Raw genomic sequence first — 57671 nt, forward strand, 5'->3', positions numbered from 1 at the left:
TGTCACGAGGCGCAAAACTGGCCGGGTGTTGGATGAACACCGGCGAGGGCGGGCTGAGCCCTTATCATTTGGAAGGACAGGCCGATATCGTATTTCAGATCGGTACAGCCAAATATGGCGTACGCGATGAGCACGGTAAGCTCAGTAAGGAAAAGCTCATTGAAATTGCCAATCACCCCGAAGTAAAAATGTTTGAAATCAAGATCAGCCAAGGCGCTAAACCCGGTAAAGGCGGTATGCTACCCGGCCGTAAGGTAACCAAGGAAATTGCCGAAATACGCGGTATCAAAGAAGGCGAAGACTCCATTAGCCCCAATGGCCACATCGATATCCGCAGTGTGGGTGACTTGCTCGACATGATTGACTTCATCAGGGAAACCACGGGTAAACCTGTCGGTTTCAAAACAGTCATCGGCTCGCTTAAATGGTTTGACGACTTGCTTGATGAGATAAACAGCCGTGGCCATCAAAGCGCCCCCGATTTTATCACCATTGATAGCGCCGATGGTGGTACAGGTGCAGCACCCCAGCCGTTAATGGACTACGTGGGCTTACCGTTAAAAGAAAGCCTGCCGTTGGTTGTGAGCCGATTAGAAAAGCATGGCCTCAAACCACGAATCAAAGTCATAGCCTCAGGAAAATTGATCACGCCTTCAAAGGTCGCGTGGGCTATCGCATTAGGGGCTGACTTTGTCGTCTCGGCGCGTGGCCATATGTTTGCATTGGGCTGTATCCAGGCCTTACAGTGCAACAAAGACACCTGCCCCACGGGCATTACCACCCATAACAAACGACTTCAGCAAGGGCTTGATGTCGAAGACAAAACACTGCGTGTCGCTAACTACAATAAATATATCCACTATGGGATTGGCTTGATCGCCCACTCCTGCGGCGTGTCCAACGCGAGGCATTTGGACAAAAAACACATCCGTATCGTGACCGAGAACGGTTTGTCTGTCGCACTAGAGAAACTCTACGAGCATCACCAATAGGCTACACTCAAAGAACACTAATGAGTGTCAACAAAGGTTGTGGTATGAAAAAATATCTCTTTATTGTCGGATTATTAGTATTTAGCGGCTCGTTATCTGCACAGGGTGGCGGCTTAGGTGGTTTACCTATCCCAACCATGCCGTTTATGACTGTCGCCGTCTGCCTTGATGTCAACGGAAAGCCAATACCAAAAACCCAGCACCTCAAACAAACACACAAATGTGAAGTCACTGGTAAAGCGAAAATAGACAAAATCAACATGAAATAAACGGCACCGACTTGAGGACAACCTCACATTATTAAAGCCCTCTTTTTATGAGGGCTTTAAAGTAGAATGCTTTTGACTTTGCGCTGACATTCATTCCTAGCGCCGTGGCAAAGTAACCGCGTTTTTTGTTCCTTTAGAATTATCACTCCATGTTCAAGCAGTCCTTTTTCGCCTTATCTCTTTTCGCTGTTTCAGCGTTTGCCAATGCTACACCTGAACTTCTACTTTCATCCGAAATCATCAGTAACCAACTTGAGTTCATTGAGACCGTTGAGATCACCGGTGATATTGATGACAGCCTTCAGCGATTGGTTAACACATCGATTTCCAAGAAGAGCGGTGATTTCTACGTAATTAAAGATATTTCTGAAGATATAAGCAAAGAGACTTTGACCGTTGTTATCAACCTATATAAGCAACCGCAAGGTTTAGCCATGCAGGGCTAGCACCTACACTTTGCTATGCGCCAAAAGTAGCATGAGCAAAAGAAAGGAAGTCAGAGTAAGGGAAGCCAAAAAAAGGGAGCAAAAATGCTCCCTGTTGAGTCAGCTCCACCGCAGATTATCAACCTGTCGACATGGTACGGTTAAGCTTCACGTGTTTATCAAGCATGGCTGCTAATGTTTTTTGGCTGACCGGTTTAGAGGCAAAATCATCCATGCCTGCGGCAAAGCATTTGTCCTTCTCTTCCTTAACGACGTTGGCTGTAAGCGCAACAATCGGGATATGCTCATCACCGTTTTCAAGCTTGCGGATAGCTTGTGTCGCCTCGAAGCCATCAAGGACTGGCATCTGGCAATCCATAAAGATCAAATCAAACTGATGCTTTTGGTATAGCTCTATAGCAACCTGCCCATTTTCTGCAATGAGTACATTCGCCCCTAACTTCTCGAGCATCATTTTGGCGACTTTCTGATTGATCAAGGTATCTTCAACCACCAGCACATCAATTGCAGGCTCACCGTCAGGTGATGGCGCCGAAGCACTTGGCTTTGGTTTTGTCTTAGCATGAGACGGAGTAGGCTTAGCTTCAGTTTCCGTCGCTGGCTCTTGCTTACCTTCAGGCACTTTATCTTTTGAGCCAGCGGCAGGTTTTACCGACTCAAAAAAAGCTTCTGGGGTGGTTTGTGATGGTAAAATGGATGAACTTTCGGCCTCAGGGTAAGCCACAATTTCATTCGTAACAGACGAATCACGCAATGCAAGCAGCTGCTGAATAGACCATTTCAAATTACTCTCTTTATATGGGCGTGCAAGGTAGCAACTAATTCCCATCAGCTTGGCTTTCTTATCATCCCCAACATCTGGCGCAGCCGATATCATCATCATCTTAGGACAGCGGCTCGCAAATTTGGTTTTTAACTGATGTGCTAATTGGAAACCATCCACATCAGGCATGACTTTATCGGTAATCACAATATCGTAAGGATTATTTTCACGGATCGCTTGATCAACAAGATCAAGCGCTTCTAACGCATCCTCACAGCTTGTCGAGTTGATCCCGAATGCATTTAACTGGGCTGATGTGATCCGCATATTCAACATGCTATCGTCAACCAGCAACACATTTAGGTTCTCTAATGCACTGCTCTCTTCTGCTGATATCTCATGTTCATTTTCGGCCAAATCTAAAACAAAGTAGAACGTACTGCCTTTACCTTCGGCGCTCTGGATTGATAATTCACCGCCCATCAACCACACCATTTCACGGCCAATGGCTAAGCCAAGACCGGTGCCGCCGTATTTGCGGGTTGTACTACCGTCGGCTTGCTGGAATTTATCAAAAATGGCCTCCTGCTTATCGGCTGGGACACCGATACCGCTGTCGATAACTTCAAAGCGTATTCTGCTGCCTGTTGCCGACTGCTCCTCAAGCTGGATATGCATATGTACATACCCCTGCTCCGTGAACTTAATCGCGTTGCTAACCAAGTTGTTGAGGATCTGGCGCAGTTTGGTCGCATCCCCCATCAACATTGGGTTCACGCGTTTATCTACCGTGCACTTGAACGCTAGCCCTTTTTCAGCCGCCCGAACCATGAACAGTGATTCCACTTCTTTATTCAATTCAAATAGGTTCAGTGGCATTGATTCCAGCTCAAGCCTACCGGCCTCAATTTTCGAGAAGTCCAAAATGTCATTGATAAGATCCAACAACGACAATGACGAGGTATGGAGCATATTCACATACTCTTTTTGGTCTGATGAAATATCCATCTCTTTCATTAAACCGGATAAACCAATAATGCCGTTCATTGGGGTACGGATCTCGTGGCTCATATTGGCCAAGAATTCGCTTTTCTTCAGGTTGGCTTCTTCTGCGACCTTTCGTGCCTCTTCGAGTTGCTGGTAGTTATCCCTGATATGGGAAACCGTCCCATTATATTGCTGCGAAAGTGTGGTGATCTCATCGTTCATCCATCGCTTTGGCAGGTTTATTGGCAAGGGAACGTTTTTATCATCAAACTGAGTCACCGCTTTAGACATGACGGTCAACGGGCGTACCAGCAAACGATAAGCAATTAATAGGATAAATACCGCTATCAATGATATTTGAATGGTCTGGCCTAGAAGCAATAGCAGAAATTTGTCAAATAGCCCTTGATAAACCATTTCCAAATCTGATTGCAAGGTTAAGGTTGCCAGATCGAATGATTTACTGCCGACCTGTTGGGTCATCACCCATGACTTTTCAACCTTCTGATCAGTTAAAGTCGTGCCTAACTCTATTATCACTTCAGTATCATCTTGGATGACCAACGACGATATTGTTGGGAGGTGCATGATCCCCTCAGCTTGGGTTAGCAACAGCTCACGATCTTCCACCCATAGACTAGAGGTCAGTCCTGAAAAAAAGCTTTCATGAATTTGTTCAAACCGGGTATCGATATCAGCCAACTCGTCTTTATAATCCAAATAAAGGCTGAAGGCTGTTGATAGTAATGTAAATACTGAGCTGATTAGCACAATAAAAAACAAAAGTTGCTTCGATAAGCTAATTTTGCGCTTCGGTTTCAAAGTTTGATACGTTTCGTTCATCCTAAACTCGCATCTTATTATTACTCTACTAACATAATAATAGACGTTCCGTTTGGATAGTTTAGTAAGGATACGAAAATGTTTAAAAAATCACTGCTGTCAATAGCACTAATGTTATCTTGCTCTAGTTTTGCTGAAAATTCAGAAACGATTAATTACTATGTCATCGCAAAACAAGCGGCACCATTTCAAATTGAAGAGAATAACACGCATAAAGGTATTGTTACTGATATCGTTAAGGCCGTCTTTGAAGGTAGCCAATACGATATTGACACTCATACCTACCCTTTTAATCGAATGATCACGTTACTGGAGGCTGGTGGTGAGCCCAATTGGGTCACATACGGTAGCCCTCGCTGGGGTGGCGTTCAGGCAGAAAACTTATCGGAAATACCCATTTATAATGTCAAACACGTGCTCATGAGCAGTAACAAGAAGTCACTAGATTTCAACTCGATGGATGACATGGAAGACAAAGTCGTTGTATTGCTACATGGTTTTGACTACCCTCAGCTCACCCCTTACATTGAAGATGGCAAAGTCGAAGAATTGCGAGTCAAAGACTACAATGCGGCCTTTCGTGTGATTAAGAAACTCCCAGGTGATACCGCATTTGTTGAGATGGAATCACGTATCAAATATAACCTCGATAAGCAAAACCAAAAGCTAACCAATTATCAAATCCAGCCATTTAATGCGGTTATCCCCGACTACCCAATCTACTTGGCCTTTGACCCAAACATGGATCCTGAAATACAGGCCTTTATTAATAAAAGACTGGTTGAATTAAAAAGTGCAGGTAAGTTAAGTGATATCGTCAAACCGTACATTTAACTTTTTACAACCATCATCAGGATACCAACCATAATAAAAGCCACCAATTTGGTGGCTTTTTAGTATTAAAAATAAAATAGGTTAAATTATTTTATAAACGCATCATCGAACATATGACCGAGTTTCGCTGCTTTCGTTTTTAAATAACCATTATTATGAGGGTTATTTCCCTCTTGCAAAGCGACGCGTTTATTAATATCAATACCTGCTTTTTCTAGTGCTTTCACCTTACGTGGATTATTTGTCATCAAATTAACAGACTTAATGTTTAAGAAACTCAACATGCCACGGCAGAAAGAGTAATCACGCATATCAGCGGCAAAGCCTAATGCTTCATTCGCCTCTACGGTATCGGCGCCATTATCTTGTAAGTGATAGGCACGAATTTTATTGATCAATCCAATACCACGCCCTTCTTGGCGTAAATAGAATAGTACCCCGCTTCCTGCATTCACGATATTCTCCATCGCTCTTGATAGCTGGAAGCCACAATCGCAGCGCGCACTAAACAGGGCATCACCGGTTAAACATTCCGAGTGTAGGCGGATCAGCGGTGGTTGGTTAGCATCAAGCTCGCCGTATACCAATGCAAGGTGCTCTTTACCTGTGCTCTGCTCAACAAAGCCATACATTTGGAAGGTGCCCCACTGTGTAGGCAACTTGGCACTATCAACAAAATGAACCAAGTTATAAGGCTCTCTTTCAGCGAAGTAATCCCTTACTTCCATTAGAATTTTACCTAGCTCATTTTGGCCTTTACCATCACCACCATCCCCCCAGTAACTGTCTTTATGGGAGTGCTCGGTCAACAATTTATCGCCGGTACTCACCAGTAAGTGGGCCAGCTGATTGTTCTGACGGAATTTTTCAAACACGATATAGCGCATTACCGCATGTCTTACATCCATCCAGTCTTTCTTCACCTTATTGGCATAATGTCGGCTTAAACGGAAGGCTTCATCAGGTGTTGGAGCGTGCAGAATTTCATTTTGGATGTCTGGGTCATCAAATTTTTGAGCTTGATAATAGTGTTCACTGGTGGGCCATACAACATTACTTAATGTGATAGGGCTTGGGGAGAAATTGGACAAAAAACCATGTAATTCATCAGGTTCATAGAACTGAATTTCTTCAACCATCTAATGTGCTCCTTAATTACAATCAGAACATATGCGAAGACGCAATAATTACTGCCTGCATATCCATACTTCTGAGTATAGTTAAGTTAGGTGGAAGACAAGATTTTTGTTGTATTTTTTTGCCACTAGCTATGCAACAAGTATCAATAAAAAAACTTCAAGGCTAATGTATTTAAACTATAAAGATTATAATTCATACATTAACATCTTTTCGGATAATTATGGCCAAGAACACCATAATGTTTAAAGGTCATCATTGTTCAAATTTAATATGGAATTTCACCCACGGCTGCATATTTGGTTGGATAATTTTCGCCATCACTAACCCAAATAAAATAAAATTTTCGCCGATATAAATAATAGCCTTCTTGGCTCTTTATAACCTTAAAGCGGTGTTTAAGCCCCTTAACTGTTATATGCGCTTTCACAACCCCTCCTTTGGTAGTGATCTTTAACAGTGCGTCAAAATACCATCACCAAAGCGTCAAATCTTTCTGGCCAGGGTTTCAAGATAAGATTTGCGAGGCATAACAGGAAAATTATGCAAGTTTAAAAGGTGGTTTCAGACAAAAACGACACCTTTCGGTGCCGTTTCAGATAACCCCAAACTAGTTCAAGATGCAGGCTCAGCGAGAATTTATAAGAACCCTGCCCTTGAAGTAACTTGGGTATAAGACGTTAGAAATTACTCTTCGTCTGCTGCAAGAGTGCGCTTGCCAGTCATGAATTCTTCTAGAATTTCAGGTGTTAGTTCACCAGCTTCTTCAAGACGCTTCAGCTCTTCTACAATGCGCTTTTGCTCATCAATCGATGGGATTGCCAGCTCTGGCTCTTGTTCAATCCCTTCAGGGATACTTAGGTTCTCTAGCATGTTTAACACTCTTGCATTCTTAACAATAAACTGCGGGTATTATATACCCAAGCCATCCCAAGGTGGTAGCAGGAACCACATCCAGCGCTGAATCCTGGCTGAAAACCAGCCAAATCCGGCTCAGACTTGTTGGCTATCCACCATGATTTCATACTCATGGTCATGCTTGTGGATTACAAACAACTCAATTTCGCCCAACTTAGGGTGCTTAAAGTGGTAATGACCATCAGGGAAATGGGTACTACCATCGCCTTGAAAGTTAATCACAAAATGCTCAACCATACGACCGAGATCATCCATTCCATGGCGCTCGAGTTGGGTCACGCTTTGGATAGTAAACTCCCCTTCCTGACCAGATTGGTCAAAAAGACGAACAGATTCACCAATGAGCTTTTCGACATTCTTTAACGACAGCGGATTCATAAACACTCCCATCAAGCTACAGAGATTTAACTTATTGGATTGGTTTAAGCCTATACCAAAATCACAAACCATGACGAAAAGCCAAGATCAGAACAGGGGGCAAAAAGTGCCCCCTGTTCGGTATCTCAATGGTTTGACTTCAAGCCCGCAATGGATAGCTTGAAGTTATGCTACTGATTAATAGTCGTCGTTATACTCCGGAAATGTGTCACGCTGTCGTGCAATACGGCGCTTTTTCTTGCGTGAATGCTGTCCAAAATCCTGAAAGTCATCTTCAAAGTTGAACTTTTGCTTCGACTTAAGCCCTTTCGAAAACTTTTGATCTAACTTAGCCATGCTTTTTTCCTGAAAGTATTCCAGAGTAAATAACCAAAACTGATTGTTTGCACACTAGCGACGATATATGCCAATAACCGAATATCGCCGCCAATAGATATTGAATAGTAATCTTCAATTATGACAATTACGCTAAAGGCGAACGGGCCAATAAAAAAGAATAGCGCCGCCAACACCCCAAGCATGCCATTTGTGATAAGCATCTCACCTACCCTATGCCTAGCGGATATATACCCAAGTGGCTGGGTACAGCGCCGAGCATAAGTGACAGCGACACCGGCTGTACAACGAACAATTTTTGCGTGGACGACAAATGATTTTTATCAATTACACGCTTTCAGCGATTTCATGGAAAGGGACATTCAACATCGTCGTTAGAATATCAAGCTTTTCACTGTCTTCTCGCCATACCAGATAAAGCGACTGCTCCATAACCGGGGCATCTTCAACAGGGTAAAGCAACCCGTCCTGCACGCTCTGAGCAACCACGGGCGAAGGCAAATAGCCCGCCCCACCACTATTGATGAGGAAATCCAACGCCATCCGGCTTGAGTGGGTATGCATGATTGGCGTTTTCTGTAGTTCAGCAATCCGGCTATGCTCAACCGAAAAACGGGTCCCCCAATCAAGAAAAACCAAAGGCATTCCCTTCACCATCTCCAGTGTGCAGTTTTCGGTTCGGCTAACCAGCTGCAGTTGGAAGTCCTTCGCTTTACTGACTTGCAGGTGCTCGATTCGAGGCGGCTCACTGGTAATAGCAACATCAATACTTTTATCGAACAGCTTCTGCGACATGCTCTGGCGCGGTACGGACTCCAAGCGCAATGCGAGTCCTTCAACATCACGGTAGATGCGACTAATCCAATCCGACAAACCATCGAACTCCCAAAACATCGGTGAGGCGCCAATGGTCACTTGCTGGTTATGACCGTCAGTCAAGGCCACATCCTGTTTGGCTCGACCCCATGTTTGCAGTATCGCCTCGGCATAAGGTTGCAAGCGCTCACCGGCAGCCGTTAGGTGTACATTCCCACGCTGCCTCGAAAACAGATCATTGCCTAGCTGGGATTCAAGCTGACGGATGCGAAAGCTCACCGCCGACTGGGTTAGGAATAAATTGTCTGCCGCTCGACCAAAGTGGCGAGTTTTAGTGACTTCTAAGAAGGTTCTAAGTAATTCAGTATCCACTAGCGTTCTCGATAACGAAGAAGAATAAAAGGGGTAACCCCATGTGTTTCAATCTGCACTATTTGGCAGAAATAGCTAGGGCATAGTACACCGCACACTCACTAAATCTTAATCAAATTTTCTTATCGTGACGACGAGAAACATTTGATTTACTTCCAGCTGGTCATCAATGAATATCTGCGCAAAATCTCATCAGGAAGCAGATTAATGAGAAGTGTAGGCAAATTTTACGACGATAGAAATTTCCCACGAGGCTTTAACCGTTCAGGTGTTTTCACCATAAATGAATCTAACTTACTTGAAACTTTTGGCCGCACCATGCACGGCCTCTCTGATGGGTCACTGCTTCCAAGCAGTGAAGCCGAAAAACTGTTTGTAGACGAGATAACCGGCCTGCTTACAGTGCAATCCAACTACGCAAAGTGCTGGATTAAATACGTTACCAGAACCTCCACCAAGGTTAGAAGCTACACCCTTTGCGTCTCTCAACGCAGTTCAAACAGTAGCTACGGTGATGACGATTTGACGATTGATACCGATGGCGATTCGGACCTCGATATCTAACTAACCAGCGGTGCCCACTGCACCGTAATTAATGAACCAAGAACACAAGCCATCCACAACCGTGCGATGGCTTATTTCTCTTTACCTGTCAAAAATGGCAGACATTGGGCTAATGCTATGAAGATTTGTTTTGTTATGTACCCGTGGGACAAAGTTGAGCCAGAAAACGACTCAACACTGCGTCTTATTCACGAAGCTGCCTCACGCGGCCACACGGTTGCCATTACAACGCCTAATAACCTAACCATGCGTCACAGTACGGCAATCGCTTTTTGTAAGGTATTAAAGCAAGGCGAGATCTCGGCAAATATTCCGAGTTTCTACCGCAAGGCAACGTTTACCAAAGCGCAATTGCCATTGGCTGGGTTTGATGTGATCTTCATGCGCGCTAACCCGCCGCTAGATACCATGGCACTGAACTTTCTTGATTCTGTGCGCGACCATACGTTTATAGTCAATGATATCGACGGCCTACGTGTGGCGAATAACAAGCTGTACACCACATCGCTACCGGATCCGAACAATGAATTCATTCCGGTCACGCATGTTTCCAAGAACCGCGACTACCTAGAGCGTGTACTGGATGAAAGCAGCAGCGACCGCATGATCCTCAAGCCATTGAACGGCTATGGCGGTAAAGGCGTTATCTTGATTGAGAAAAGCGCAAAATCAAGTATGAAATCACTGCTCGATTTTTACATTGGTGACGATAAGAACTATGTCATCTTGCAGGACTATATCGAAGGCGCCGAAGCCGGTGATGTTCGCATTATGATGCTTAACGGCGAACCGATTGGTGCCATGCGTCGGGTTCCCGCTCAAGGTGATGTTCGTTCTAACATCCATGCTGGCGGTAAAGAAGTGAAGCATACGCTGACCAAGCAAGAGTTGCGCTTATGCAAGCATATTGGTCCGAAGCTGGTGCGTGACGGCTTGTACTTTGTCGGTTTGGACGTGATTAACGGCAAGCTCGTTGAAGTCAACGTACTCAGCCCTGGCGGCATTACGCGTATCAACCGATTGAACCGTACCAAGCTACAAAGCAAGGTGCTCGATTTCGTAGAAAGCGTGGTTGTGGCAAAAGAAGTTAGCATTGCGAGGAAGAATGAGTTCCGCCAGGTGATCGCCGATGCTACAACTTACTGAAGCGGAAATGCTGGACAAGATCCAGCACCTCATTCCATTTGAGGCACAACTCAATGACGGCAGCCTGACCATTCGGATCAGCGAATATCAGCCTTATGTGGCAACGGCAATCCACCACGGTCATCGACTAAGGGGAGAGCTTCAGCCTAAATGCCAACTGACCGAGGAAGAGCGCTATTTTGAAGAGGATCCGTTTACGGGCGACTTTATCGCTTCACTGCCAGTCGTGCTGCAGGCGGAAGATTCTCGCTATGAGTATGATCTCAACCGTGCACCGGATCAGTGTATCTACAAAGAGGCTTGGGGTAAGCAAGTATGGTCTACCCCATTGCTTCCCGATGAACGGGAAACGTCGGTTGCCAAGCACGATTGCTACTACCGCATTCTTGCTTGCTTGATTGATACGCTAGAGAGCAAGTTTGGCTTGTGCCTGTTGTATGACATCCATTCCTACAACCACCAGCGAATTGAGCGAGATACACCGGTGTTCAACCTTGGCACCAAGCAGGTTAACACCCGCCGTTGGCACAAAGAGGTAAAAAGCCTTGTCGACAGATTAGCGCAGGTAGAATTGCCGAATATTGAGGTGAGCGCCAATATCAACGACGTGTTTCAGGGCATGGGGTACCAAGCCAGCTTCATTAAAGCTCGCTTCGCCAATACCTTGATCATGCCGCTAGAGGTGAAGAAGGTCTTCATGGATGAAACACGCGGTGACAGCTTCCCACTCGTCATTGAAAAAATGAAAGAAGGGATGAAAACCGTGATTACCGAACACGCCGCAGAGACGATTTTGCGGCGCACAAAGGTAAAACGCCTGACACGTGGCCATGTGCTAGCTTCAAAATTACCAAAAGAGGTGATCAAGCTTGATCGTCAACTGTTTTCGATTGCGCGTGGGATCAATACGCTTAGCTATATTAACCCAAGCAATATCAAGCAGGAAAAGCGCCGGTTTTTACACCACCCGCATGACTATCAGCTGGCATTTACCTATCGGCAGCTAAACATTGATCCCTATAAGTTCAGGGAGCAGTTATACCGATTACCGGTGGAGGATATCCGCGATGCCGATATCCAAAAGATGTACCGCAAAGTCATTGATCAACTGGCAGTTAGAATTGATCTGCTCACCAGTATCGGTACCGATGAGTTCCTATATAACTCATTGCGCTACTATGGGCAGCCGGATCAACGTGATATTGCCAATGCCAATTTCATTCTTCATGCCCGTGAGTATGACGAGCCTGAAATGCCGACACTGACGGCCCAACAAGCCATTGAACAGTTCAAGGCAGCGGCTGAAGATTATGGCGTTAAATGCAGTGTGGTTGGCTCAAAGCAACTGATTGCGAGAGCCATGGTGAGCGGCAGAAGCATCAAGGTGAATTTGGGCTGTAAGTTTACCCAAAAAGATCTCAACGCGCTGATCCACCATGAGCTGGGTGTCCATTTGGTGACAACGGCCAATGCTGATAGGCAACCGCTTAAGGTACTGAAACTTGGGCTGCCGGGGAATACCCACACCCAAGAGGGGCTGGCTATTTTGTGCGAGCACTTGTCGGGCAGCTTCCCGCTTCATCGCCTAAAAACACTCGCCTTGCGTGTTGTTGCGGTGGATATGATGGTGAAAGGCGAAAGCTTCGCTGATACTTTCCATGCCCTAAGGCATGACTATCAGGTCAGCAATGATGATGCCTTTACTATCACTGCACGGGTTTACCGTGGCGGCGGCTTTACCAAGGACTACCTGTACCTAAAAGGGTTGCGGGATGCGTTAAATGCCTACCAACACGAAGATCTCGCTTCGCTGTTTGTGGGTAAAACAGGGTTTGAGTTCAAGCCTTTACTTGATGAGTTGATCACCCGAGAGATCTTACAAAAGCCAGCCTTTATGCCAAAAGCACTGAGCTTGAAAGATCATCGCGAACCAATCATCGATTTTATGCTTAGCTCGATCAAATAAAAACGGCAACACTAAAAAAACCGCTTGGTGGGTAAACCCAATAACCAAGCGGTTTCCTTCACTCAATCGGCACAGCATCATTCATCGCAATCTTTATTCTCGTAGGTGATGATCGATACGATCGCCCCATCCGGGTCGCTGATTGAGCACATCCGACCGACGCCCGGTACATCCATCGGTTCATACACGGCTTTACCGCCTGCCGCGAGCACTTTTTCCAAGGTGGCATCGACATTATCAACCGTGACATACGTGCCCCAATGGTTTGGAATATGCTCATAGCCTTCTGGCTTGGCCATTACCCCACCCACAGGATCGCCCCCAGCTTTAAGGACATGGTATGTCCCCTGAGGCATTGGCATTGCTTCGACTTCCCAACCTATGGTTTGGGTATAAAACGCAACCGCCTTTTCCGGGTCGTCTGTCATCAGTTCAGACCAGCTAAATGCACCGTGTTTTTGGAATAAGTTTGGGTTCGCCATCGTCATCTCCTTGTTCTAAATTGCAGGCATTTCTTTTACTTCTAAATCGCCTGTTCATTGCGTTCAAGTATGGGATATTGCATGCTAATACATTGGTAAGACTGAACACTATTTGAGTGTAGACGAAGTAAGTTGCCGCCCAACCATTTATACACACAAGCGAAATAACCATTGAAAAGCAAACTGATAAAACAAGCACTTGCTGCTTACAATAGCCCTAACCGCCACAACTACGAATTAGACGGTAAACTGGTTTCCAACTTGGATGGCGTACAGTACCACCTATCTAAAGCGCTGCCACTTGCAACCGGCTACGAACAGTCAGACATTCTAACGACAATGGCAAATATCGAGAGCTATCGCGGCAACGTTTCCTTGGCACTAAACCAATACCAGCAAGCCTTAACCACCGCTAATCGCACCCAGCAAACGAAATTACATAGCTATCTGGCGATATGGCAACATGCACAGGGCAACCAGTTGACTGTATCAAGCCACCTAAAATCACTCAATGCCATTGCGCCGGAATCCAAGCAGGCAATATCCGACGTTATCTCCGTCATAAAGAACAGCCTTGCCAGCCCGATTAGCTATCACCCCCCCAAAAAATACCAAGCACAAGCCCCCCACACCTCGACTACGGCACAGCCGAAACATGCAATTGTGACTTTGGGTTACAAGCTCAATGCCAATGGCGCTATTGCCGAGCCGCTTTTATTAAGATTGCAAGCCACACTGGCGGTTGCGGCACTACACCCACGAAGCCAAATTATCGTCACGGGAGGAGTAAAAACCGCAGGTACAACAGAAGCCGAACAGATGAAACATTGGTTAGTATCGCAGGGAGTGAACACCAATCGAATAGTGATGGAAGACCAGGCGGCCAACACCATAGAAAATGCCAAAAACAGCCTGGCGATTTTGCACCACCATCATATTCAAGCCGCCACTATCGTCAGCGCTTCAATCCATGTTCACCGCTCACAAATTTTGTTCGATGTCATTCAGCAAAAACACCACAGCCACCGAGTTACATTCAACCACATGGCGGTCAAAGATGGGTTATCAGAAACGCCCTACCCTAGTGGTCAAACACGGCTTAACTGCTATATCGATGCACTACGAGGCTATGGAATGCCAGCATTTGATTGCGGCGGGGTGGTGCAGGTTTGATCTTGCCGTTTCCAATTAGGAAAACACAGTTGTCCATATGGCAACTAGGCGATAAGCCTGATTCCAAGTAGTCTGCAAACGTTTTCTTCTCGACTCCGAGTACTGCTTATTATGTCCAAATTACTCTTTTGTAGCTTCGCGCTTGTGCTGATGTACCCATTGGGTATCGACCTTTACCTTGTCGGCTTGCCTCGTATTGCCGACGATTTGCAGGCATCAGAAGTGGTGCTCCACACTGCCTTTTCAATCTACCTCGCTGGCATGGCGACTACCATGCTGGTCGCTGGTTGGCTCGCCGATAAGATAGGGCGCAAGCCTGTTGCGCTAATTGGCGCAAGTATTTTCGCCCTATCATCTTTACTCGCTGCCTATGTCACCAATGCCGATGCTTTTCTTGCTTCCCGCTTTTTCCAAGGTATTGGGGCTGGATTCTGCAATGTGGTGACCTATGCCATTTTACGCGACGCCCTTAACGATGAACAACGCGCTAAGGTACTATCGATGATTAACGGCATTGTTTGTATCGTACCTGTACTGGCCCCCGTGTTGGGGCACTTCATTTTGCTGAGGTATGAGTGGCCTAGTTTGTTTATCACCCAAGTGATCACTGCCACTGTTATTGGGCTAGCTTGCTTATTTCTTCTCAAAGAAACAAAGGGGAAGGCTACTGCAAAACCTGACCAACAGCCGTTGGCTTCACAACCTCTTGCTCAAGAATCACTTATCTCACCACTCTTTATCAGTCGCCTGATGATTTCCGCCCTAGGGGTAACGGCCATCCTGACCTATGTGAACGCGTCACCATTTTTGTTAATGAATAGCATGGGTTTTACGACCGGACAATACTCCACGGCAATGGCTGCACTGGCTGGCGTGAGCATGGCCACTTCGTTCAGTGCCCCTAAGCTACTGACACTATGGGGACAAAAACGCATGGTGATCACAGCCATGATCTTATTCATTGTTTCAGGGAGCCTAATTTTTGCCACCACCCTTGGCCTATTACCGAACCCGATCAGCCTTATCGGCTTTGCCTTGATTTGCGCAGGCTTTTCGATGGGGTTCGGCTCGGTAATGAGTCAGGCACTCAGCCCATTTAGTCAACGGGCTGGCGTAGCAAGCTCGGTACTCGGTATATGCCAAGTGTCTTTTTCAGCAGGCTATATTTCTATCATGGGTGGGTTAGGGTTCAGTGCAGAAACCATGCTCACCAGCTTGCTGATCTTCACCGGAATAATCAGTATTATCTTGATGTTAGTTATTCCATTCCACCAGAACACGCCTAAGGCCAATAATCATGAACAAGCCACTGCATCGTCTTGACCTCAACCTGCTCATTACTTTGCAGTTACTGTTGCAGGAGCGCAGCGTAACCAAAGCTGCGAAAAAGCTCTCGGTTACCCCTTCGGCAGTCAGTAAGTCTCTAACCAAGTTACGTGAGTGGTTTGACGATCCTCTGTTTGTCCGAACCCCACAGGGGCTTCAGCCAACACTGCTATCGCTCAGCATGGAAAGTGAGTTATCGGAGTGGTTCCAAATCGGAACCCAGCTATCGTCTAAGCGTGGTTCGGATACACCGAAAGGGGTTACATTCCAATTAATGATGGAGTCCCCTTTGCACATGGTGTTACTCAGCCAGCTGCCGCAGATGATCAATCAGCAATACCACGATGCGAACATCAAGATCCGCAACTGGGACTACGATTCATTGGAAGCCATCATCAGTGGTAATGCCGACATCGGATTCACTGGACGTGAAACCCATCACCGCTCGCAGGAAACCTTGGCTCTGCTGCCCTACTACATCGACTACGAGGTATTGTTCACCGAGAGACCGATGGTGTACATGCGTAAAGATCACCCGGCTACCAAGCAAGATTGGACGCTGGCGACTTTCCTTCAATATGCGCATATCACTGTATTGTGGGAAGCCAGGGAAAGTTGGGCTTTAGACGAAGTGATTGCTGCTATGGGATTAAAGCGCAATATCGCTATGTCGGTATCGACTTTCGAGCAGTCATTGTTCATGGCTGAGCTAGAAGACCCGAAATTGATGACCACAGCGCCAGGCTATTGTCGTGAGTACATCAAACACCACCACCCCAATTTGGTTGCCAAGCCAATACCGCTTGATGATAAAGAAAACCTAGAGCTGGATGTTCCATTTACCCTCATGTGGCACAAACGCAACAGCCATACCCCTAAGTTGATATGGCTGAAAGAAGCCATTAAGCAACTAGTTAGTGCGAACCGGGCTTAATGCTTCCCCCTAATAGGAGCTATCTATTAGGGGGAGCAATTCAAACTCTATGGTTCAAGTCACAACACATTTTGTTCATCGATTTTATAGCTCACCATGTGGTTACGGCTATTAGAAATAAATGAATACAGCTCCCCATTGTAGTAAACCGCCTTAGGGTGCAGATCAGCCGATCCAAACAAGGTATATGGCGTACTATGGAAAATGCGCATCACATCACGGCCAAAACGGGTTTGCATTAAATCTTTCGAGGCTGCCGCATAGGTATAGTTATGCTCATTGGTACGAATGTCTAAACTACCATCGTCAGTTTTAAATACACCGCCCCACGCCCCAACGTAGAATGAATGGTAGCCTCTTGTTTCCCACTTGATAGGTTGCCCAATAATGGCGCTGATCGGGTCTTGCAGCTCAACTTGCTTAAACGGGGTAAATTGCACATTCAGCACAAACTCATTTGGCTGATAGATAAACGCATCAGGCAGCGCTTTTCCATCGACATTCTCGAAATACAATACTTGATTACTGCTGTCACAACCATGAACACAGGTCATCTGCCAGCCAAGGCGATCTGCAACTAACTCTGCCTGTTGATGCAATAACGTGATAATTGCTTGCTCGGCCTGTTCGGGTGTCTCTATCTGCTTGCCATTGTATTCCGCTGGCAGCCAAGCCTTTGAAGTAATTTCTTCACTGCCATCAAAAATTTCGCCAAATACAAGACCAGCAGCGAAAACAGACGTGCCAACGATATTTCCTTGCGCTGAATATAGATCCCCGACAACCAAATCAGTCGACATTTGTGCAAGAATCGAAGCTTGCGCTGCGCTCCATTCATGCACTAATTCAGAGTTGGCGACTTCCGCTTCTAGTTCAGCCCGATTATCAGATTCCATCATTGCACGAGATAGATAACTCATTTTCATCGGTGTATCACTATCTTCTAATTCGACTCTCTCAGGGTAGGATAAAACATCCTTGAGCCATGGGTCGTCTGTCATTGAAACACAGCCTGAAAGCGCAAAAGTCATTGAAAGTGCAACTATTTTGATTTGGTTCATCTATACATCCTTGTCATTATATTTTTGATATAAACCATAATGCATATTGATGAGTGAAGTATATCGTGCAGATCACACAATAAAAAAACCAGCCCGAAGGCTGGTTTTCATTATTCATTTGAGTCGGTTGACTTAAATAACGCCTAGCTCACGTAAACGCTCCATAAGGTAGCTGTTAGCGGTGTGACGCTCTGACAGCACAACTTCTGGTTTTGGGTGAAGGAATAGCGGCAATGAAATACGTGCTTTAGTCTTGTCAGCCCCTTCAGGGTTAACCACACGGTGAGTGGTCGATGGGAAGTACCCCCCTGATGCTTCTTGCAACATGTCACCAATGTTAATGATCAGGTTACCAAAGTCACAAGGTACATCCAGCCAATCACCTTCTTTAGTCAGTACTTGCAAGCCTGGCTCATTCGCAGCCGGCAGTACGGTCAGCAGGTTAATATCCTCATGGGCACCGGCGCGGATAGCACCCAGTTCTTCATCGCCTTTCAATGGCGGGTAATGCAGAACACGTAGTAAGGTTTTATCGCTACCATCAATCATGCTAGATAGTGACTGGCTGTATAGGCTTGAGACAGACTCTGGTGAGTGCTCTTCAACCCAGCTAAGTAGCTCACTGGCAAGCTTGTTGGCTTCCTCGTAGTAATTCTGAAGCTCTGCCTTCAAAGCTTCAGGACACTGGCCCCAAGGGTAATAGTGGAAGTACTCTTTGATATCTTTCTTGGTGTGGCCTTTGGCAACTTCAGATACCTCCGCAGGGAAGAAACCATCTTGGGTCTCAACATTGAAGCGGAAATCGTCTTTTTCATCAGTATTGAAAAAGCCATGCCAGTTATCATAGATAGACTGTACTAGCTGTTGTTGGATTGGGTGATTTTTCAATACCCCAAAGCCAGTGTTACGTAGGGATTCAACGAATAGCTCTGCGGCATTCTCTGCGTTGTAATCAACGGCTTCCAATTTCATAATTGATCTTCTTTTGGCTGACTATGTATGTTTTATCTCGATCACGACTTGCAGGTAAAACTGTGTGTAAAACGATAGCGTAATCGGTTGCACTGCATTTTACCCAGCGTAACAAAACAGTAACACCGCATTTTGGAAACAGACCGTTTACAACCAGAAACAAAGCCATTCACATATAAAAAACCGCGGTTCAACGCTTATCGTTAAACCACGGTTTGTATTGATGAATACCAGGTTAAGTCAGTTATTGCCGGGCTTTCTCTTCGATAACCAGCACGATACCTTCGACCCTAACCACTTCCACTAAAGTGCCAGCAGGAATATTCGCTTCCGACTTAGCAGACCAGGTGGTATCACCCAATTGCAGCCTCCCTTGCCCAATTGAAAAGTCTTCATTTAGTACGCAAGTTTGACCAACAAGTTGCTCTGTGCGCTGGTTTAAACTTCTGGCATCATCGCCAACTCGGTCTTTCTTATGCTGATAGCGCCACCACAACCAGGTTGTAAATAGCGAAAATACCGCAAAGCTTACCCATTGCATTTCCCAACTGATCGGCACCAAAAATAGGACGAGACCCACCAGCATGGCGGATAAACCCAGCCACAGCAGGTAGCCTGCCGTGCCCAACAACTCAAGTAACAATAGAACAAGACCCAACGCTAACCAGTGCCAGACGTTCATCTGCTCTAGCAAGGTGATCATACTTTCTTTCCTTTACTGCTTTCTTCATTACTACGCCCTGCTTGGCCTAATAGCTCAGCGATGCCTGCAACCGACCCCATCAAGCCCGTTGCTTCAAGCGGTAGCATAATAATTTTTCCGTTCTCTGCCTGACCAATCGATTTAATCGCATCGGTGTAGCCTTGGGCAATGAAGTAGTTCACCGCCTTCACATCACCTTGCGCGATGGCCTCTGATACCATTGTAGTCGCTCTTGCTTCAGCCTCTGCTGCACGCTCTCGCGCTTCGGCTTGAAGGATTGCAGCTTGCTTGTCACCTTCTGCGCGTAAGATTTCAGACTGCTTATGGCCTTCAGCACGAAGAATCTCTGCCTGTCTTACCCCTTCAGCCTCAAGCACTTCCGCACGCTTATTACGCTCCGCCTTCATTTGAGCATTCATCGCTGAGGTCAGATCCGCAGGCGGCTGCACGTCTTTGATTTCGATACGGGTAACCTTTACGCCCCACGGGTTGGTTGCCTGATCGACAATGGTCAGCAGGCGACTATTAATGGTATCGCGCTGAGATAGCATTTCATCCAACTCCATCGAGCCAAGCACGGTACGAATATTGGTCAAGGTCAGGTTGCGGATAGCATGCTCAAGATCGGTAACTTCATAAGCTGCTTTTGCTGCGTCAACGACCTGCACGAAACACACAGCATCAATGGTGACATTGGCGTTATCCCGAGAAATCACTTCTTGAGCAGGAATGTCCAATACCCTTTCCATCATATTGATTTTATTACCAACGCTATCGATGAATGGGACGATTAAATTAAGGCCCGGACGCAAGGTTTTGGTATAGCGGCCAAAACGCTCTACGGTCCATTCGCTTCCCTGGGGAACGGTTTTTACCCCAGCAGCAATGAATACAATCGCGACAACAATAAAAATCCCGACCGTAACAAGGGTATCGTATGGCATGTTTTCTCCTTATCAAACAGCGTTTATTTGATGGTTAGAATAACGTATGCAACCAAGGTAATACAGGTTCATTCATGTTTTCTTTCATATTCTGAACAAACCAATCTGCGCCGATAGTTGTTGGCATTGAACAGCCAAGTTATCAAATGCCATCTCGGTTGATTCTACCTGGGCGACCACATCTTGGCTCATATCTGCGATATGCTGAACATTCTGATTTATCTCCTCACTGACTTGGCTTTGTTGGGCAGCGGCTGTGGCTATCTGCAAGTTCATTTCATTGATCACATTGATCGAGTGGCTGATCGCTTGCAAAGACTCATTAGCGGTATTGGCTTGGGCAACCGTACTGCCCCCACTGGCCCGGCTGCTTTCCATCGCTATCACAGCCTCTTTGGCCCCTGACTGTAGCCGCTCGATCATCGCTTGGATCTCACCCGTACTGGCTTGTGTTTTACTTGCCAACGAACGTACTTCATCTGCCACCACAGCAAAGCCGCGCCCTTGCTCACCGGCCCGAGCCGCCTCAATGGCTGCATTCAGTGCCAATAGGTTGGTTTGATCCGCTATCCCTCGAATCACATCCAAAATAGAGGCAATATTACCGACATCATGCTCCAACTCACTGATCACCTTGCTAGATGCATCAATATCATCAGCCAGTTGATGAATGGAGCTCACGGCATCACCCAATACACTTTGCGCAGTATTCGATTCATTGCTGGCATGCTGACTGGCCTCTGCCGCATCCCTGGCGTGGTTGCTAACATTATCACTGGTCGCACTCATCTCATGGACCGCCGTTGCTACTTGAGCACTCTCTTCCTGCTGTGATGAAGCATTGCCGCGCACCCCTTGGGTTTCAGCTTGAATATGTTGTGTGGAAGATTGTACGGCAACTAGGGTAGACGAAACTTCACTGATGGTGCGGTGAATCGTCGTGATAAAACCATTAAACGCCTCCCCCAGTTGACCGATTTCATCTTTCGACTCCACTGAAATACGTTGGGTTAAGTCACCATCCCCCCGAGCGATGTCATGCATGGTGTCAGATAGCCGTTGCAAGGGTTTAATCAGCATCCCTGAGGTAAACCAAGCAACAAACAATGACAATACCAAAGCTAAAACCATGCCCACTTCAATCACAATGGTTGCCAATTTAACTTCTTCTTCCAGTGCCAGCGCCAAGTCGGTCTCTGCCAATTCGATATCGGCTTTCACCTCTTTGAACAGCCTGACCATGTCTTCGAAATCAGCGCCAATTGCTTGTCGGTGCCTTTCATAGTAATCAGCTGCCAATTGCGGGTTCTCTACCATAAACCGGTAGCTTTCTATCCAACGGACAAAAATAGTTTCAAGTTGAGATAGGGTTTGGCTATTGCTATTGGCGATAAATCCACTATTGACGAGCTGTTGACCGGCAATTATGCGCTCTAAGGCTTTAGGCGAATCATCAGCATAAAGGGCCTGAGCCTGGCGAATTAAGGTTTCATCACCGTCAGCGAGTAAAATATCCTGCCCAGCAGTCACAATTTGGTAAAGATCCCGATAGCCTTCATCCATCTCTTTGAGCACCGGCTTAACTTGGCCATTTAGAATGGCATTTACCTTAGCTTGATCATTGGACACAAAGAAAACCAAGGTAAACATAAAAGAAAAGATAAATACAACGAGAAAAATTGGGGTTGTAAACTTCCAACGAAAACTTAGGTTATAGAACCACGACATAGGACGTCCTTGTATATACTCTTGATTTTATTGTTAATAGTTGAACGAAATATTATTCCTTGTCTGACCTGCCTAACCAAGACCCCGCCAAGTATCTGCCTAACATGTTGCAATTTCATGCCGCTACCCAGTGCTAATGGGACATTGCTGACCCAATTGGCTGCGCAAAATGCAACCATAAGGGCGACTTATTGTTAACCCCACTTTATGTACGAGTTAACACTATTGGAACCAAGTTCATTAATAAGTTGATATTTATGATAATAATATGTTTTATTAGCCTTTATAAATTAGAAAATACTAATAACAACGTCCTATAACGAAGGTTAAGTCGTGGCCAGTTCGCTCAATATTGCTAATATTTCCATTCATACAAATGACGATGAAGTCACCTTTTCGGAAGGTGTTCAACTCGTCTCGACCACCGACCTAAAAGGGGTAATTACTTACTGTAATCCTGCTTTTTGTAAAGTCGCTGGCTTTGAAGAAGAAGAACTTCTCAACCAGAACCATAATATTATTCGTCACCCAGACATGCCGAAAGCCGCCTTTGGCGACCTATGGTCGCGCTTACGCGAAGGCAAAGCGTGGCGAGGTATTGTTAAGAATAAAACTAAGTGTGGTCGTTATTACTGGGTCGATGCCTATGTGACCCCCATTTACGAAAATGGCACGATCACGGGCTACCAGTCTGTTCGGGTAAAACCCAAGCCTGAGTTTGTGCAGGTTGCGAGTAAAGCCTATCAAGGGCTACTAAAAGCAGAGCAGAAAGGTGGCGGGCTTGCCTTTTCCCTGCCCGTATCAGCGAAGTACCTTGCTTTAGCTGCTGCATGTATTGCGCCTATTGGCTATGGTATGGCAACCGATGGGTTATCACTTTCTAGCTTGCTGACCCTAGCGCCTGTTGCCGCACTGGGGTTGTTCTTCCGTGAAGAGTTGTTCGGTACACCAAGCAAGTTAAAGTCGCTGCAATCACAGTACGATAGCGTCAGCCGCTATGTGTTCTCAGGTAAAGATGCTTTCTCTGTCGCTGACTACCACCTGAAAATGGCTTCAGCCAAAGTGCGAACGATTCTTGGCCGAATGACAGATTCTGCTGCACCACTCCATGATCTGGCAGAAGATCTCAATGCCTCGGCAAGCCGGGTTAACCAAGTGATTGCCCAGCAAAATACCAACATCCAGCATATCGCCACAGCAATGGATGATATCTCTGATTCTGCGCGCTCCGTCGCTTCTCATGCCGCTGATAGCCACTCGTTATTAGATGAAACCCGTGACCAATGTAAACTCACCCGCCACCAGCTTGATTCTACTCAATCCAGCTTGAACCAGCTTTCAGAACAAGCCGAGCAAGCAACGGACGCCACTCACCAGCTTAGCCAGGAAGCAGGGAAAGTCAGTGCTGTCATGTCGGAGATCCGTGGTATTGCCGAACAAACAAACTTGTTGGCATTGAATGCTGCGATTGAAGCCGCACGAGCGGGTGAGCATGGACGGGGCTTTGCGGTTGTTGCCGATGAAGTTCGCGCCCTGTCCTCTCGTAGCCAAAATGCAACAGAGCAGATCCAGGCCAGCATTGAAAGCATGCTTGATACCATTCATAACTGGCAGGCACTGATCGAAAGCAACCGAGATAACACCAATAGCTGTGTCGACCTTGCTGCCGAAGGTGCCAACGCGCTAAAAGCGGTGGAAGATAATATGCAGTCAATCTACCAATTAGTTGATCAGGTTTCGTCTTCGGCTGCAGAGCAAGAAAACCTGTCGCAACGAACCAGCCAGCACATTCATGCGATAGCAGATACTTCGGCACAAAACCTCGAAGAGGTTAATCATGTCGAGCGAAGTAGCGCGGTGTTGAAAGCCAAGGTGGATGATTTTCATCAGCTCTCGGAGCGCTTCAAAGAAGACTAAAGCCGCCATAATTAACTTGGGCAATATCCAGCATTATTCGATATCATCTGGGTATTGCCTGATTTAGTTAACCATTCCTATGTATCATCAAACGCTTAAGCAATATTTCGGCTTCGACGCCCTACGACCTGGGCAAGAAGACGTCATCACCAAAGTGCTTAACGGCCAGTCTGCAGCAGCGATTTTTCCAACCGGTTCCGGTAAGTCTTTATGCTATCAACTCCCTGCGGTGCAACTCCCCAACCTGACTTTGGTTATTTCTCCGCTGCTGGCGTTGATGAAAGATCAGCTCGATTTCCTTCATAGCAAAGGGATCCCAGCCGCTTCCATCGATTCCAGCCAAACTTGGGATCAAACCCAACAGGTTATGCAAGGTGTTCGAAGTTGTGAAATAAAAGTACTGATGATTTCAGTCGAGCGCTTAAACAACGAACGCTTCCGCCACTTTATTTCTCAGGTACCCATTTCATTATTGGTGGTCGATGAAGCGCACTGTATTTCCGAGTGGGGGCATAACTTTCGTCCTGACTACCTAAAACTCCCGCAATACCGTCAGGCATTGAATATTCCTCAGGTGCTGCTGCTTACCGCCACCGCCACACCGGCCGTTATCGAGGATATGAGCAATAAGTTTGCCATTGATACCAGCAACATTGTGGTAACCGGCTTTTATCGCGCGAACCTAGATTTAACCATCACTGCCACGGCAGAGCCAGAGACGCGCGAGACACTGTTAAGCACGGTTGCCCAGGCACCGGATCAGCCAACCATCGTCTATGTCACCTTGCAAAAAACAGCAGAAGAGCTTGCCCAATGGCTCGGACAGCAAGGCTATCAGGCACAGGCCTATCATGCGGGTATGGATAGCGAACAACGGCAGGCAATTCAGCAAGACTTCATGAGCGGTCGCCACCGCTGCATCATAGCCACCATTGCGTTTGGTATGGGAATCGACAAATCGGATATCCGCCGTGTGATCCACTTTGACCTTCCCAAGTCCATTGAAAACTACAGTCAGGAAATCGGCCGGGCTGGTCGCGATGGCGATAAGTCAGACTGTATCGTGTTAGCGAACAAGTCAGGCGTTAACGTCTTGGAGAACTTCGTTTATGGCGATACCCCGGATAAATCGGCGATTGCGTATGTATTGCAGCAAATTCAGGCAAACCCGCAGCAATGGGAAGTCATGTTGTCGCGCTTATCAAAAGACAGCAATATTCGATTGTTGCCGTTAAAAACGCTGTTGGTTTACCTCGAGATGGCTCAAATCATCGAGCCGCAATACACCTATTTTGCTGACTACCGCTTCAAGCTAAATGTCGAGCAAGATTTCATTGTTAACCAATTCCAAGGGGAAAGGCGCCATTTTGTCAGCACCATTTTCGCCTGCTCACCCAAGGCACGAACGTGGCACACAGTGGACTTCGACGCCCTATGGCAAAGTGCCCAAACCGAACGCAAGCGCGTGGTAGCCGCTATTGATTACTTCAATGAAAAAGGCTGGATCACGCTAGAAAGCAAGCAGATGACTGACGTCTACCGGATTTGCCAGCATCAATTCGATATTCAAGCACAAACCGAACATTTATATCAGCTTTTCAAAGCCAAAGAAGACAGCGAAATCAACCGCCTCGCAAATATGCTCGGCTTTTTTGAAAGCAAGGCATGCTTGAGCCATACCCTGGCCAATTATTTTGCTGACCACCATGCGCCTGCAAATTGCGGCCACTGCTCAGTCTGCCGCGGTAACCCGGTGACTCTTCCTGCAGACGCCACGCCACCCGCAACGTCTGACAATGTCCTTAAAGCTTGGTGTGACCCGTTCATTGCTGCTTGCCCAACTACGCCTTCAGCAGCAGCCGTTACCCGCTACCTATGTGGTATGACATCGCCACTGAATACTCAGGTTAAAGCACGGCAAATGAACGGATTTGGCCAATTGGAGCACGTGCCTTTCGGGCAAACCCGACAGCAAGTGGCAAACCTCTATCCAAATTTGGACATTTAACCACCAATCACCACCAAGCCCCTTTCAACTCATCGGTACTTGCTCTCTCATTCAAGCAAGTACCGAATAATACCTTGTTCCCTTTCAAGCACATGCGCTCTGGTATAGACCTAATACCATAAAAAATAAGATTTTTTTGAAATTATGCTCACCATCTCGGGTCTTGTTTTATGAAGGATATATAAAGATTCAGCAATGACTGCTTTATTTCAGTGAGGATAATGTCATGAACAAGCTTCTTGTTGCCGCTATCGTTCTTAGCTTCAGCTCTGCATCCTATGGCTTTACTCGGAACATGAACTCCGAGAGTACTCATATCACAGCCGGCGTTAGCGACTCCCGCGAGGCTGCATATCAACAAGGCCAAGCATTGTCTAAAAGCCTACAATCCGAATCACCACGAAAACTTAAACGCACGCTTGGCATTTACGAATATGGCCTAAAAACCAACACCATCAAAGTAAATGAATCAAATATCGAAGTCGATGAGTTTTCAACAGTGTCAGGCGATGTGAAATACCGTGCCATCGTCAATGTTAACTACAGCTACGACAAATATGAGTCAGACAACCGTTAGTTAAGCCAACCTGTCACCTGACAGCAACACTTTTGAGGGCGCTACGCCCTCTTTTTTTCATTTGTCATATGAAATCGTCAATCCGATATAGCGATCTGGGTCACAACGATTTAAAATAGCCACATAATATCAATGGAGATAGAGTAACAGTCATGGCAAATGAAGATCTAGAATATCAAACATGTGAAGCATGTGGCGTGTCAGCCGAGATGGGTTTTGTGATCGGAGAAGGTGATGATGTTGCTGAAGTAAAAATCTTCGGTAGCAATAAAGCTGATCTTGAAAGCGAACTGGCGAACTACCTAGCCCTAGCAAAAGAAGTTTGTGCCAACTACGAGCATGAAGTGAACCCACTGACCGACGATAGCACCGAGCTAACCGCGCGTATCAAATTCGAATGCAGTGCAGAAAAACTCATTTTCGAACTTAAGTCACGCTCTCTGATGCGATAATCGCAGATAAGTATTTGTAACTTAATTACAAATAACTGAAAGACTCCCCAAAAGCCAATTCCAGCAAGGAATTGGCTTTTTTAATCCAATCCCACCCCGATATTCACCTATACTTGTTGTCATTGTGCTTAATGTTCGTATGTTTTTGGTTATCTGATTAGTTAACTGGTCAGATATGCAAATTAGTCACATTATATTTACTATAAAAATCATGCTTATTTGATATGCAAATTGAATTTAGTAGTGGTAATTAAATTCATTTTGTATGAAAATAACATCATATTATGAATCACATGGCACATGGTGTTCAGATAACACTATGAACAGAAAAGGAATAGTTCTATGCAAAGTAATAAAGCACGCGTGATCTCAAACTGGAAACCATCAAACGATCGTGAATCTGCAGCGATGAAAGAATTTTTGATGCAGGAAATGGGCGCGACCACTGAGCACCACCAAGGTGGTACAGGCAAACTAGCACCAGATTCAGGTCGCCTAGTACGCTAATAAAGCCGACTTTACCGAATTAAGTAACAGTTCCCCCTGTTACCAAAAGCGCAGCCTTAGGTGATAAGGTTGCGTTTTTTACTTTATGCCTTCACACGGTGCCAAGATAACCGGCCATTGGACTCAAAGTCCTTTTCAGGTTGGCATTCAAGCAATACGCCTTCTACCGCTATGACCGCGCCTAGCGAGTACTTCTTATCATCGAAGTAACACACACGTTGATCAGCCAACTGCCCGCCAACGACCACCTTAGGTTTACTCGATACCGAATATTCTTTGGCAACTAGCGGTGTGGACGCCGATGCCAATACGGCAAGACAAATAAAACCCCATTGCTTGGTATTGAATTTTACCATGGTATTACTCCCCGATAAGCTCATTAAAAAAGCCGCCACATGACGTTGCGACGGCTTATCAATTAAGAAGCGATTACTTCTCAGCTGCGATCACAGAGATCTCAACAAGTAGCGCTTCACGCGCCATGCTTGCTTCAACACAAGCACGAGCCGGAGCGTGGCCTGCTGGTACCCAGTTGTCCCAAACTTCGTTCATTTCAGCGAAATCTTTCATATCTTTGATGTAGATTGTCGCAGAAAGCATGTGCTCTTTGTCACTACCCGCTTGCTCAAGTAGTGTTTCTACTTTATCAAGCATAGTTTGAGTTTGTTCTTTGATGCCTTGAGTTGCATCAGCACATACTTGACCACACAGGTAGATAGTACCGTTATGCTTTACGATACGGCTCATACGTTGTTTAGTTTCTTGACGTTCAATCATTGTACTGCCTTATTTATTGGAAATAACTTGCGCTTAGCAAGCTTGGTGTAAGCGTTTACACCAGTGTATCAGTTTGCCAGTTATGAGGTAAAGGACAACGCCTTAAGTGCTTCCTTCTTACTCAGTGCCGATAGCCTGTCATCGTGCTGCACCACTAAATTTCGGACATAATCCGGATTGGTTTTCGCGTATTCTCTGAGCACCCAGCCAATCGCCTTGCGAATGAAAAATTCTTGCTCATGTGCCAGCACCAATACGGTATCTTCAAGGAGCTGAACATTGGTATCCTCCTTGTGCTTTAAGTGCGCTAGCAGTGATGCTCGGCGAAGCCACATATTTTCAGATGTTCGCCATTCAATTAACTTGGCTTCTAATTCACGGTGCTCGTTAACCAATGGGCCAACCAAATTAGATGCTATCTTATCAACCGTATCCCAATGGGTCGCCTCATTGAGCATTTCTTCATAAATTGGAAAGGCATCAAGGGTGCGAAATGCTTTGTAATATTCAGCTGCATCCATCGCCAGGTATTGCTCTTCACGGTTTTCACCCGACCATAGCCAGAGCACTAAACGGCGATAGTTTTCAAAATTATCTATTTTTGTATGTTCACGCGCTTGCTTGAAAATGGCCTTTCTTGCAGGTTGCTTTACACCATAAAACGGTTGTTCCGTTTTCATATAGTCCTGCATTGCCTTGGCATCGACTTTGTTGCCGGCTTCGGCCATTCGCTGTTGCATGAATATCACCATAGGTATTACAAGTGACATCAATGACTTCCTTTGACTTTCTCCCAATCAGTGGTTGGGATTGGTTATATTATTTTCCCCGTATTTGAACACAGTTTAATTTGAAAACCAATAATGGCCATGAAGAATAAAAGGGCATATTGCCAAAGAAAAAGCGCCCATTAGGGCGCTTGGTTTATCAAGCATTACCGACTTCATAGATTTACTTTTTGCTTAACTTTCCTTGGTGCTGTAGGTAATCCAAAAGCGAATCAATTTGTGAGCTTTTTAAATCAAGGTGGTCCGGCATTTGGGTGTAGCGAAACTTGGATGGCTGGCGAATATACTCACCAACCATATCACGCTGGCGATAAGTTAAAATATTCATTGGGGCATTCAGATCAGGACCAACTTTGCCACCTTCTTGATCAATCGCGTGGCATTTCATGCAGCGCTCTTTAAACAGCGCAAAGCCCGCATAAATATCAGAAGATTTTGCTACATCATGTGGGTAAACCGCAGGATATTGCTGCTTAAAGTCAACGGTGTCGATCTTCGCTAATTGGTATGGCCATGGGTAGCCTTTTTTAGGCCCTTTCTGCTTGTCGTCCCAAACCAGATAGAAGGGCCCAGGACTGGCTTTGTTCCTGCCAATGCCTTCCCAACCTGGGTATTGGCGGTCTTTAAAAACGATGTATCCGCCCTTATCCAATACTTTTTTATAATCAGACACCGCCTGATAGCCATCAAGGGCGATAAAATTAACGTCGGTATCCAATTTTTGCAGCCAAGCATCGCCATAGACATAAGCCAATACATCATGCAGTTTAAACGCTTGGTATTGCTTGTTTTTATTGTACTGCGGGTCAAAGATGTCAACATTGTGAACGGGGAGTGCTTTTTTAAGGCTCTCTAAAGAGTAACTTTGTACTTTTTTTCCCGATTCGTAAAAACCTAATTCTACTGCCCCCGCCCCAAGCGAGAACATCATCATAAGGGTGGCAACCAGAGCGCCTACCCGTTTTATCATCGTCACAACACGCATTGCCAACTCCTTTTGTCGTCATGTATAGCGCCAAGCAACATCAAGACGCTTAGTTATAAATCTAAATATAGACCCAATTTTTTCCTTAAATTAGAGACTTGCGCCTTCCTTCCATAAACGGGGTTAACGTCACACAAATTTACTTCTATCACTTCAATTGAATTAGCACTGCCACTTCATCGCTACGTATGAAAGGCCAACAGAGTTGACTAAATACCCCTTGGTTCCTACGTTTAATAACAAACAACAAAATAATCCTACTTATCACGATTTTTCGTTTCGACTGAGCGGCATACGCAGCACTCAGTTGCCAGCATGGGATGATTTATGGAACCAAGAGACGTCAGAACCATTGAGGATGCCAAGCAGATCATCGAAGAAAGGCAGCTTAGCCATGTCAAGGTTGGACTGTTTGATAATGATGGGGTGATGCGTGGCAAGTACATGTCGAAAGAGAAGTTTTTTTCCTCCCTTGAGCATGGGTTTGCCTTTTGTGATGTCGTTTTAGGCTGGGACGTCAAAGACCAGCTCTATGACAATGCCCAGTACACCGGCTGGCATACTGGCTACCCTGATGCCCCAGTAAAAATTATTCCCTCAACCTGTCGCGACGTGCTTGATGAAGATGGCATGCTGCTATTTATTGCCGAGTTTGATCAAGAAGCTGAAACGGTCTGTCCCCGTGGTACTCTTCGTAAAGTGTTGAAAAAAGCCGAAGCGATGGGCTTTATTGCCAACGCAGCATTTGAATATGAGTTTTTTCTCTTTAAAGAAACCCCGCATTCAGTGCGAGAGAAAGGGTTTAGAAACCTAGAGCCTATCACGCCCGATTGGTTTGGTTATTCGATGATCCGCAACTCGACCTACTCCGAGCTGTATAAAAGCATTCTGAAAATGGCTGAGACGATGGACTTCCCCATCGAGGGAATCCACTCTGAAACCGGCCCGGGAGTCATTGAAGCGGCGATTGCTGTCGACCACGCAAGTGACGCAGCTGATAAAGCGGCACTGTTCAAAACCTACATGAAGGTACTCGCCCAAAAGAATGAACTGATGGCCACTTTCATGGCGAAGTGGAGCAATGACTACCCCGGCCAAAGTGGCCATATCCATCTGTCGCTCAATCACAGCAATGGTCAATCTGCCTTTTATGACAATAAACAGCCTGACTGTATGAGCCAAACCCAGCGCCACTTCTTGGCTGGGCAGCAATTGTTGATGCCGGAGTTGCTTTGTATGGTCGCGCCGTCGGTTAACAGCTATAGCCGGATGATACCCGGTTTTTGGGCGCCAACCGATGCAACTTGGGGTATTGAAAACCGAACGACGTCACTACGGGTGATCACCGGTTCAAGCAAAAACCAGCGCATCGAATACCGCATTGGCGCAGCAGATGCGAATCCTTACCTGGCACTGGCCGCCGCCCTTGGCGCTGGTCTTTACGGCATAGAACACCAATTAGAGCCGGGACCAGCCGTCATTGGCAATGCCTATGAGCAAACCCATAGTACTGAATTAGCCCTCCCACGCACATTATGGGATGCGACCCAACTTTTCAAACAATCAAAGGCAGCCCACTCCCTCTTCGGCGAGGCCTTTGTTGAGCATTTCGCCGCCTCTCGCGAATGGGAGGACCGGGAGTTTCGCAAGCACGTGACGGATTGGGAGCTAAGCCGCTACTTCGAGATTATCTAGTTGATGAGTAAACGTTCTTTTATGAGTTAATAGTAATTTTTGAGGACAAGTTAATGAGCCAACCTGTTCACCTTACTATTTCGGATATGCATGAGGCTGAAGTGATTCAGAATACCGTTTCACCCGTTGATGGCAGCGTGGTGACATCAATTTCACTCAATACACTTGCTGATGTGGATCAGGCGTTAGATTTCGCTAATCTTGCCCAACTCGCCTGGCGACAAACCCCCTTAGCCCAGCGACAAGAATACTGCCTAAAGGCCATTGATGCACTGCTCTCGCATCAGGATATGATTGCCAGTGAGTTAAGCTGGATGATTGGCCGCCCCATCAAATATGCGGCCAAAGAGCTTGCCGGGGTCGCTGAGCGAGCAAGGCACATGGTCAAGATTTCGGAGAAAGCCCTCACGCCCATTAGCCTACCGCGCAAGAAAGGGTTCACCCGCTATATCACCCGCGAGCCCCTAGGCACTGTGTTTGTCGTTGCTCCCTGGAATTACCCGTATTTAACCGCTATCAACTCCATTATTCCTGCCCTGCTTGCCGGTAACTGCGTCATCCTTAAACACTCGTCTCAAACCCCGCTGTGCGCAGATAGATTGCACCAAGCCTTTATTGAAGCAGGTTTACCCAAGGATGTTTTTCAATGCTTACACCTAAACCACAAGAATACCGAGCGCTTAATTGCCAGTGAACGAATCCAACATGTGGTCTTTACCGGCTCGGTCAAAAGTGGTGCTTGTATTGAACGTGCTGCCGCAGGACATTTTCACAGTATCGGCCTTGAGCTTGGCGGAAAAGACCCCGCTTATGTTTGCGCAGACGCCAACCTCGATGAAGCTGTTGCCAATGTGGTTGATGGCGCCATGTTTAATTCAGGGCAATCATGCTGTGCGATTGAGCGAGTTTATGTTGATGATGAGATTCACGATGCATTCGTTGAAAAAGCCATTGCTTTGATAAACGAGTACCAGTTGGGTTCACCCCTTGATCCTGATACGACACTTGGCCCGATGGTGCGTGCCAGTGCCGCAGATTTTGTCCGCCAGCAAATCCGTGAAGCCACAGAGCAAGGTGCTATCGCCCATGTCGTTGAATCCAATTTTCCATCCAGCCGTGAAGGTACGCCTTATTTAGCCCCGCAGTTACTCACCAATGTAAACCATCAAATGCGGATCATGACCGAGGAAACCTTCGGGCCTGTGTTGCCGGTACAACGTGTCCACTCCGAAGATGAAGCCATAACACTAATGAACGATAGTGAGTACGGACTGACTGCCAGCGTTTTTACCACCAACCCAAAGCAAGCGATCAAGCTTGGTGAGCAAATCGAAGCGGGAACCTTTTTCGTCAATCGCTGCGATTACCTCGATCCCGCCCTCGCTTGGACAGGGATCAAGCACTCAGGAAAAGGCTATTCTTTATCCCAACTCGGCTTTGAAACCCTTACCAGACCAAAGTCATTTCACATCAAGCACGGTTAGAGCGTTTATGACCATACTGCATTGGCACTACCCCACTGAAATCATGGTTGGCGAGGGCATCAGTCAACAGCTGCCTGATTACTGCCTCTCTAACGGAATTCAGCGTCCACTGATTGTTACCGACCCATATCTCGCGCAAACCGCAACGCTAACCTCATTGCTGCAACACTGTCAGCGAGACGAACTTTCCGCAGCGATTTTCAGTGACATCTCAGGTAACCCAACAGGCCGTCAAGTTGAGCTCGGCATTGATGCTTGTATAAAGAGGCATCATGACGGGATCATTGCCGTCGGGGGAGGCTCTTCAATGGATGCCGCGAAGGCTATTGCCCTGGTCGCAAGGCAAGCACAAGATCTGTGGGCATTTGAAGATATCGGCGACAACTGGCGTCAAGCCAATCCTGAAGATATTCTACCCGTGATAGCCCTGCCCACGACGGCAGGTACAGGCTCGGAGGTCGGAAGGGCTGCGGTGATCACCAATGAAGAGACAAAGGTAAAAAAGATCATCTTTCACCCACAAATGCTGCCCCAGCAAGTTTTCCTCGACCCAATGCTAACGCTAAATCTGCCCCCCGATCTCACTGCGGCAACCGGAATGGATGCGCTATCCCATAATTTGGAAGCCTTCTGTTCACCCAACTACCACCCGATGGCTGAGTCTATCGCGCTGGAGGGGATCCGCCTTTGCCAGCTATATTTGCCCATTAGCCATGCCGATGGGAGCAACCTGCAAGCCAGAACCCAAATGCTCATCGCATCGACCATGGGTGCAACGGCCTTTCAAAAGGGGCTTGGCGCTATGCATGCCCTCGCCCATAGCCTTGGTGCACGCTACAACAAGCATCACGGCTTACTCAATGCCATTTTAATGCCCTATGTACTGTGCGCCAATCAACGTTACCTGAACGAGAAAATGACCCGCTTAGGCCGCTACCTAAACTTGAAGCAACCTGACTTTATGGGCGTGCTGAACTGGATCTTACACCTGCGTGAAACTCTAAATATCCCAAATACACTGGCTGACATTGGGCTCGACAATAGTGAAATCGAACTGATAGGTATGATGTCGCAACAGGATGCCGCTGCCGCCTCGAACCCTATACACCTTACAGCAGAGCAATACGAAACCATTTACCAACATGCCCTTGATGGCACACTGGATCTGTAGCGATTAAACTTATCAACACGAACGGCAGATATAAGCAGCACAAGATATTGAGGCGGGAGTCGTGATGAAAATTGGCGTCTTACTCTGTGATGATGTACATCCAGATTTGCAAAAAGACCACGGTAACTACCCGGAGATGTTCACAACACTCTTTGAGCAAGTTGATAACCAAATCTCACTCACCTTCTATCGAGTTATCGACGGACAATACCCGCAATCGCTCGACGAGTGCGATGGTTATATCAGTAGCGGCAGCAAATTTAGTGTTTATGATCAAAACCGATGGATAAGTACATTCCAAGCCTTCGTCCACCAGCTCTACACCCAACACATCCCTTTTGTCGGCATTTGCTTCGGCCATCAAATGATAGCCTGGGCCTTGGGTGGAGAAGTGATGCGCTCAGATAAAGGCTGGGGAATCGGCATCAAAGAAGTTGAAATCAACACCGCAGAGATAGATAAACACAGCTGGCTTACCCCTGCCCTGCCAAGTTTCTCATTGGTACTCAGCCATCAAGACCAAGTCACCGGGTTACCCGACAACACCACCGTATTGGCTGGCAGTGCTTTTTGCCCCAATGCCATGATATTGGTCGGAAAACATTTTCTTGGTATTCAGGGGCACCCCGAATTCACCCCCGAATATAGCCATGGCTTAATGAAACTAAGGCATGCACTCTATCCCAAGGCTGTTTACGAAAAAGGCCAGCAGTCGCTGCATCAACCAACCCAACATTTAGCCGTCACGCAATGGATAGTAAATTTCATTAAAAGCCGTGTTATGACCAATGCTCTGCTGTGACCATAAATTGTTAGCAATCAATGTCAGACTACGCCCTTCAAACCTGTTTATTTTGAATCACCAAGGCTATTCCGCCCAAGATCCCCAAAGAGACCAAAACCAACCTAAGTGATATAGCTTCACCCAATATAGCCACACCACCTAGGGCTGCGATAACAGGCACACTTAATTGAATGGTTGCTGCTGTTGTTGAAGGCAAGTAAGGGAGTACTTTGTACCACAAGGCATAGCCCACCCCCGAGGCAACAGCCCCCGAGAGCACCGCATAGCTCGCTCCCGATAAATCCACACTGGCATGTGCTTTCATCACCAGGCTTAAGCCAATGACCAAGGGGACGGACAGTACGAAATTAGTACGCGTCACCAATAATGGTGATTCCGCCCCTTTACCCATGATGGAATATATCCCCCATGCGATACCGGCAAGCAACATCAGCAACGCGCCATCGACAGAGGGCATGCTAACGCCGGGCATCATCAAGATGATTAACCCACCAAAAGCCATCATGAACCCCAACCACTGCCAATGCGTGAATCGTTCACCTTGGCTGAAGCCATAGCCAATCATGGTAAACTGAACGGCAGCAAACAATATTAATGCCCCAACCGCCGCCGACAAACTCACATACGCATAAGAAAAGCCTGCCGCATAAACAAACAAGGCAAGCGCCATTATCCAAGCACGACGAGTACTAAACGCTGCTATCCAGTTTGCATTAGCCTCTGTGGATTTCGTTACTTCTCGCTGTTGCTGAAGCCACACCATGACAGACAGCATTACAGCACCAGAGACCAAGCGGATAACAGTAAAGCTCGCTGGATCAATTGCCGTTTCTAGCAGTGCAATGCGGTTTAAAATTGAATTTCCTGCAAACGCGATCATGGTTAACACCACGAGCATGATCAGTCTATTTTTCGACATTCAGTCCACTGCCTTTACTCAGGATGGGCATAGAATAAAGAAAAGCAGCACATATGCTGCTTTTCTTAAAATCATTCATTTAAAGTTAGACGGCGAAAGCCTAAAGTTTAAACCTCAACCGTTACCTTCTTCGCCAACGACATAGCAAGGTTATTGTCGTAATAAGCCGCCTCGTTGATAAAGTGCGGGTAAGCTTCGTAGTCACCTTCCCAGCTTACTTCCGTCCCATCAAATAGGGTAAAAATTGGGTCACCGCTTTTCAGTGGTTTAAAGTCCGCATCTTGCACATTTCGGTGAACCATACCAATGCGCTCACCATTCTCATCTTCAGGCAGCTTCAAGGTTTCGTGGTACTTGAATGCTTCATAGCTGGCTGGCAATTCTGGCAATCGGCCTTGATTATGAAGATCAACAAAATCGAGAATGTGCGCCGTCATTTCATCCATCCAATCGAGGATATCTTGGCGGATCACCGATTGTGGCTGAGGCCCGATTTCAACAATCACCCCTTGCTCTGAAATCGAGCTCAAAAAGTAATGTTCTTCAACAGTAACTTGATCTTCCAGCACCACAACGGCATCAGGCATCTTCATTTTAACATAAGCCCCCATCTGGCGATTAAACGCATCAGACTGAAGCAAGATTAAAGATGGCCCCATGTTACTGGTGGTGTTATGAAGGTCGATAATGAAATCGGTTTTAGCATCCCCTTTCGGACCAAGTTGCGCGTTCAACGCCTTGGCTCGGCTCTGCTCATAATTAGCCAAATCGTTATTTGCCAAATCCTCCAGACTAAACTGGCGGTTCATATCACAATCTAAATAACGCTTGTTTGCCTCAAACGCTTTCGGGTTGGCAAATACGGTTTCTGTTTGGAAGGTATCGCGGGACACTAAAGAAGGCGTTTGCTGCCACTTACGCAGCAGATAGATCCCGCTAAATTCATTACCGTGGGTACCGCCAACAATCGCAACGGTATCAATTGTATTCGTCCTTGTCGTCACAGCTTCGACTCACTCTGTTATTTCTCAACGTATTGAGATAAACAGATATCAGGTTAAGCACATTTTTACCAGAACAAATTGCATTAATATTCACAACTCGTTCCAGTTCGCCCCGCTTAACCTTAGATAGTAAAGCTAGGTCTAGGCTAAGCCGGTAACGGGCGGGTTTGCGCCAATTTCAAGTAAGCATGCAACTCACCGTTCTTATACTCGATGGCTGAGTGGATACTGCTGTTTTTATTGGCGAACACCACACTGCGATAGTGGTTGTCCCCTTTGAAGATCGAAAGCTCTATCGCCCCATCAACAAGCTGCCAGTTTCCGGTCGTCGGCAAACGGTTAAACAGGGTGTACTCTTCAAGCGAACCGTCAGGGTGCAATTTCACCTCGGTGATATAGCCGGCACAACAGGTTTTAATCCAATGCTGGGTGGTGATTTCATCAGAGCTGAACTGACGCTTCGTGGTAAGCCAATCATTCAAGGCAAGCTGCTCTTCACCATCAGGGGCAGGAAGCGCATCAAGATCGAGCAGGCGTACCCGGGCTGATTCACGATAAAAGAGCTGAAGTAATTGCTGGGTTTTCTTTTCTGACATCCGTATCACCATAAAAAAGCGTTAATGAACAAACTTTAACGCGTCTTCATGACGATGGATGATTTTCAGTGTAAAAATGCTAAGCGGCTCAAAACTTCACTTTGCCGCGCAACGACTTAGTTTGCCCGCGCTGGGTTTTCTTATCCATTCTGCGCTTTTGGGAATTACGAGTGGGCTTGGTGGCCCGGCGTGCCTTCTGCTGAACAACGGCCGATTGAATTAATTGCTTCAAGCGCTCCAAGGCATCTTCTTTGTTTTGCTCTTGGGTACGAAATTGCTGCGCCTTGATGATGATCACCCCTTCTTTGGTGATCCGGCTGTCTGATAGCTTGAGCAAACGCTCTTTGTAATAGCTAGGCAGGGTCGAGCGGTGAATATCAAAGCGTAAATGAATAGCGCTGGAAACTTTGTTGACGTTTTGCCCACCAGCACCTTGGGCGCGAATGGCTGTTAACTCGATCTCCCAGTCGCTAAGTTGGACAGTATTTGAAATGTGTAGCATGAAAATTATCGACAATAGACCAATATGTGCAAAGTATACCACTTTGAACATGTTTCATTGCAATGTGCCAAGGCAGGTGACTTCGCACATTGCATAATGCTATATGACAACCTCATATCAACACATCAGCTTTATGCTGGCCTGTCAAAAATAAGGAACATAATCAGCATCCACAATCCGATGCTGCCTAAGGCAATGATCGTCATAAAAACGAGTTGCTTGAGTTTGATGAGATACGCTGACTGAACCATACAAACCTCCTTAGTCAGGAAAAGCAAAACCTTGCTACTTGGTGTTAACTTAACCCTAACAAGATATTATCGTTTTTAGGTTCAATTAGCTGCGATAGAGTTCACCAAATTCAATCTTGCCTTAAATAGCTAAACCTTTGGCGTAAAAAGCAAAAAGCCCGGCATTTGCCGGGCTAATAATTCGTTACCAACATCTAAACTCGACGATATGGTAAGTAAACCGGCTCCCACATATGTTCAGCCAATTCTTGCTCAATGTCCTTTCCGCGAAGTGGACTATTCTGATCAGTGGCTTGGATATTCTCCAGCACTTTGGTTGCCACATGCAAAGAGACATCTTTCAGATCACTGATCTGCGGGAATACACAACCTTTTGCCAAATCCTCTTCGCTGACACACTCTGCCAGCGCATAGGAAGCGGTTGTAAACATATCAAGGGTGATTTTTTGCGATTGCGCGACAATTGCTGCCAAGCCAACCCCAGGGAAAATGAACACATTATTCCCTTGCCCAACACGATAATCGTAGCCGTTGTAGCTTACATCATCGAACGGGCTACCCGTAGCTACGATGGCCTGACCGTCACTCCACTGATAAATGTCTTCTGGTAGCGCTTCACAATTGGCCGTCGGGTTAGATAACGGGAACACCATCGGACGGGAGGTGTACTCCATCATTTTTTGGACATGCTCTTCCTTAAACGCACCGCCGATACCACTCGTACCTAGTAATACAGTAACCGGGTAGTTATTTATCAGCTCAGTCAGCGAAACTTTGCCTTCTTGCTCAGTTTGCCAGCCTTCGGCAAGTGAACGTGGTTTAGCGTAACGCTGTTTGTATTCATCCAAGCCAGCTCTGTCGTCAAAGACCAAACCTTGGGAATCGAGGATGAAGATCTTCTCTCTTGCGGCTGCGTGCGAGCAACCTTCTTTTAACAAACCTGCATAAATTTGGTCTGCTACGCCGACCCCGCCTGCGCCAGCTCCGTACACAACGTAGCTCTGATCGGCGAGTGACTCGTTTTTCACTTTGGCAGCGCCCAAGATCCCGGCAAGCACAACAGAACCTGTGCCCTGAATGTCGTCATTGAATGAAGGAAGAAAACCTTCATAGTCTGCCAAGTTATCAAAAGCGTTCGACTTACTGAAATCTTCCCACTGCAATACCGCTTTCGGGAAATTGCGCTTAACTTGATGGACAAATTTCTTGATAAAGTCTTTGTACTCTTGGCCACGCATACGCTTACGCGGTACACCCAAGTACATAGGATCATCCAGCAAGTCTTGGTTGTCAGTACCCACATCGAGGGCGATGGGTAGGCAGTGTGCAGGATGAATACCAGCACCTAGGGTATAGAGTGACAATTTACCAATTGGAATACCCATACCACCTACGCCCTGATCACCAAGTCCTAAGATACCTTGGCTGTCAGTGACCACGATGATCTTGATGTCTTTGCCCAGAAAGTGGCGGGCAAGATCATCCATCTGATCAACATTGTCTTCAGTAATATATAAACCACGCGCTTTTTGGTAACGGTGGCTAAACTCCTGACACGCCTTACCCACGGTAGGGGTATAAATGATTGGTGTCATTTCATCGATATGGCGGGACAATAGTGCGTAGAATAGGGTTTCGTTCCTATCTTGCAGTGCACGTAAGAAAAGATACTTTTCAATATCAGTTGAAGCACTTTTAAAACCGTCGTAAACACGATTTAACTGATCATCAAAAGTTTGCACTCTTGGTGGAAGCAAGCCATTAAGCTGAAAAGCTTCACGTTCTTCGTAAGTAAACGCGGTACTTTTGTTCAACGTTCTATCGTTGAGCAGCTCTGTTCCCGTTAAAGAAACAGGTCTAAATTCATTCCCTTTCGAATCCTTCCAACGTAGATACTTACCTACTGCCATTATGTTCCTCCATTTACATTTTTAATCATTATTATGGCTTTGCACCATCACTGTGTAGGGGTCTTCATTTAGTTAAGAAAACTCTACAAGTGTAAAATTTTTGTATGATTAAAAATGTGACACAAGGACTCTTTATGTAACGGAGCTTCAACTATTAATTATTATGAACCCCAATAATATCTTTCTGTTTCTTCATTCCAGATGCCATAGGAGCATCTCCTTTACTTTTTATTGACTCTTTACATGACGACAGAAACTTCGTTTTTGTCCTCATCAACGCCAGGTTACTACCTGTGCGGACCATTCTTCGCACTCTAAATGCATCACTCACAACGAGACTACCCGCTGGCATTGCTTACATTGCCATAGCGACTTATATCTTAATTTCTGCCACCAATTACGGCGAATTTGAATCATTTGCACCTTACATTGCTCGCACATTGTCATCTCCACAAAAAAACAGAACACTATACTGTTAAGTCAAACAGTATAGCGACCTGTTTATGACGCACAAGCCATTTTTTTGACATATCGCCAAGATGTTGGCTTTCAAGCAATTTTTAAGAACAACAAAAAGCCCGAGTGTAGTGACTACACTCGGGCTTCATCATTCAACTATTCGCTAAATCATTCCAATGGGTATCGCTGTACACGCTCACCACTTAAATGATTTAACTCTCTGACACTGACTGCATTGCCAAATAGATTTATACCGTAACTTCTGCAACCAATTACGGCGTATTTGGATCATTGGCACATTACAGTGTTCACACATAATACAGCCTCTACTTACAGATTTTTTTTGTACCGTACAAGATGATTAGAATTCTTTGATTAGCATCTAAATAATTTTAATGAAGACAAACGCCAAAGGGGTAAATCTGGAATTAACTTTATTTATGACACCTTGCGAAATTAGCAAACGCACGAAAAACTTTTTAAATAATGATAATTCAATATGTCGAAAAGCACTTAGTTATGCATTTAGTTTCAATGTAATATCAACATTCCCCCTAAAGTACACACACTCAAGTTTAGATAAGGGAGATATAAACAATGAAAAAGTCTTTATGTATTTTGGGCTTAATACTATTTTCTGTGCAGTCTCATGCTAACCAGTATGCGTTAAGCGATGATTCATCATCTGTAAAACATGCTTACTTACAACAAGGTACTCAAGAAATAGGTATTCAAGGTAGTTTAGATCTTGATTACGTTGATGACTATTTACTCGACTTAAATACGTCTTATGGCTACTTTGTTAGAGATAAGTGGGAGATTGGTGGCGAGTTAGATTTAACCATTAGCGACAATGCACAAAACTATCAAATCGGTGCATTTACCGAGTATAACTTTACGAACACAAGTTTATGGGTACCCTATTTAGGCGTTGGGGCCCAATATGCTTACTCGGATATAAACGATAATAGTGACAGTGCATTTAATTTTCAGGTTTCTGCTGGTATGAAGTATTTCCTACACCCGCAAATCGCTTTAGCCGCTGAAGTTAATTATAACTTGGCCACAGAAGATATCTATGCTGACGGAGATGGTGAAGCGAAAGATGATAAAACGCAATTTTTAATTGGTACAAGATTCTACTTCTAACATTGTCCAAACATGATGGGTATCTCTGGGGAATGCCCATCTTCTTAAGGGTATCCCCCTTAACTCTAATGATCTTTTTTATTTACCGTTTCCCCTCTCGACCAACTGTTTTAATTCAATGAATATCAACTCCTTGCCTTGCTTACTTTTAATAACATCACAAAGTAAATCAATGATTTTGTTGCTCATTAGCTTAAACCACAAGTTTCTAGGATAAAAAGAAGCATTTGCAATAAAGTAATCAAATTGCTCTTTAATAACCTTTAGTTCGTTAATACTAAAATTAAACTTTATTCTATTATCTTCAATATAAGCATATAAGCGGTCAAAACTTTTCTTTATTGAATTAACCTCTTCAATATCAAACCGACTTCCATCATCTTTAATAAAGAAATGAATGTTATCATCGATATTTTTCCTGACAATGTCGAGATCGCACTTTTCCCTAAACTTACTTTCAAGCTCTTCTTTTATACAATGACACCAGTCGATAATTAAATCTGGTAGCTCAGTAAAACCAGTAGCACTCCAAACTTCAGAATGCTTATGATGACCAGGCTTAACTGATATTTCAATAAAAACCCCACTCTTAGCTATAGATAAAGGTGAAAGTTCTCCTGAGTTGCTAACCTTAACCATCTCGCTTATTTCACTTTCATACACAATAAATGAATAGCTTTCATCATGCTTGAATATGATTTCAACCACTGACCCAGCATTAGGAAACACTAAATCAAAATCTTGTTCACTAAAGCACGAAGCCGATAATGAATCTAATATTTCTTCTATAAATGATAATTTAAACATAGCCAACTAACTTCCATAATGGAAGCTTGATATTTTTATAAAGAATAAGGGCACAACAACTGTGCCCCTGCAACACCACTAATAATTAAGGCGTACCACAATATACATTCACTTCCTTACCCCCTTGACTAAATTTAGCCGGCCCCGGTGCTATACACTGAACCATATATTCAGTACGCCCAGATGAGTACGTCACTATCTCAAGATTGTTCGACAATAAGACTGGCCTATAGTAAGTACTGACACCTGTTATGTACATATTTATATCGCCTTCTTGAGCGCCGTAAATTTGCAAGGGAATATCTGCATGCGGGTTACCGGTTCCTTGCTCAAGGCATGACCCACCTCTGGACTCTATCGGTGCAATATTAACCATCGATAGCCTGTTTCTACACCAAGAGCCAGAGCCTTCATATTGTCGCCAAACTTGGTTATATGTCACTTGAGCATTTAGAGCGCTAACATCCACTTTCATACTGTCAGAGAGCGTTTGGTAAGTAGCGGTAATTTCAGCTGTTCCTGCTGCCTTGGGGTTTGCGATCCCATTAGAACCTATAGCCAGAATCTGATTACTGGACGATAGCCACACAACATCATTAGTGACATCGTCTGTAGAACCGTTCTCGAAATACACAACCGCTCTATACTGTTCTTCATGACCAACAACCAACGATGAAGCCCCATCAATGACTAACTTCACTGGTTTATTAGGTGGTGGTAGCACTTCAACCACTGCCACATCGCTTCTTTGTTGGCCAATATCAACGAGTTCATAAGTCGCTCTTACAATAACCGAACCCTTTTTAGTCGATGTAAACTGTCCAGTTTGTGTAATGGTGCCATTGGCGGATCCAGAATCTAAAGACCAAGTTGTATCGGGGTCGGATGTAACATTTTTCCCCTCAGGGAAAGCATTTGTGTAGACAATCGCATTGAACTGCTGCTTCTCGCCAACCTCCATATTCACGTTTGACGGCGTCACTTCAAGTCGGCCAGACTCTCCCCAACTATCCACTACCGATACTTTATGCTGATTCGATATTTCGCCGTTATAGTTAGCGATAATCGATACATCACCCAGGTTCCGCCCGGCCACCTTGCCTTGATCAACATTTACGATCTCATTATTTGTGGAATACCAGTTTGAACTGCCTGTGACATCACTTTCATCATCACTGCCGTATTCAGCCGTTGCCTTAAGCTGGATCGTCTCTCCAATTGCAACCAGCTCCGGGCCTGATACCACAAGACTTTTGATAACATCTTCAATAAACGTCAACAGTGCAGTTGCCTTTTGGGTGAAATAGGATGCGGTCACTTCAAACGTTCCCGCTAAATCACTGCGCACATCAAACGAAATCTTCCCGTCTGAACCGGTCATATGACCGTTCATATTCAGATGTAGGTTTTCTTCCGAGCTATATAAATACACCCACCGGCTAGCTACGGGCCGGTCATCTTTCATCACTGTCGCTTCCACGACATTTTTGGTATTGCCCTCAGAATTAATGTCTTCGGTGATATAAGCGTTATCGACAATGACTTCCAAGCTCAATTCGCCGGGATACACGCAAGTGGCTATCAGCGGAACTTCTTTAACTACCACCGTCTGGTGGCCCGTCGACAAGTCAATGGCCATATTTTCTCGCGTGGTAGAAATAGACGAGCTCCAATATCGTTTGGCCACTGGCCAACCATCGCTGTTATTCACATCGCCACGCTCTTGATAAAGCTTATGCAGTAACTCTACCGTCGGCATTTCCATGCCACGAGTACGGCACAACGACTCTGCCGTATCATAGTTAAACAGGGTAACGGTGTAGTTTTCACCTTCTATCGTCTCTTCGACGGTGCCCTGATAAGGGATTTCATAGGCATCAGCCGACACCTTTTCCCAAGGCGCGGTATAATGCTCGCCATCACTGAGTATGATGTCATCCCATGGCTTACCCGGCCCTGCAATAGAAATGTGCACCACACCGACAGCCCATCCACCACGGTGATCAGTCACGTAATAGCTAACGTCATAATCGCCCGCTTTCTCAGCCTCAAAGTAGAATTGGGTATTCGTAACATCGTTCGGTGCAACCGAGCCAACATCGGCATTGAACGCATAGACATCCGTCAACTGCAACGGATCACCATCCGGGTCTCGTATATGCTTAGCAACATCGATAACAATCCTTGTACCTGAAGTGAGATCTTCTGGGCCATTGAAATTATCGGCCTCTGGCATATTGTTGCCATCGCCAGATACCGCAACATCAATAAAGCCTGCGCGTACATCGGCTGTATCGGGCGACATCAGCGAATACAGCAATCGGGTGACACCCCGCGTCGTCGCATCATAACTGATTGTTGTCTCGGTACTTGCTTCTGCTGATCCGTTACCCAAGACAACAACATCGCTTTCCAGCACATAGCCCGCAGGGTACTGCCCACCAAGCTCTTTCACTAGGTCAATGACTAATGTGTTGCCCTCTGATCCCATCTGCGAAATGGGTGGCAAGGTGCCAGCCAGGCTCGTTTCGCTTAGCAACACATAGCTGTTTGCCTGTGATATTTTGCTGTATTGCGCCGTATCAGGGTGGTTTTGCACCGTATATTCGTAATAACAAATATCAGGCTCACCCTTATCCAACTCAAAGGTCATGGCTTGCTTGTTAAAATGAGGATCGGCGCAATCCGAAGAGAGCGATCGAACTGATTCCAAGGTGACAGGTAACCCTTGGGGATCTGTCACTCCCTCTTTTAGAGAGATAGTACGGCCTTCCTCACTTAAAACCAACTGAGAAAAATTATTTTGTACTAATGGTGGCATCACAAGATCCTGAGGATCACCACCGCTATTGGACGAAGAATCATCCCCGCCACAGGCTGACAGCAGTAGCGCCAAAAGCGCACTGGCAATAATATTTATTTTTTTCATTTTTATTCGCCTTCAATGGCTAAAATAACAAACAATATTTTGGTGAGAAAAACGAAATTATTATTCCCACTCAATTAAAAGTTAATCAATGTATATTCCAAGCTAGTTGTTATGTACCGAGTTACCCCGAACCCAAAGAATAATGAGTAAGATTTGATAAATTAAATAAAAGGCCAACACTTGAAATATATGTAAATATCCTTTCATTTATAACCTCTCCTCAAATAGCACTATCACCGCATCACTATAATTACCCGTTTCCACCTGCTCAGCACCGATATTGTTGTAATGCGCCCGAAGCACAAATTCAATGGAATTCCCTTCACCAGGTACATAAGTTTCACCGTCGGTAAGCAACAGTTTGCCTTCGGAAATGATGCGATTTTCGTCACAGTCATCACAGGTAATACTATAAGGAATCGATGCATCTAAGCTTGTGTCCGTATGATCAAGTTCGAATTCTCCATCACCATCATCCATAAAAGTCATCTGCAAGCCTTCGGTAAAGTAGCCTTGAGCTTTGACGATAAATTCTGTTGAACCAGACACTTGATGATTAGCCGTATCATACTCGGCAGGCATCACGCCATTACCTAATACTTCTATACTCTCCAAATTGGCGGCTTCATATCGGATTTGAACAGTTACAGGCACAGATACTGCGTTGCGATAAGTCCAATTCCCTGTTGGTGAGCGAAACAGATAAGCTGGCGTTACTCTTGCTGTACCCACATATACACCACTGGGTTGTTTCTTGCTTCTAAAGGCATTAACTAGATCTTGCTCATCAACCGATAAAATAGGCCTAGCAAACTGAAATGGTGTATACAGCTCCCCTTCTGATAGATAAGAGAAAGGTGCAGTACAATTGCTCCCTATTAAGCGAGCTGTCCCTGATGTTCGGCTTACATCGTCACATATGTTATAGCTTGGGTGTGCAGGGCCTTGTTGAGTAAAAATGCCCGATGCCTGGCCAAGGCCATACTCTAGCCCAATGACACTTATTGGCACAGTGACATCGCCGCCTGTATCACTGGTCATCTCTAACTCTTTAGGAGGGGTGCCAATAAATGTACCCGGCACCCATTCAGACGTAGGTTGAAGGTTACCCATAACTTGCCAGTTACTCAACGTAACGTGATCACCTTGTTTCATGCCATTTAACCAGCTTAATTCGCCACCAATAAGGCGTCCGCTCAGTGTCGCAGCCTGTACAGCACCTTGAAATATTGCTAAACCTAGTACTACCCCAACAGGTATAAGTAACGCCTTACAGCGTAAAATCTCTTTCAATTGATTGGTCATGATTCGCCACCGTTACCTGAACATTGCTACCCTGAAGCCCTTCGGGCAGCGTAATTAGCTTATGTCGCCCAGCCAATACCGGATAAACACCGCGACAGCTTCCTTCTGCTTTTCGCTCCATAAACCCAAGGTTACAGTTATCTACCTCTATTTTTATTAAGGTATTACCCGTATTTCGAACAGCAACGGTTTGCTCTATCTCGTTATAATCCCAGTCGTATTCCACCAGCTGCTCCTGTGCCGGAATAATGTAGTACGGTGCCATGCCAAAGCGAATATCAACCGTCTGCCCTTCTTCTTCTGATGGCCCAGCCGTCGGTTTGAAACGAACCTGATACACGAGATCTTCATCACGTTCGCAATTTTGCTGGCAAAGGTATTTCACCGCAACGCTCTTGGCTTCGCCTGGCCTCATTACTAACTTGCTGGGGTTAACCGCCAAGTCCCACATAGGAAAGTTATCGCGAGAAAACGGTACCTTCTCGATCTGGCCATTGCGCACCATTACCTTGACCACTTCGGCTTCCAAATACATGGTCTCTCTGGAAGAGCTGGTCACAGTAAACACACCATTCCCTTTGTCATTAGCCGTCAGCAACATGGAATCAAGCTGAAAGTTCATTCCCGCAGCCATTGCCGTACCTGCTAGCACCAACCAACTCATTGCTAACGCAAGAGCTACCTTAAATATTGCCATGTGATTTCTACTCCTGTTCCGTTCGACTGAATACATAAAAGGGTTGCTCCAACGTTTCTTCCAAGGCATAAGCCTCTAGCGTGCTCAACACACCGACGTTAGCGGTATCTAGTTCGAACGGCGCTTCAACAAACAAAAACGTTCTTGAACCCACGGTTTTCCGAATGAAGGTAAGTGGCTCATCTTCGAGTTGGGATTCATAACGCTCAACCAAACTTCCATCGTTGAATTCGCCAATGTAATAGTAAAAATTACCGTTCTGCCCGCGGGTTAACTTCATGCCATCTTCACTTTCCTCAAAGGCTGGCATGCAAAAGTTTGAACCGAGATTATTGCCATCAAACTCAGACGGCGGAGGAATAAGACAGCGCTGAGCACTGGTACGAAGTTCAAATGGCAGCCCAGCACTAACACGGAACTTAAATACCCCATCAACCAACTCTTCAACATCAACACATCCGGTTCCTCGACATTCCACCGTATTAACTGGGTTTCCTTCTATATCGTTAAAGATTGAAATGTAGGATTTAATTTCACGCATATCGACATCCATCGCGAGTAACGTACCGGGAAAGCTGGTCGCGGCTAGGTGTGATTGCCCTTCGTTGTGATAATCACTGGCATCCTCATCAATCACGATTTCGTATTCACGGTAGAGATCAATCGGCGAAACAACTTCATCATCATTCAGTATCAAACGGCCACCGTTATCACCGTTCTGCCGCATGACAGCAACCGACAGGAACTTCGCGCCGCTGTCATCAATCGCTACGTTTTCCACATCCCCTCGATTGCGAACAATGAGGTAGCTGTCGGCTTCTTCAGATGTGACCACGACGTCTTTGCCATTGAATAACGTACTGCTGCTCATATTGGCAGAACCACTATAAGAATCATCCGTTGATGCATAGGCAAATGCGCTTCCTCGAACATAGTCATCGTGGTAGTTGGCAGATAGCGATAAGTCCCCTAGGGTATTAGAGTCTTGGCCATCATAATCGTCATAATTCATCCCCAACTCGCCATTAACCGATAGTGCATCGTTAAAGCGGTGACTGCTGCCTACCGACGCACGATGTCGTTCATAGCGCTCACCAAATTCAACGGAATACCCCAGGTAGCTTTCCACCCCTAGCGGCACAGACACATTGATACCGAATGTCACCTCATCATCTTGTACGTTATCGACATCTTCACTGTCGTAATAGGTCATGCTCAAATCGACTGAACTGCCGAGCCAAGTGCGAAATGCATATCCAGCTGTCACTGTGCTATAGCGGATAAATTCTTGATCCTCATTGTTAAAGACAGACTCAGCCCCTTCATTTTTAAACCGGGTATAATTGACGTAAGCCGAGCCACCAAATAGAGGCTGGTTAAAACTTGCCGTCCATTCCTCATTAGTGCCAAAACCATAAAAATAATTGGCTAAAGACATCTCGACCGGATTTTCAGAATTGTCGTCAAATCGACTCCAGTCCACACGAAAGCCGTAAATCATCAGTGCTGCCTGATAGTAATCACTGTTATCTTCAAAGCGGCCGTACAGTGCATTAAAGCGGATATCTTGTTCTGGCCGATATTCAATGGCGGCTCTGGCAAAGTAGTCCTGAGAAGTATTAAACATCCCCAACCCAAGCAACCAATCAGTCGTCAGTTGAGTCGCGACTCTTGCTTCGGTAAACGCTTCATAGCGGTAATATTCCATGTCGTCTTCAATAAAACGGTTATGCACGATATCCCGTTCATACAGCTGTCCGATAGAAAACAAGTAATCCCACTCACCCGTTGCCAAGACTTCGTTATTATTGTTGTAGATTTTATGCACCTCACGATAGAGCACACGCTCACCGGCCAAGACAGTAAAGGTGAAAGTATTAATACCCTTCGGTAGCTCGCTATAAGACACATAATTCTGACCAGCCCGGACATTGCGCTCAAACACAGGAGTACCGTCATCACGGGTTACACGAAGCCGCCCTGCAGAAGGGATAGAGAAATATAAGCGTGGAGACTGGTTACTACTGGAAAATTCCAACTCTCGTGTAGAGCCATAATCGACTGACAACCCGCGATATTCTTCGCTCGCCGCCAACATCGTCGTCCCGTTCCAAATTCGCTCGACATGCTCAGAAGCAAACCCTAACTTAAATCGATTAGAGCGATGCAAATAGTTATAAGACAGTTCATCGACTTCGAAATAACCGTACTCTCGGTTATCGTCATTCGTCGTCATGTTCACTTCACTTCTGAAATAGCCGCCTAATGCTCTCATCGTGGCGCGGTTTTCATAGAAGCCATAGGCATCACTACCAGAACCACCACCTGCACTTAAACGATGGTGCATTAATAATGCCGACTCCCCTGGCATCTCTTTTATATAACGTCGCTCAGTTTTTCTAACGACCATCATTTCCGGTGGCACTAATATTCGAATCGCTTCCTGCTCTGGAACCATCACATACTGAACAGACTGGCGCCCTTCATCAGATACCTGACAGCCATCACTACTGCCAATACAAAATAAAGAGTTAGAAACACCGTTCACTAGCTCTTCAACAACTAACTCAGCGGTTTCTTCAGAAACATAATGTTGTTGCAAAAAATATTTTAGCGAATCAACTTCAGACTCATCGATAGAAGCAGATACTTCCCCCATGCTTACTTGCGCCGTTAATCTTGCTTCATCATTCAGTAAAAGAGTGGCAGCTAACTGCTTCTCTTGAACTAAATCTTCAAAACCTTCAGGAACACTTGCATTAACACCAATTGCCACATTAAAACTGCCAATTAATACAATATAGAGAGGCCACTTTTTCATAATGCTAACTCTGCCTCCAAATATACGCTTCCTTTACATTCCATTATTTTTCCATCGATATAACGGCTTTTTAGAGTCAGCCTATTTTCCCCCATCCAATTATTTTTTTCGTCGAGCTTGTCCAGCGGGTTATCAATTGAAGGATTTGATTCATCAAACTTACGTCCGTCCAACTCCAATTCCATTACATCTTCAGCCACCACGTCGTCCAGTGTACTTTGAATTAGAGATCGGCATAGCGATTGGTTCTCCACTACACGTAAGTTATATTGGAACCCAAGTTCAGACTCCGACTCAGGAATATCGGTATTGATAATTAGCTGTGATGACGCATCCTCAAATCGAGAGGTGTCGTCATTAAATTCCAATAACAGCTTTGCCGGTTTAGGCGTTAAAGTCAGTTTGTAAGGATAAAGCTCGGCTTTGTTTATATAAGTGGACAGTGGAAGCTGCTCGGTAATTTTTATTGACTTGGCATTGAAAGAAACTAGCAATATACCAATTAAAACAAACACGCGATAATTCATTACCCTACAACCCTGTAGCATAAAAAGGCTGACTGAGTGCAGCCAGCCTTTTATTACCTTATACTATAAAATCACATTCTAACTTACAGGCTACCGGCTGCAGGCTCAGCTAAAACAGTCGCGTAAACAGTCACACTGTCACCTGGAGAAACTTCTGCTGTTGTAGGATAGTTAACAGCAAAGTTTACAATATGATTGCCTACAGCAGTTGTCACAGGAGTGTCTTTTTGAATTTCAGCACCATTCATTGTTACAACAAGTTGGTTAACGTCATAGGCTTCTACGCTAATATCTGTAAATGCAAGGCTCCAATCAACATCACCGTTATATAGCGCATCGCCTGCTTCAAAGTTACCGCTGCCATCATCAACAGATTCGTGTGCTTCAACAACAATACCTTTCTCAGTGATGAAAGTGCCGTCTGGCTGAATGTTCAGCTCGCCTTCTTGAATTTCACCACCCCCCTGACCGGTCAGAGCGATTTCATCCGTATTAAATACTCCACCAACGAAACCTTGCCACTCAAGAAGAGCCTGAGCCGGTTCAGCGTGAACATTCATTGAAAATGCGCCCAATGAAGCGATAATTGCCAACGGTAAAAGTTGCTTTTTCATATTCGAAATACCTTTCTTATGGTTAAATACGTGGTTGCTTTTGCGCCCACAATAATTCTCAGCGTCATAATGAATAATGTTTTTCAGGCGATTAAGCTGGAATAGTGGCTTTTCCAACAGTCGCTTAATCCACATTATTCGTAACAGTGGCGAGGTGACTGAATTTCTCTCCCAGTGCAACTCATTAGCTGCTTACCCCTAAGCACAAAGAAAAAGTGTTACCTGATAACTATACAATTCCATTTGTGTCATCCCTGCCTTCTGGCGTTGTTTACGTAAGTTGAATCCAACAGAGCAACATCAACCATGTTGATTTCTAATTAACAGAAGTAGGCTTCTGTCAATTAAGCATCTAAGAATTTGAATTACTTATTAATGTTAAGGACTTCAAAGCCAGAGATAGTCAAAATTGTTTACGAATTGAAGAGAAGCAGAAATATTAAAGTATTTATTTATCAATACTTTAAAATCAGGCTGGTTTTAAAGTTGACAGAAGCCTACAACAGTCACCAATATGCTAAACAATTGTTTTTAAAAGGCAGAGCAATAAATTGTTATTACCCAACTGTATAATTCAGGCTATTTTTTCACAGCATAAAATTGCGTACAAAATCACATTGAATTCGTTATTTATTCTACTTTGCGTACAAAAAACCCGCCGAGCAAAGCAGCGTGTAAATAAATCTAAGATGCAGAGGGGTAACTTCGGAGGTCAGTGTAAATAACGATGAAGCTGTAGCTGGGCACTACTTGCTTCGTCATCACTGACACCTATATAGCGAAGTGTCGTTGTTACTGACTGATGGCCAATGACAGACATTAATAAACTAATGTCCTTGCCAGAAGAAAAATAAAGATGGCGGGCAAAGCTTTTCCGCGTACTATGACAACCTACTTTCACCCGTTTATGTATGGTTGCCAGCACATCCGTTAATTGAGAAAAAACTTTCCAGCACGCTTGGCGGCTAATAACGCCTTTTTGATTTCGAGCTCGGTTGCTCGCAAGCGTTGAACGGCTGAAGACAAAACCATTATCCTTGCCTTTCCAACGTTGACTACGTGCGACTAGTTGCCTGACAGTATCTTTTGTTAAATATGCAACTCGCCAACGGGGGGCAGCTTGCGCAACTGCGTCATCTATTCGTTTTTCCACCTTTGACTTCCAAGCCGCCGGGATCAAGGAAATAATGTCTTGTGGCTGCGCCATATAAACATCAAGTAGTTGCCGCTTATTATTCTGAAAATAAACGAGCAACTCCTCTTTGACTTGGTTTAAGACATTAAGCCTTGCCTTTGCTTGACGAGCACGTGTGCCTTTGTTTTCCATTACCCTAACTTTTCGGGTCTCGATATCAATATCATCGTACCTAAGCTCTGTAATATCGGTAATCCGCAGACCCGTCTCAATACCTATCCGCCAGATCAGATAATACGCCTCATCAAAGTGCTTCTTTAAGTGCTGCTCAGCTTTTTTGAGCTGACGTTTATCAGCGATTGGGGACACACTACTGCTCATTCAAGGCTCACTTTTTGGACTATGTAAGGGGCCTAATACTGAATAAAGTATAGCCCAGCGGTTACTACCTCATAGTGGATAGCTTAGTTATTGAATACACTTCAAAAAGATGATTTTAGTCACATTAAGCATAAAAATACATACACAAAAATCCATTTATGCAGACACGCATTCACAAAATCAATGAGTCATCCTTTTTCAAACCACCTTGAACAATCGGTTGCCTAATCGTTTGCAAGCATAATATTGTATATAAACCATACAAAGCGAAACAAGAAACTAGATATTCATCACAACAATCTATGATTCAACAGAAACAGAAGTCAGATTTTTATAGCCTTCGTCACCTGTTCAGTTGGGATATACAAAGATGAAACTAAATAAAACTCTAATTGCATCTTCATTGGCTTTGGCTGTGCTTGCCGGTTGCAATAGTGATGACTCGATCACAACATATGATGAAGCACGCTTTGCGACTTATAACCTATCTTTTGATCGCAATACCTATGCGGATCTTGTCAATGAGATGACAATGTCACGTGATGCGCAAACCACTCTGATTGAGCGTTACGAACAAGATGATCCAACGCTTTCTGATGATGAGAAAGAGACCGCTAAGAAGATCATTCAGATCCGAAACGTCGCTGAAACCATCCAGCGTGTACGCCCCAATGCATTCGTACTTGCTGAGTTTAATAACGATGGTAAAGGCGATGACATGGCCGCTCTAACTGGTTTTCAAGAAAACTATTTAGCACATGCTCAAAATGCTCAAGAGCCAATTCATTTTAGTTATAAAAAGAATGTTGCTACGAACACAGGTAAACCAAGCGGATTCGATTTAAATAACGATGGGTCTGCCACAGATACAGGCGATGATGCTTGGGGCTTTGGCGGCTATCATGGCCAATACGCATTCGCTGTTTTCTCCCAGTTTGAAATTGATGAAGCTAACGTGCGTACTTTCCAAAACTTCAAGTGGAAAGACATGCCTGGCGAGAAGAACCTTGAAGTTGTGGATTGTAACCACCCTGATTACCCTTTGCCGATGCCTACGGGAACAGATTGTGGCGACAATTGGTACAGTGATGAAGCTTGGGAGCAGTTCCCACTATCATCTAAAAACCACATCGACTTGCCATTAATTGTACCGACTTCAACCGGTAATGAAGTAGTGCACTTTTTAGTGTCTCACCCAGCGCCTCCAATTTTTGACAACCCAGCCAAGCATAATACCGAACGTAACCGGGCAGAGCTAAAGTTCTGGAACGATTACATCGCATCCGAAACTTACTTTTATGATGACAACGGTAAACAAGGTGGCCTTGCATCGGGAAGTAAGTTTGTTATTGCTGGTGACCTAAATGCCGACTCACAGCAAGGAGACGGTGATCGTCGTACTATTAGCGAGCTACTAAACAACTCTTATGTGAACATGAACGGTACCGTAGGCCATCAAACACCAACGAGCCTTGGCGGCCCTGAGTGTTTTGATTTGGATCTTTGTAATGAAGAAAACGCTAATACGCTTTACCCTGAGTTCATCACCAGTACAAGCGGACTACGTTTGGATTATGTCATTCCTTCGGTAAACATCGAAGTTAAAGAGTCCGGTGTATTCTGGCCTGCCAGCCACGAAGATGGCTACCATCTTGTCTATGATGAAGATCTAGGTAACAGTAAAGGTGTTTCATCCGACCACCGTATGGTATGGATGGACTTTGACCTAAGCAACTAAGACATTCTCATATAATTCGATTTTCCGCTAAAGCACTGAACTAATGTTCGGTGCTTTTTTATCCCACAGGTAAAATTTTACCAACTCAAATTTTAACGATCCTATCGTTTTGCCGTCACAGCAGAAACAGAGTTTCTAAACGAACACCCCCATTAATAAAACTAAAATCAGCTGTAAACTATGCAACAGTGCAGCTAAAACTCAGTAAAATTTAACTCCCACGTTATTTTTACCTCGATCACATCTAGTGTCTTTACCCAGTGGAAAAATGTGATCCAGTTAAAATTAAGTAATCTCACCAATATCATTTAGTAAAAGTTTTACCAATAATTAGCCTCAATAGCGTGGTCAATGTGTTTTGACCACCAAGAACATAAAGATGACGTCGGTGATAGAACCGGGAGGCAACGTGAACAACTGGGAAAACTTCCTACATTTACATGAGAACCGCATGGCGCCACGCGCCTACTTCTTCTCATACGATAACGAAAAGCGCGCTAAAACATTCCAGCGCGAACTGAGCAGCCGCTTTCAGCTCCTGAGTGGGCAATGGCGCTTTAGCTACTTCACTAACCCTCTATTAGTGCCAGAAACGTTTTACAACCAAGAAATGAAAGATTGGGGGGCAATTACCGTCCCTAACATGTGGCAAATGGAAGGCCACGGCGATCTCCAGTACACAGATGAAGGCTTCCCTTTCCCAATCGATGTACCTTTCGTTCCTACCGACAACCCAACCGGTGCTTACCAGCGCACTTTCTTCCTAGGCGAGAGCTGGAATGATAAGCAAACCATCATCAAGTTTGATGGGGTTGAAACCTACTTCGAAGTTTACGTAAACGGTGAATACGTTGGCTTTAGCAAAGGCAGCCGCCTAACCGCCGAATTCGACATCTCGGCGTTTGTAAAACAAGGCGACAACCTGCTGTCAGTGCGCGTAATGCAGTGGGCAGACTCTACCTACATTGAAGATCAGGACATGTGGTGGACAGGCGGTATCTTCCGCGACGTTTACCTTGTGGGTAAAGAACAGCTTCATGTTCAGGATGTGACAATTCGCACCGACTTTGATGATGCTTACCAAAGCGCAACCCTTTCCTGCCAAGTTGAACTTGAAAACTTAGCCTCCGGCACGGCCGCAGCGACCCTTGAGTACACGCTTTACGACAACAATACCGTTGTTTCACAAGGTAGCCTTGATACGCTAACTGTCGCCAACCAGGCAGCAGCCCAGTTCTCGATTGATGTAAACAACCCAACTCAATGGAACGCCGAAACCCCCTACCTTTACCAGCTGCTGCTCACACTGAAAGACGCCTGCGGTGAAGTACTTGAAGTGATCCCACAGCGCGTTGGCTTCCGTGACATTAAAGTGCGCGACGGCCTGTTTTACATCAACAACAAGTATGTGATGCTTCATGGCGTCAACCGCCACGACAACGACCACCTTAAAGGCCGTGCTGTTGGAATGGATCGTGTCGAGAAAGATCTGATCTTGATGAAACAGCACAACATCAACTCGGTACGTACCGCACACTACCCTAACGATCCGCGCTTCTACGAGTTGTGTGACATCTACGGCCTCTTCGTAATGGCTGAAACCGATGTCGAAACCCACGGTTTTGCCAATGTGGGCAACCTAAGCCGCATTACCAATGATCCGGCTTGGGAAGCGGTATTTGTTGAGCGTATCGAGCGCCATATCCACGCGCAGAAGAACCACGCGTCAATCATCATGTGGTCGTTGGGGAATGAATCGGGCTACGGCTGCAATATCCGCAGCATGTACACCGCTGCAAAAGCCATCGACGATACCCGCCTTGTTCACTACGAGGAAGACCGTGATGCAGAGGTGGTGGATGTCATCTCAACCATGTACTCGCGTGCCCAATTGATGAACCACTTCGGTGAGTACCCACACGAAAAGCCGCGCATCATCTGCGAATATGCACACGCGATGGGTAACGGGCCTGGCGGCTTAACCGAGTACCAAAACGTATTCTATCGTCATGATGCAATTCAAGGTCACTATGTTTGGGAATGGTGCGACCACGGCATTCTTGCCCGTGATGAAAACGGCACCGAGTTCTACAAATACGGTGGCGATTACGGCGACTACCCGAACAACTACAACTTCTGCATGGATGGCTTGATCTACCCGGATCAAACACCGGGCCCGGGCCTGAAAGAGTACAAGCAAGTAATTGCCCCTGTGAAGATCCGTGACTTCAATCGCGAAGACGGCACTTTCGCTGTCGACAACAAGCTATGGTTCTCGAACATGGATGACTACACCATCACCGCCGAGATCCGTGCCGAAGGGGAAACCTTGTCGGTGCAACCAATCAAGCTTGAAGCACTGGCTGAAAACAGCAGCCGCACGGTGCAGCTGGCGCTACCAGCACTCGATGATCGCGAAGTCTTCGTTAACTTCACGGTGCGCAAAGACTCACGCACCCCATACAGCGACGCTAACCACGACATCGCGGTATACCAATTCCTGCTAAAAGAAAACACGGCAGAGCTAGCGACTTACAGCAACGGCAACGCGACACCGCTGGCAGTAACCGAATCTCGCCTTGATTACGTGATTAAAGGCCATAACTTCGCCCTTAGCTTCTCGAAGGTGAACGGCAAGCTCGCATCTTGGCTGGTGAACGGTGAGGAGCTG

Annotated in this window: 52 protein-coding genes (2 of these 52 running past the window's edge); 22 read left to right on the forward strand and 30 right to left on the reverse strand. The window is 45.5% G+C overall.

What is annotated here, in order from left to right; genetic code table 11:
* From C9I98_RS07000 to C9I98_RS07010, 3 genes are all read left to right on the forward strand, one after another.
* Nucleotides 1-992 carry the 3' portion of an FMN-binding glutamate synthase family protein gene (locus C9I98_RS07000; protein WP_107271780.1) on the forward strand. 490 nt of this gene lie to the left of the window's left edge, so only the last 992 of its 1482 coding nucleotides appear in the window; its start codon lies beyond the left edge, outside the window; the stop codon is at nt 990-992.
* Between the two features lie 44 nt (nt 993-1036).
* On the forward strand, nt 1037-1261 hold the full coding sequence (locus C9I98_RS07005; RefSeq protein ID WP_152557125.1) for a hypothetical protein: 225 nt from the start codon (nt 1037-1039) through the stop codon (nt 1259-1261).
* Between the two features lie 149 nt (nt 1262-1410).
* A complete protein-coding gene (locus C9I98_RS07010; RefSeq protein WP_036821499.1) occupies nt 1411-1707 on the forward strand; it encodes a hypothetical protein in 297 nt (98 codons plus the stop codon).
* Between the two features lie 118 nt (nt 1708-1825).
* Here C9I98_RS07010 and C9I98_RS07015 read toward each other — a convergent pair whose 3' ends face one another.
* Nucleotides 1826-4300: a response regulator gene (locus tag C9I98_RS07015; protein ID WP_036821502.1), complete on the reverse strand. Its 2475-nt coding sequence runs from the start codon at nt 4298-4300 to the stop codon at nt 1826-1828.
* 78 nt (nt 4301-4378) lie between these two features.
* Between C9I98_RS07015 and C9I98_RS07020 the strand changes: the two genes are divergently transcribed.
* Entirely contained in the window at nt 4379-5134 is a 756-nt protein-coding gene (locus C9I98_RS07020; RefSeq protein WP_107271781.1) for a substrate-binding periplasmic protein, read from the forward strand.
* An 86-nt stretch (nt 5135-5220) separates the two neighbouring features.
* Here the strand turns inward: C9I98_RS07020 and ribA are convergent, their stop codons facing one another.
* From ribA to hdfR, 6 genes are all read right to left on the reverse strand, one after another.
* Nucleotides 5221-6273, reverse strand: a complete 1053-nt coding sequence (gene ribA, locus C9I98_RS07025; RefSeq protein WP_081879043.1) for a GTP cyclohydrolase II — start codon at nt 6271-6273, stop codon at nt 5221-5223.
* A 266-nt stretch (nt 6274-6539) separates the two neighbouring features.
* Nucleotides 6540-6701 carry a hypothetical protein gene (locus tag C9I98_RS26490; protein WP_158262669.1) on the reverse strand — a complete coding sequence of 54 codons (162 nt, stop codon included), beginning with the start codon at nt 6699-6701 and terminating at the stop codon, nt 6540-6542.
* 257 nt (nt 6702-6958) lie between these two features.
* Complete coding sequence (locus tag C9I98_RS07030; protein ID WP_036820849.1) at nt 6959-7144, reverse strand: restriction endonuclease subunit S domain-containing protein; 186 nt, start codon at nt 7142-7144, stop codon at nt 6959-6961.
* Between the two features lie 120 nt (nt 7145-7264).
* Nucleotides 7265-7567, reverse strand: coding sequence for a DUF6916 family protein (locus tag C9I98_RS07035; RefSeq protein WP_036820851.1), 303 nt, complete (start codon nt 7565-7567; stop codon nt 7265-7267).
* Nucleotides 7568-7744: 177 nt separating this feature from the next.
* Nucleotides 7745-7903, reverse strand: a complete 159-nt coding sequence (locus C9I98_RS26635) for a hypothetical protein (RefSeq protein ID WP_170111211.1) — start codon at nt 7901-7903, stop codon at nt 7745-7747.
* A gap of 327 nt (nt 7904-8230) precedes the next feature.
* A complete protein-coding gene (gene hdfR, locus C9I98_RS07045) occupies nt 8231-9091 on the reverse strand; it encodes an HTH-type transcriptional regulator HdfR (RefSeq protein ID WP_036820857.1) in 861 nt (286 codons plus the stop codon).
* Nucleotides 9092-9298: 207 nt separating this feature from the next.
* On the opposite strand from hdfR, the gene C9I98_RS07050 reads away from it, so the two are divergent.
* From C9I98_RS07050 to C9I98_RS07060, 3 genes are all read left to right on the forward strand, one after another.
* Nucleotides 9299-9655 carry a MaoP family protein gene (locus C9I98_RS07050; RefSeq protein WP_036820860.1) on the forward strand — a complete coding sequence of 119 codons (357 nt, stop codon included), beginning with the start codon at nt 9299-9301 and terminating at the stop codon, nt 9653-9655.
* Nucleotides 9656-9772: 117 nt separating this feature from the next.
* Entirely contained in the window at nt 9773-10801 is a 1029-nt protein-coding gene (gene gshB / locus C9I98_RS07055; protein WP_036820863.1) for a glutathione synthase, read from the forward strand.
* Nucleotides 10785-12767, forward strand: a complete 1983-nt coding sequence (locus C9I98_RS07060) for a flavohemoglobin expression-modulating QEGLA motif protein (RefSeq protein WP_107271782.1) — start codon at nt 10785-10787, stop codon at nt 12765-12767. The genes gshB and C9I98_RS07060 overlap by 17 nt, the downstream gene beginning before the upstream one ends.
* Nucleotides 12768-12844: 77 nt before the next feature.
* Here C9I98_RS07060 and C9I98_RS07065 read toward each other — a convergent pair whose 3' ends face one another.
* Entirely contained in the window at nt 12845-13249 is a 405-nt protein-coding gene (locus C9I98_RS07065; protein ID WP_036832044.1) for a VOC family protein, read from the reverse strand.
* Nucleotides 13250-13420: 171 nt separating this feature from the next.
* Here C9I98_RS07065 and C9I98_RS07070 point away from each other — a divergent pair, with 171 nt between their 5' ends.
* The 3 genes from C9I98_RS07070 to yidZ all read left to right on the forward strand — a co-directional run bounded on the left by C9I98_RS07070 (nt 13421) and on the right by yidZ (nt 16682).
* Nucleotides 13421-14422, forward strand: coding sequence for a YdcF family protein (locus C9I98_RS07070; RefSeq protein ID WP_051902701.1), 1002 nt, complete (start codon nt 13421-13423; stop codon nt 14420-14422).
* A gap of 111 nt (nt 14423-14533) precedes the next feature.
* A complete protein-coding gene (locus C9I98_RS07075; protein WP_036832041.1) occupies nt 14534-15745 on the forward strand; it encodes an MFS transporter in 1212 nt (403 codons plus the stop codon).
* Entirely contained in the window at nt 15720-16682 is a 963-nt protein-coding gene (yidZ, locus tag C9I98_RS07080) for an HTH-type transcriptional regulator YidZ (RefSeq protein ID WP_036832039.1), read from the forward strand. The genes C9I98_RS07075 and yidZ overlap by 26 nt, the downstream gene beginning before the upstream one ends.
* 59 nt (nt 16683-16741) lie before the next feature.
* On the opposite strand, the gene C9I98_RS07085 is transcribed toward yidZ, so the two are convergent.
* The 5 genes from C9I98_RS07085 to C9I98_RS07105 form a co-directional block, all read right to left on the reverse strand.
* Nucleotides 16742-17743 (reverse strand): hypothetical protein, encoded by a 1002-nt coding sequence (locus C9I98_RS07085; RefSeq protein WP_036832037.1) that lies wholly within the window; start codon nt 17741-17743, stop codon nt 16742-16744.
* Between the two features lie 132 nt (nt 17744-17875).
* On the reverse strand, nt 17876-18715 hold the full coding sequence (locus C9I98_RS07090; RefSeq protein WP_036832035.1) for a 2OG-Fe(II) oxygenase family protein: 840 nt from the start codon (nt 18713-18715) through the stop codon (nt 17876-17878).
* Between the two features lie 244 nt (nt 18716-18959).
* Complete coding sequence (locus C9I98_RS07095) at nt 18960-19418, reverse strand: NfeD family protein (RefSeq protein WP_036832033.1); 459 nt, start codon at nt 19416-19418, stop codon at nt 18960-18962.
* Nucleotides 19415-20362, reverse strand: a complete 948-nt coding sequence (locus tag C9I98_RS07100) for an SPFH domain-containing protein (RefSeq protein ID WP_036832031.1) — start codon at nt 20360-20362, stop codon at nt 19415-19417. Before C9I98_RS07100 ends, C9I98_RS07095 begins: the two co-directional genes overlap by 4 nt.
* Before the next feature lie 84 nt (nt 20363-20446).
* The gene (locus tag C9I98_RS07105) at nt 20447-21991 is read right to left on the reverse strand and encodes a methyl-accepting chemotaxis protein (protein ID WP_152557230.1); all 1545 of its coding nucleotides are present in this window, start codon (nt 21989-21991) and stop codon (nt 20447-20449) included.
* A gap of 459 nt (nt 21992-22450) precedes the next feature.
* Between C9I98_RS07105 and C9I98_RS07110 the strand changes: the two genes are divergently transcribed.
* From C9I98_RS07110 to C9I98_RS26640, 5 genes are all read left to right on the forward strand, one after another.
* Nucleotides 22451-24007, forward strand: a complete 1557-nt coding sequence (locus tag C9I98_RS07110; RefSeq protein ID WP_036828420.1) for a methyl-accepting chemotaxis protein — start codon at nt 22451-22453, stop codon at nt 24005-24007.
* A 79-nt stretch (nt 24008-24086) separates the two neighbouring features.
* Nucleotides 24087-26015 carry a RecQ family ATP-dependent DNA helicase gene (locus C9I98_RS07115; RefSeq protein WP_107271784.1) on the forward strand — a complete coding sequence of 643 codons (1929 nt, stop codon included), beginning with the start codon at nt 24087-24089 and terminating at the stop codon, nt 26013-26015.
* A 226-nt stretch (nt 26016-26241) separates the two neighbouring features.
* A complete protein-coding gene (locus C9I98_RS07120; RefSeq protein WP_036825436.1) occupies nt 26242-26592 on the forward strand; it encodes a DUF3316 domain-containing protein in 351 nt (116 codons plus the stop codon).
* A 152-nt stretch (nt 26593-26744) separates the two neighbouring features.
* Nucleotides 26745-27044: a YfcZ/YiiS family protein gene (locus tag C9I98_RS07125; protein ID WP_036825433.1), complete on the forward strand. Its 300-nt coding sequence runs from the start codon at nt 26745-26747 to the stop codon at nt 27042-27044.
* 342 nt (nt 27045-27386) lie between these two features.
* Nucleotides 27387-27551 (forward strand): hypothetical protein, encoded by a 165-nt coding sequence (locus tag C9I98_RS26640; RefSeq protein WP_170111212.1) that lies wholly within the window; start codon nt 27387-27389, stop codon nt 27549-27551.
* 83 nt (nt 27552-27634) lie between these two features.
* On the opposite strand, the gene C9I98_RS07130 is transcribed toward C9I98_RS26640, so the two are convergent.
* From C9I98_RS07130 to C9I98_RS07145, 4 genes are all read right to left on the reverse strand, one after another.
* Nucleotides 27635-27907 (reverse strand): DUF1496 domain-containing protein, encoded by a 273-nt coding sequence (locus tag C9I98_RS07130; RefSeq protein WP_051901811.1) that lies wholly within the window; start codon nt 27905-27907, stop codon nt 27635-27637.
* Nucleotides 27908-27980: 73 nt separating this feature from the next.
* The gene (locus C9I98_RS07135) at nt 27981-28328 is read right to left on the reverse strand and encodes a RidA family protein (protein WP_036816615.1); all 348 of its coding nucleotides are present in this window, start codon (nt 28326-28328) and stop codon (nt 27981-27983) included.
* 80 nt (nt 28329-28408) lie between these two features.
* Nucleotides 28409-29098 carry a DNA alkylation repair protein gene (locus C9I98_RS07140; protein ID WP_036816613.1) on the reverse strand — a complete coding sequence of 230 codons (690 nt, stop codon included), beginning with the start codon at nt 29096-29098 and terminating at the stop codon, nt 28409-28411.
* Between the two features lie 181 nt (nt 29099-29279).
* Nucleotides 29280-30101: a c-type cytochrome gene (locus tag C9I98_RS07145; protein ID WP_245907105.1), complete on the reverse strand. Its 822-nt coding sequence runs from the start codon at nt 30099-30101 to the stop codon at nt 29280-29282.
* Nucleotides 30102-30428: 327 nt separating this feature from the next.
* Here C9I98_RS07145 and C9I98_RS07150 point away from each other — a divergent pair, with 327 nt between their 5' ends.
* The 4 genes from C9I98_RS07150 to C9I98_RS07165 all read left to right on the forward strand — a co-directional run bounded on the left by C9I98_RS07150 (nt 30429) and on the right by C9I98_RS07165 (nt 35253).
* Complete coding sequence (locus C9I98_RS07150) at nt 30429-31796, forward strand: glutamine synthetase family protein (RefSeq protein ID WP_036816611.1); 1368 nt, start codon at nt 30429-30431, stop codon at nt 31794-31796.
* Nucleotides 31797-31849: 53 nt separating this feature from the next.
* Nucleotides 31850-33280, forward strand: a complete 1431-nt coding sequence (locus tag C9I98_RS07155) for an aldehyde dehydrogenase family protein (protein WP_245907106.1) — start codon at nt 31850-31852, stop codon at nt 33278-33280.
* A 7-nt stretch (nt 33281-33287) separates the two neighbouring features.
* Complete coding sequence (locus C9I98_RS07160) at nt 33288-34451, forward strand: iron-containing alcohol dehydrogenase (protein WP_036816608.1); 1164 nt, start codon at nt 33288-33290, stop codon at nt 34449-34451.
* Nucleotides 34452-34515: 64 nt separating this feature from the next.
* Complete coding sequence (locus tag C9I98_RS07165) at nt 34516-35253, forward strand: glutamine amidotransferase-related protein (RefSeq protein WP_036816606.1); 738 nt, start codon at nt 34516-34518, stop codon at nt 35251-35253.
* Nucleotides 35254-35290: 37 nt separating this feature from the next.
* Here C9I98_RS07165 and C9I98_RS07170 read toward each other — a convergent pair whose 3' ends face one another.
* The 5 genes from C9I98_RS07170 to C9I98_RS07190 all read right to left on the reverse strand — a co-directional run bounded on the left by C9I98_RS07170 (nt 35291) and on the right by C9I98_RS07190 (nt 40438).
* Nucleotides 35291-36175 (reverse strand): DMT family transporter, encoded by an 885-nt coding sequence (locus C9I98_RS07170; protein ID WP_036816604.1) that lies wholly within the window; start codon nt 36173-36175, stop codon nt 35291-35293.
* A 107-nt stretch (nt 36176-36282) separates the two neighbouring features.
* Complete coding sequence (locus C9I98_RS07175; RefSeq protein WP_036816602.1) at nt 36283-37179, reverse strand: aspartoacylase; 897 nt, start codon at nt 37177-37179, stop codon at nt 36283-36285.
* Nucleotides 37180-37325: 146 nt separating this feature from the next.
* Complete coding sequence (locus tag C9I98_RS07180) at nt 37326-37775, reverse strand: hypothetical protein (protein WP_036816600.1); 450 nt, start codon at nt 37773-37775, stop codon at nt 37326-37328.
* Between the two features lie 88 nt (nt 37776-37863).
* Entirely contained in the window at nt 37864-38277 is a 414-nt protein-coding gene (gene arfB / locus C9I98_RS07185; RefSeq protein ID WP_036816617.1) for an alternative ribosome rescue aminoacyl-tRNA hydrolase ArfB, read from the reverse strand.
* Nucleotides 38278-38722: 445 nt separating this feature from the next.
* Nucleotides 38723-40438 (reverse strand): NAD-dependent malic enzyme, encoded by a 1716-nt coding sequence (locus tag C9I98_RS07190; RefSeq protein WP_107271785.1) that lies wholly within the window; start codon nt 40436-40438, stop codon nt 38723-38725.
* Nucleotides 40439-41494: 1056 nt separating this feature from the next.
* Between C9I98_RS07190 and C9I98_RS07200 the strand changes: the two genes are divergently transcribed.
* Nucleotides 41495-42046 carry an outer membrane beta-barrel protein gene (locus C9I98_RS07200; RefSeq protein WP_051902537.1) on the forward strand — a complete coding sequence of 184 codons (552 nt, stop codon included), beginning with the start codon at nt 41495-41497 and terminating at the stop codon, nt 42044-42046.
* A gap of 78 nt (nt 42047-42124) precedes the next feature.
* Here C9I98_RS07200 and C9I98_RS07205 read toward each other — a convergent pair whose 3' ends face one another.
* The 8 genes from C9I98_RS07205 to C9I98_RS07240 all read right to left on the reverse strand — a co-directional run bounded on the left by C9I98_RS07205 (nt 42125) and on the right by C9I98_RS07240 (nt 53262).
* A complete protein-coding gene (locus C9I98_RS07205; protein WP_146153858.1) occupies nt 42125-42859 on the reverse strand; it encodes a hypothetical protein in 735 nt (244 codons plus the stop codon).
* Between the two features lie 79 nt (nt 42860-42938).
* Nucleotides 42939-45782, reverse strand: a complete 2844-nt coding sequence (locus tag C9I98_RS07210) for an adhesion domain-containing protein (protein ID WP_107271787.1) — start codon at nt 45780-45782, stop codon at nt 42939-42941.
* 207 nt (nt 45783-45989) lie between these two features.
* Nucleotides 45990-47087, reverse strand: coding sequence for a hypothetical protein (locus C9I98_RS26495; protein ID WP_051901880.1), 1098 nt, complete (start codon nt 47085-47087; stop codon nt 45990-45992).
* A complete protein-coding gene (locus C9I98_RS07220) occupies nt 47053-47784 on the reverse strand; it encodes a hypothetical protein (RefSeq protein WP_036817435.1) in 732 nt (243 codons plus the stop codon). Before C9I98_RS07220 ends, C9I98_RS26495 begins: the two co-directional genes overlap by 35 nt.
* Before the next feature lie 7 nt (nt 47785-47791).
* A complete protein-coding gene (locus tag C9I98_RS07225; RefSeq protein ID WP_036817433.1) occupies nt 47792-50605 on the reverse strand; it encodes a CS1-pili formation C-terminal domain-containing protein in 2814 nt (937 codons plus the stop codon).
* Nucleotides 50602-51132, reverse strand: coding sequence for a hypothetical protein (locus C9I98_RS07230; protein WP_146153859.1), 531 nt, complete (start codon nt 51130-51132; stop codon nt 50602-50604). Before C9I98_RS07230 ends, C9I98_RS07225 begins: the two co-directional genes overlap by 4 nt.
* A gap of 83 nt (nt 51133-51215) precedes the next feature.
* Nucleotides 51216-51863, reverse strand: a complete 648-nt coding sequence (locus C9I98_RS07235) for a hypothetical protein (protein WP_146153860.1) — start codon at nt 51861-51863, stop codon at nt 51216-51218.
* Between the two features lie 595 nt (nt 51864-52458).
* On the reverse strand, nt 52459-53262 hold the full coding sequence (locus C9I98_RS07240) for a tyrosine-type recombinase/integrase (RefSeq protein ID WP_036819889.1): 804 nt from the start codon (nt 53260-53262) through the stop codon (nt 52459-52461).
* A gap of 370 nt (nt 53263-53632) precedes the next feature.
* Here C9I98_RS07240 and C9I98_RS07245 point away from each other — a divergent pair, with 370 nt between their 5' ends.
* Both C9I98_RS07245 and ebgA read left to right on the forward strand, forming a co-directional pair.
* Nucleotides 53633-55000 carry an endonuclease/exonuclease/phosphatase family protein gene (locus tag C9I98_RS07245; RefSeq protein WP_036819886.1) on the forward strand — a complete coding sequence of 456 codons (1368 nt, stop codon included), beginning with the start codon at nt 53633-53635 and terminating at the stop codon, nt 54998-55000.
* Between the two features lie 409 nt (nt 55001-55409).
* Nucleotides 55410-57671, forward strand: the 5' portion of a protein-coding gene (ebgA, locus tag C9I98_RS07250; RefSeq protein ID WP_107271851.1) for a beta-galactosidase subunit alpha. It continues 831 nt past the right edge of the window; 2262 of the gene's 3093 nt are visible here — the first part of the coding sequence; its start codon is at nt 55410-55412; the stop codon falls past the right edge of the window.

The sequence above is a fragment of the Photobacterium sanctipauli genome, from assembly GCF_003026495.1.
Lineage (GTDB): Bacteria > Pseudomonadota > Gammaproteobacteria > Enterobacterales > Vibrionaceae > Photobacterium > Photobacterium sanctipauli.

Bases quoted from the DNA above. Each gene is read 5' to 3' on its own strand.
- C9I98_RS07005 (WP_152557125.1), top strand. From the start codon at position 1,037: ATGAAAAAATATCTCTTTATTGTCGGATTATTAGTATTTAGCGGCTCG.
- C9I98_RS07010 (WP_036821499.1), top strand. From the start codon at position 1,411: ATGTTCAAGCAGTCCTTTTTCGCCTTATCTCTTTTCGCTGTTTCAGCG.
- C9I98_RS07015 (WP_036821502.1), bottom strand. From the start codon at position 4,300: ATGAACGAAACGTATCAAACTTTGAAACCGAAGCGCAAAATTAGCTTA.
- C9I98_RS07020 (WP_107271781.1), top strand. From the start codon at position 4,379: ATGTTTAAAAAATCACTGCTGTCAATAGCACTAATGTTATCTTGCTCT.
- ribA (WP_081879043.1), bottom strand. From the start codon at position 6,273: ATGGTTGAAGAAATTCAGTTCTATGAACCTGATGAATTACATGGTTTT.
- C9I98_RS07030 (WP_036820849.1), bottom strand. From the start codon at position 7,144: ATGCTAGAGAACCTAAGTATCCCTGAAGGGATTGAACAAGAGCCAGAG.
- C9I98_RS07035 (WP_036820851.1), bottom strand. From the start codon at position 7,567: ATGAATCCGCTGTCGTTAAAGAATGTCGAAAAGCTCATTGGTGAATCT.
- C9I98_RS26635 (WP_170111211.1), bottom strand. From the start codon at position 7,903: ATGGCTAAGTTAGATCAAAAGTTTTCGAAAGGGCTTAAGTCGAAGCAA.
- C9I98_RS07050 (WP_036820860.1), top strand. From the start codon at position 9,299: ATGAGAAGTGTAGGCAAATTTTACGACGATAGAAATTTCCCACGAGGC.
- gshB (WP_036820863.1), top strand. From the start codon at position 9,773: ATGAAGATTTGTTTTGTTATGTACCCGTGGGACAAAGTTGAGCCAGAA.
- C9I98_RS07060 (WP_107271782.1), top strand. From the start codon at position 10,785: ATGCTACAACTTACTGAAGCGGAAATGCTGGACAAGATCCAGCACCTC.
- C9I98_RS07065 (WP_036832044.1), bottom strand. From the start codon at position 13,249: ATGGCGAACCCAAACTTATTCCAAAAACACGGTGCATTTAGCTGGTCT.
- C9I98_RS07075 (WP_036832041.1), top strand. From the start codon at position 14,534: ATGTCCAAATTACTCTTTTGTAGCTTCGCGCTTGTGCTGATGTACCCA.
- yidZ (WP_036832039.1), top strand. From the start codon at position 15,720: ATGAACAAGCCACTGCATCGTCTTGACCTCAACCTGCTCATTACTTTG.
- C9I98_RS07085 (WP_036832037.1), bottom strand. From the start codon at position 17,743: ATGAACCAAATCAAAATAGTTGCACTTTCAATGACTTTTGCGCTTTCA.
- C9I98_RS07090 (WP_036832035.1), bottom strand. From the start codon at position 18,715: ATGAAATTGGAAGCCGTTGATTACAACGCAGAGAATGCCGCAGAGCTA.
- C9I98_RS07095 (WP_036832033.1), bottom strand. From the start codon at position 19,418: ATGATCACCTTGCTAGAGCAGATGAACGTCTGGCACTGGTTAGCGTTG.
- C9I98_RS07100 (WP_036832031.1), bottom strand. From the start codon at position 20,362: ATGCCATACGATACCCTTGTTACGGTCGGGATTTTTATTGTTGTCGCG.
- C9I98_RS07115 (WP_107271784.1), top strand. From the start codon at position 24,087: ATGTATCATCAAACGCTTAAGCAATATTTCGGCTTCGACGCCCTACGA.
- C9I98_RS07120 (WP_036825436.1), top strand. From the start codon at position 26,242: ATGAACAAGCTTCTTGTTGCCGCTATCGTTCTTAGCTTCAGCTCTGCA.
- C9I98_RS07125 (WP_036825433.1), top strand. From the start codon at position 26,745: ATGGCAAATGAAGATCTAGAATATCAAACATGTGAAGCATGTGGCGTG.
- C9I98_RS26640 (WP_170111212.1), top strand. From the start codon at position 27,387: ATGCAAAGTAATAAAGCACGCGTGATCTCAAACTGGAAACCATCAAAC.
- C9I98_RS07130 (WP_051901811.1), bottom strand. From the start codon at position 27,907: ATGGTAAAATTCAATACCAAGCAATGGGGTTTTATTTGTCTTGCCGTA.
- C9I98_RS07135 (WP_036816615.1), bottom strand. From the start codon at position 28,328: ATGATTGAACGTCAAGAAACTAAACAACGTATGAGCCGTATCGTAAAG.
- C9I98_RS07140 (WP_036816613.1), bottom strand. From the start codon at position 29,098: ATGTCACTTGTAATACCTATGGTGATATTCATGCAACAGCGAATGGCC.
- C9I98_RS07145 (WP_245907105.1), bottom strand. From the start codon at position 30,101: ATGCGTGTTGTGACGATGATAAAACGGGTAGGCGCTCTGGTTGCCACC.
- C9I98_RS07150 (WP_036816611.1), top strand. From the start codon at position 30,429: ATGGAACCAAGAGACGTCAGAACCATTGAGGATGCCAAGCAGATCATC.
- C9I98_RS07155 (WP_245907106.1), top strand. From the start codon at position 31,850: ATGAGCCAACCTGTTCACCTTACTATTTCGGATATGCATGAGGCTGAA.
- C9I98_RS07160 (WP_036816608.1), top strand. From the start codon at position 33,288: ATGACCATACTGCATTGGCACTACCCCACTGAAATCATGGTTGGCGAG.
- C9I98_RS07165 (WP_036816606.1), top strand. From the start codon at position 34,516: ATGAAAATTGGCGTCTTACTCTGTGATGATGTACATCCAGATTTGCAA.
- C9I98_RS07170 (WP_036816604.1), bottom strand. From the start codon at position 36,175: ATGTCGAAAAATAGACTGATCATGCTCGTGGTGTTAACCATGATCGCG.
- C9I98_RS07180 (WP_036816600.1), bottom strand. From the start codon at position 37,775: ATGTCAGAAAAGAAAACCCAGCAATTACTTCAGCTCTTTTATCGTGAA.
- arfB (WP_036816617.1), bottom strand. From the start codon at position 38,277: ATGCTACACATTTCAAATACTGTCCAACTTAGCGACTGGGAGATCGAG.
- C9I98_RS07190 (WP_107271785.1), bottom strand. From the start codon at position 40,438: ATGGCAGTAGGTAAGTATCTACGTTGGAAGGATTCGAAAGGGAATGAA.
- C9I98_RS07200 (WP_051902537.1), top strand. From the start codon at position 41,495: ATGAAAAAGTCTTTATGTATTTTGGGCTTAATACTATTTTCTGTGCAG.
- C9I98_RS07210 (WP_107271787.1), bottom strand. From the start codon at position 45,782: ATGAAAAAAATAAATATTATTGCCAGTGCGCTTTTGGCGCTACTGCTG.
- C9I98_RS26495 (WP_051901880.1), bottom strand. From the start codon at position 47,087: ATGACCAATCAATTGAAAGAGATTTTACGCTGTAAGGCGTTACTTATA.
- C9I98_RS07220 (WP_036817435.1), bottom strand. From the start codon at position 47,784: ATGGCAATATTTAAGGTAGCTCTTGCGTTAGCAATGAGTTGGTTGGTG.
- C9I98_RS07225 (WP_036817433.1), bottom strand. From the start codon at position 50,605: ATGAAAAAGTGGCCTCTCTATATTGTATTAATTGGCAGTTTTAATGTG.
- C9I98_RS07230 (WP_146153859.1), bottom strand. From the start codon at position 51,132: ATGAATTATCGCGTGTTTGTTTTAATTGGTATATTGCTAGTTTCTTTC.
- C9I98_RS07240 (WP_036819889.1), bottom strand. From the start codon at position 53,262: ATGAGCAGTAGTGTGTCCCCAATCGCTGATAAACGTCAGCTCAAAAAA.
- C9I98_RS07245 (WP_036819886.1), top strand. From the start codon at position 53,633: ATGAAACTAAATAAAACTCTAATTGCATCTTCATTGGCTTTGGCTGTG.